The 45,252-nt window shown below is 48.8% G+C and carries 36 protein-coding genes; 18 read left to right on the forward strand and 18 right to left on the reverse strand.

Annotated features, from left to right (window positions below; translation table 11 throughout):
- The first annotated feature begins 337 nt into the window (after positions 1-337).
- From NG833_RS12750 to NG833_RS12760, 3 genes are all read left to right on the forward strand, one after another.
- Positions 338-2,596, forward strand: coding sequence for a heavy metal translocating P-type ATPase (locus NG833_RS12750; protein WP_254565699.1), 2,259 nt, complete (start codon positions 338-340; stop codon positions 2,594-2,596).
- Between the two features lie 53 nt (positions 2,597-2,649).
- A complete protein-coding gene (locus NG833_RS12755; RefSeq protein ID WP_254565665.1) occupies positions 2,650-2,916 on the forward strand; it encodes a hypothetical protein in 267 nt (88 codons plus the stop codon).
- A 321-nt stretch (positions 2,917-3,237) separates the two neighbouring features.
- Positions 3,238-3,414 carry a hypothetical protein gene (locus NG833_RS12760; RefSeq protein ID WP_254565666.1) on the forward strand — a complete coding sequence of 59 codons (177 nt, stop codon included), beginning with the start codon at positions 3,238-3,240 and terminating at the stop codon, positions 3,412-3,414.
- A 284-nt stretch (positions 3,415-3,698) separates the two neighbouring features.
- On the opposite strand, the gene NG833_RS12765 is transcribed toward NG833_RS12760, so the two are convergent.
- Positions 3,699-3,845: a hypothetical protein gene (locus tag NG833_RS12765; RefSeq protein ID WP_254565667.1), complete on the reverse strand. Its 147-nt coding sequence runs from the start codon at positions 3,843-3,845 to the stop codon at positions 3,699-3,701.
- Positions 3,846-3,946: 101 nt separating this feature from the next.
- Here NG833_RS12765 and NG833_RS12770 point away from each other — a divergent pair, with 101 nt between their 5' ends.
- The 3 genes from NG833_RS12770 to psbM all read left to right on the forward strand — a co-directional run bounded on the left by NG833_RS12770 (position 3,947) and on the right by psbM (position 6,270).
- The gene (locus NG833_RS12770) at positions 3,947-5,506 is read left to right on the forward strand and encodes a TolC family protein (RefSeq protein WP_254565668.1); all 1,560 of its coding nucleotides are present in this window, start codon (positions 3,947-3,949) and stop codon (positions 5,504-5,506) included.
- Positions 5,507-5,726: 220 nt separating this feature from the next.
- Positions 5,727-6,023 carry a 2Fe-2S iron-sulfur cluster-binding protein gene (locus NG833_RS12775; RefSeq protein ID WP_015147815.1) on the forward strand — a complete coding sequence of 99 codons (297 nt, stop codon included), beginning with the start codon at positions 5,727-5,729 and terminating at the stop codon, positions 6,021-6,023.
- A 136-nt stretch (positions 6,024-6,159) separates the two neighbouring features.
- Positions 6,160-6,270 (forward strand): photosystem II reaction center protein PsbM, encoded by a 111-nt coding sequence (gene psbM, locus NG833_RS12780; protein WP_254565669.1) that lies wholly within the window; start codon positions 6,160-6,162, stop codon positions 6,268-6,270.
- Between the two features lie 389 nt (positions 6,271-6,659).
- On the opposite strand, the gene NG833_RS12785 is transcribed toward psbM, so the two are convergent.
- Entirely contained in the window at positions 6,660-7,487 is an 828-nt protein-coding gene (locus NG833_RS12785; protein ID WP_254565670.1) for a universal stress protein, read from the reverse strand.
- 195 nt (positions 7,488-7,682) lie between these two features.
- Between NG833_RS12785 and NG833_RS12790 the strand changes: the two genes are divergently transcribed.
- Both NG833_RS12790 and NG833_RS12795 read left to right on the forward strand, forming a co-directional pair.
- Positions 7,683-8,171, forward strand: a complete 489-nt coding sequence (locus NG833_RS12790) for a thioesterase family protein (protein ID WP_254565671.1) — start codon at positions 7,683-7,685, stop codon at positions 8,169-8,171.
- A gap of 344 nt (positions 8,172-8,515) precedes the next feature.
- Entirely contained in the window at positions 8,516-8,968 is a 453-nt protein-coding gene (locus NG833_RS12795) for a hypothetical protein (RefSeq protein WP_254565672.1), read from the forward strand.
- A gap of 207 nt (positions 8,969-9,175) precedes the next feature.
- On the opposite strand, the gene truB is transcribed toward NG833_RS12795, so the two are convergent.
- From truB to NG833_RS12810, 3 genes are all read right to left on the reverse strand, one after another.
- A complete protein-coding gene (gene truB / locus NG833_RS12800) occupies positions 9,176-10,099 on the reverse strand; it encodes a tRNA pseudouridine(55) synthase TruB (protein ID WP_254565673.1) in 924 nt (307 codons plus the stop codon).
- A 426-nt stretch (positions 10,100-10,525) separates the two neighbouring features.
- Positions 10,526-13,747 (reverse strand): efflux RND transporter permease subunit, encoded by a 3,222-nt coding sequence (locus NG833_RS12805; protein ID WP_254565674.1) that lies wholly within the window; start codon positions 13,745-13,747, stop codon positions 10,526-10,528.
- Positions 13,748-14,058: 311 nt separating this feature from the next.
- Positions 14,059-15,993, reverse strand: coding sequence for an HlyD family efflux transporter periplasmic adaptor subunit (locus NG833_RS12810; RefSeq protein ID WP_254565675.1), 1,935 nt, complete (start codon positions 15,991-15,993; stop codon positions 14,059-14,061).
- Positions 15,994-16,475: 482 nt separating this feature from the next.
- On the opposite strand from NG833_RS12810, the gene NG833_RS12815 reads away from it, so the two are divergent.
- On the forward strand, positions 16,476-17,135 hold the full coding sequence (locus tag NG833_RS12815; RefSeq protein ID WP_254565676.1) for a TetR/AcrR family transcriptional regulator: 660 nt from the start codon (positions 16,476-16,478) through the stop codon (positions 17,133-17,135).
- 314 nt (positions 17,136-17,449) lie between these two features.
- On the forward strand, positions 17,450-18,058 hold the full coding sequence (locus tag NG833_RS12820; protein ID WP_254565677.1) for a peptidoglycan-binding protein: 609 nt from the start codon (positions 17,450-17,452) through the stop codon (positions 18,056-18,058).
- A 101-nt stretch (positions 18,059-18,159) separates the two neighbouring features.
- Here the strand turns inward: NG833_RS12820 and NG833_RS12825 are convergent, their stop codons facing one another.
- Positions 18,160-19,668, reverse strand: coding sequence for a HEAT repeat domain-containing protein (locus NG833_RS12825; protein WP_254565678.1), 1,509 nt, complete (start codon positions 19,666-19,668; stop codon positions 18,160-18,162).
- A gap of 409 nt (positions 19,669-20,077) precedes the next feature.
- Here NG833_RS12825 and surE point away from each other — a divergent pair, with 409 nt between their 5' ends.
- The gene (gene surE / locus NG833_RS12830; RefSeq protein WP_254565679.1) at positions 20,078-20,758 is read left to right on the forward strand and encodes a 5'/3'-nucleotidase SurE; all 681 of its coding nucleotides are present in this window, start codon (positions 20,078-20,080) and stop codon (positions 20,756-20,758) included.
- A 75-nt stretch (positions 20,759-20,833) separates the two neighbouring features.
- A complete protein-coding gene (locus tag NG833_RS12835) occupies positions 20,834-21,766 on the forward strand; it encodes an NAD-dependent epimerase/dehydratase family protein (protein WP_254565680.1) in 933 nt (310 codons plus the stop codon).
- A 652-nt stretch (positions 21,767-22,418) separates the two neighbouring features.
- On the opposite strand, the gene NG833_RS12840 is transcribed toward NG833_RS12835, so the two are convergent.
- The 8 genes from NG833_RS12840 to NG833_RS12875 all read right to left on the reverse strand — a co-directional run bounded on the left by NG833_RS12840 (position 22,419) and on the right by NG833_RS12875 (position 33,516).
- Positions 22,419-22,940, reverse strand: a complete 522-nt coding sequence (locus NG833_RS12840) for a DUF4168 domain-containing protein (RefSeq protein ID WP_254565681.1) — start codon at positions 22,938-22,940, stop codon at positions 22,419-22,421.
- Between the two features lie 780 nt (positions 22,941-23,720).
- Complete coding sequence (gene pgsA / locus NG833_RS12845) at positions 23,721-24,248, reverse strand: CDP-diacylglycerol--glycerol-3-phosphate 3-phosphatidyltransferase (protein WP_254565682.1); 528 nt, start codon at positions 24,246-24,248, stop codon at positions 23,721-23,723.
- Between the two features lie 108 nt (positions 24,249-24,356).
- Entirely contained in the window at positions 24,357-25,070 is a 714-nt protein-coding gene (locus tag NG833_RS12850; protein ID WP_254565683.1) for a sugar transferase, read from the reverse strand.
- A gap of 353 nt (positions 25,071-25,423) precedes the next feature.
- The gene (locus tag NG833_RS12855; protein ID WP_254565684.1) at positions 25,424-27,409 is read right to left on the reverse strand and encodes a hypothetical protein; all 1,986 of its coding nucleotides are present in this window, start codon (positions 27,407-27,409) and stop codon (positions 25,424-25,426) included.
- A gap of 279 nt (positions 27,410-27,688) precedes the next feature.
- A complete protein-coding gene (locus NG833_RS12860) occupies positions 27,689-28,258 on the reverse strand; it encodes a hypothetical protein (RefSeq protein ID WP_254565685.1) in 570 nt (189 codons plus the stop codon).
- Complete coding sequence (locus NG833_RS12865) at positions 28,248-28,757, reverse strand: hypothetical protein (RefSeq protein WP_254565686.1); 510 nt, start codon at positions 28,755-28,757, stop codon at positions 28,248-28,250. Before NG833_RS12865 ends, NG833_RS12860 begins: the two co-directional genes overlap by 11 nt.
- Before the next feature lie 116 nt (positions 28,758-28,873).
- Positions 28,874-30,085 carry a hypothetical protein gene (locus NG833_RS12870; protein ID WP_254565687.1) on the reverse strand — a complete coding sequence of 404 codons (1,212 nt, stop codon included), beginning with the start codon at positions 30,083-30,085 and terminating at the stop codon, positions 28,874-28,876.
- Between the two features lie 278 nt (positions 30,086-30,363).
- Positions 30,364-33,516 carry a hypothetical protein gene (locus NG833_RS12875; protein WP_254565688.1) on the reverse strand — a complete coding sequence of 1,051 codons (3,153 nt, stop codon included), beginning with the start codon at positions 33,514-33,516 and terminating at the stop codon, positions 30,364-30,366.
- A 1,443-nt stretch (positions 33,517-34,959) separates the two neighbouring features.
- On the opposite strand from NG833_RS12875, the gene NG833_RS12880 reads away from it, so the two are divergent.
- The 3 genes from NG833_RS12880 (at position 34,960) to cobT (ending at position 37,813) form a co-directional block, all read left to right on the forward strand.
- Positions 34,960-35,667, forward strand: coding sequence for a Crp/Fnr family transcriptional regulator (locus NG833_RS12880; RefSeq protein WP_254565689.1), 708 nt, complete (start codon positions 34,960-34,962; stop codon positions 35,665-35,667).
- A 133-nt stretch (positions 35,668-35,800) separates the two neighbouring features.
- Positions 35,801-36,598 (forward strand): DUF2232 domain-containing protein, encoded by a 798-nt coding sequence (locus tag NG833_RS12885; protein ID WP_254565690.1) that lies wholly within the window; start codon positions 35,801-35,803, stop codon positions 36,596-36,598.
- 75 nt (positions 36,599-36,673) lie between these two features.
- On the forward strand, positions 36,674-37,813 hold the full coding sequence (cobT, locus tag NG833_RS12890; protein ID WP_254565691.1) for a nicotinate mononucleotide-dependent phosphoribosyltransferase CobT: 1,140 nt from the start codon (positions 36,674-36,676) through the stop codon (positions 37,811-37,813).
- A gap of 21 nt (positions 37,814-37,834) precedes the next feature.
- Here the strand turns inward: cobT and NG833_RS12895 are convergent, their stop codons facing one another.
- Positions 37,835-38,251, reverse strand: a complete 417-nt coding sequence (locus tag NG833_RS12895) for a hypothetical protein (RefSeq protein WP_254565692.1) — start codon at positions 38,249-38,251, stop codon at positions 37,835-37,837.
- Positions 38,252-38,618: 367 nt separating this feature from the next.
- On the opposite strand from NG833_RS12895, the gene NG833_RS12900 reads away from it, so the two are divergent.
- Both NG833_RS12900 and NG833_RS12905 read left to right on the forward strand, forming a co-directional pair.
- Complete coding sequence (locus NG833_RS12900) at positions 38,619-39,158, forward strand: phycobiliprotein lyase (protein ID WP_254565693.1); 540 nt, start codon at positions 38,619-38,621, stop codon at positions 39,156-39,158.
- Between the two features lie 103 nt (positions 39,159-39,261).
- On the forward strand, positions 39,262-40,473 hold the full coding sequence (locus NG833_RS12905) for an extracellular solute-binding protein (RefSeq protein WP_254565694.1): 1,212 nt from the start codon (positions 39,262-39,264) through the stop codon (positions 40,471-40,473).
- A 20-nt stretch (positions 40,474-40,493) separates the two neighbouring features.
- Here the strand turns inward: NG833_RS12905 and NG833_RS12910 are convergent, their stop codons facing one another.
- The 3 genes from NG833_RS12910 to NG833_RS12920 form a co-directional block, all read right to left on the reverse strand.
- The gene (locus tag NG833_RS12910; protein WP_254565695.1) at positions 40,494-41,069 is read right to left on the reverse strand and encodes a hypothetical protein; all 576 of its coding nucleotides are present in this window, start codon (positions 41,067-41,069) and stop codon (positions 40,494-40,496) included.
- A gap of 366 nt (positions 41,070-41,435) precedes the next feature.
- Entirely contained in the window at positions 41,436-42,599 is a 1,164-nt protein-coding gene (locus NG833_RS12915; RefSeq protein WP_254565696.1) for an aldo/keto reductase, read from the reverse strand.
- Between the two features lie 133 nt (positions 42,600-42,732).
- Positions 42,733-43,251, reverse strand: coding sequence for a bifunctional nuclease family protein (locus tag NG833_RS12920; protein ID WP_254565697.1), 519 nt, complete (start codon positions 43,249-43,251; stop codon positions 42,733-42,735).
- 323 nt (positions 43,252-43,574) lie between these two features.
- On the opposite strand from NG833_RS12920, the gene NG833_RS12925 reads away from it, so the two are divergent.
- Positions 43,575-44,294, forward strand: a complete 720-nt coding sequence (locus tag NG833_RS12925; RefSeq protein WP_254565698.1) for a riboflavin synthase — start codon at positions 43,575-43,577, stop codon at positions 44,292-44,294.
- Positions 44,295-45,252: the final 958 nt, after the last annotated feature.

Consider the following 45,252-nt stretch of genomic DNA (forward strand, 5'->3'; position numbering starts at 1 on the left):
CAGATTGTTGAAAGAAACCCGGTTTCTAACCCTTTGCTGGGGGACAAGAAGCGGGACAAGAAACCGGGTTTCTGCAATCACTTTTGGAAATTATCCCAGATTGTTGAAAGAAACCCGGTTTCTAACCCTTTGCTGGGGGATTTAAGACTATTAAGAGAACGACTGAAGTCGGGACGTTGAACTTAAGAAAGAAACGACTGAAGTCGTTACTACGAACATCGGAGGGGACGGGGGAAATGTGAAGTTTTGTTAAAATAGGTAGACTCTCCAGTTTAGGGGAAGGTTTATACTGAAGTCAGCAACCTCTAACAACCCTTGTAACGAGAGAGTTTGAATGATGGAAACGGTTAATTTGAGATTAAAAGGGATGAGTTGTGCCTCTTGTGCAACTCGCATCGAACAGGTGATCCAAGGGGTTCCTGGGGTGGAAGAATGCAGCGTCAACTTTAGTGCGGAACAAGCGCAGGTGAAGTATAATCCGCGAAGGACGGAACTCGATCGCATCCAAACTGCTGTCTCTGATGCGGGATATACCTCTGAACCCCTGGAAGAATTGGGGATGCGGGATATCGATGCGGAACAACAATCCCGACAGGCGGAACAACAAGAATTACAACGTAAGGTAATTTTTGGGGGAATCATTAGCACAATTTTGGTGGTGGGTTCTCTGCCGATGATGACGGGAATTGATTTTCCCTTTATTCCCGCTTGGTTGCATCATCCTTGGGTGCAATTTGCCCTAACGACTCCGGTTTTTATCTGGTGTGGCAAGTCCTTTTTTGTGGGCGCATGGAAATCCTTTAAACATCATCATGCGGATATGAATACCCTGGTGGCGTTGGGAACGGGTTCTGCTTATCTCTATTCTTTGGTTCTCTCCATTTTTCCCGGATTTTTTACCATTCAAGGGGTAATGCCGGAAGTTTATTATGAAATTGCGGCAGTAATTATTACCCTAATTTTGCTGGGTTTGTTGTTTGAAAATAGAGCAAAAGGGCAAACTTCTGAAGCAATTAGAAAATTAATGGGATTGCAGGCGAAAACAGCGCGAGTGATTCGCGAGGGTCAAGAAATGGATATTCCCATTCAAGAGGTAGGGGTCGGGGATGTGATTTTAGTCCGTCCCGGGGAAAAAATTCCGGTGGATGGGACAGTTTTGGAGGGGTCTTCCTTAATTGATGAGTCAATGGTGACGGGAGAATCGGTGCCGGTGAAGAAAGAAACCGGAGATGAAGTGATTGGCGCGACGATGAATAAAACCGGGAGTTTTAAGTTGAAAGCGTTGCGGGTGGGTAAGGATACGGTGTTGGCGCAAATTGTCAAGTTGGTACAAGATGCACAGGGAAGTAAAGCGCCGATTCAACGGTTAGCCGATCGCGTGACTGGATTTTTTGTGCCGGTAGTGATTGCGATTGCGATCGCCACCTTTGTAACCTGGTTCGCCATCATGGGAAATTTCACCCTCGCCATTATTACAACGGTGGGCGTTTTAATTATTGCCTGTCCTTGTGCATTAGGATTAGCAACACCCACTTCTATCATGGTGGGAACCGGAAAAGGTGCAGAAAATGGCATTTTAATCAAAAGTGCCGACAGTTTAGAACTCGCTCATAAAATCCAAACCATTGTCTTAGATAAAACTGGCACTTTAACCCAAGGTAAACCGACGGTAACTGATTATGTCACTGTTGGGGGAACTGCTCATAGTAATGAGATAAAGTTATTACGATTAGCGGCAGCAGTAGAAAGTAATTCTGAGCATCCCTTAGCCGAAGCGGTGGTAGACTATGCCAAAGCGCAGGGAGTAGAAATGCCCCTGCCAGCGGTTACGAATTTTGAAGCAGTTGCCGGGATGGGAGTTCAGGCGATCGTCAGCAGCCGCCTCGTTCAAATCGGCACTCCACGCTGGATGCAAGAATTAGGCATTGACACCAAAGCCTTACAAACCTATCAAGAAAAATGGGAATCTGAAGCTAAAACTAGCCCTTGGATTGCTGTAGATGGACAAATTGAAGGAGTCTTCGGAATAGCAGATGCTTTAAAACCTTCTTCTGCCACAGCCATTCGAGGATTGCGCCGCTTGGGATTAGAGGTGGTGATGTTAACGGGAGATAACCAACAAACCGCCCAAGCGATTGCTCAGGAAGTGGGAATTCATCGCGTGTTTGCGGAAGTTCGTCCCGGGCAAAAAGCGGATAAAGTTAAAGAGTTACAAGCTGAAGGTAAAATTGTGGCAATGGTGGGGGATGGGATTAACGATGCTCCCGCCTTGGCGCAAGCGGATGTGGGAATTGCCATCGGGACGGGAACGGATGTCGCCATTGCTGCCAGCGATATTACCCTGATTTCGGGGGACTTACAAAGCATTGTCACCGCGATTCAACTCAGTCAAGCCACGATTCAAAATATCCGCCAAAATCTGTTCTTTGCCTTTATTTACAATACGGCCAGTATCCCCATTGCCGCAGGTATTCTCTATCCATTAACCGGATGGTTACTCAATCCCATCCTCGCCGGTGCTGCAATGGCGATGAGTTCAGTTTCCGTCGTCACCAATGCCTTGCGCTTACGCAAGTTTAACGCCCATCATTCCTAGGTGAAACACTCGGAAATGAACCCTGTAAAATCTCTTGACAATAGGCTAATACTATGTTAAAAATATCCAGACTTTGGATGCCTTTACTGGCAGTTACCACCGTCTTGGCAACGGGGACAACTGTAACCGCCCAAGAAATGTCAGAAATGCCCGGACATCAAGCAAACCCATCCCCGGGATTGCAAAAAATTGAACAACCCTTACCTGTAAAAGCTGGCGTGATTGTAGGAGGCGTCGCCTTAATTGGATTAGAACTCTGGTGGTTTTTATTCAGTAAAAAGAAAACCCAACCGGCAATCGAGGAGCAAGAAAGTTCCTAATCTTTAATCAATTCAGCGCCCATCGCTTCCCTCTGGACACGGCACCCCCGTGTCCTTTCCTATTTTAACCCCAAAACTCACCGCAATCCTTTACCATAAAATATTCTGACTCCTTCCCTCTTAAGTTCGTAGTAACGACTTCAGTCGTTCTCTTGTCTTGGTTCGTAGTAACGACTTCAGTCGTTCCCTCTTAGTTCGTAGGAATGACCTTTAGGAGTGGGAGCATCTTGCTCCCTTATCGGAGTAGGGAGCAAGATGCTCCCACTCCTGAATTGGATTGCCATCATGATTTAAACTCGCTCTATCAATCCATGAACAATCATGCCTATCAATCAAGTCCGATTACGGAAACTGCACCGAATCCTGGCCCCGATCGCCATTTTACCCCTGCTCTTGACCGCCAGTACCGGAATTTTGTATCACAGGGCTGTAGTTGCCGGAAACCGAGCCCAATTTCTGGGGTTACAGACCTCCATCCGGGTATATTTGGACCCGTAAACTTAGCCCCCGTTTATCCCCTTTTAAACGGATGAGGATTAATCACCCTTGCCGTTACTGGAATTATGATAGGCTTTCAAGCTCATCTAAAACGACAAAACTGAGTCTAAAAAACTCAGCATCATTCCTTAAAATGATAAAAGAAAAATTAAAATAGGAAACCAGCTAGACATAAATCTAACTTAATCAACCCGAAAACACGATTAACAAATGAGAAAAACCTAAAAATTAAAACAACTCCACTCGAATCCTTGAAAAAACTCCGCTAAAATTAAACCTGCAACTCAGGAACCCGATTGTGCGTCAATCACCGGAATATCAGGAGCGCAGGGGAAAATAAAACCACTTATCTTTGCCAGCACAGCCTTGATCCCCAGATTGCGATCGCCCGAGCCAATTCCAATCCGGTGCATCTTCAGCCGTTTAGTCATGTCGATGAAATTTCATCCCAAAGATCGCGATCTGCTATACCTTAAAAAATGGTGACCTGAACCTGGAAGTCTTATTAAATTGCACGCCGAATCAAAAACTTATGGGAACTTTTCGATATCTGATGACTGTGGGTATGGGAACGCTAATCGCCTTAAGCGATATCGGCGCAAGTCTTGGACAGACTGAAGCATCAGGCGATCGCCTCCCCAGTCCAACCCCAGAACCCGCCTCTTCCTCCGGGGAAACCCAGGACAAAACTGCCCCCAGAGCGGGTTTACAAGCCCAGGGAGTAACCCCCACCGTAGAAAACGTACCGGAGTACCTGACGCCGAACTCCAACCCCCTCCAGTTTCCGACAGAAACCGATGAAGTTGAGATTGTCGGCACCCAACCCTTAACCTTGGAACAGGCCCTGCAAATTGCGGAACAGAACAGCCAGCAACTGCAAGAAGCCCTGCTTACAGTAGAACGAAATCGTGCCGCCTTACAAGAAGCTCGTGCCGCCTTGTATCCCAACTTGAGCGTGCAATCGAGCCTATCGCGATCGAGTTCCACCGGGGCCGATTTAGCCAATCAGCGACAAAGACAACAGTTAGGAGACAATGCCCCACCCCCAGAAGGCGGGAACACCAGCTTAGATGGTGGCGTGGAATTAAGCTATAACCTGTACAATTCCGGTCGGCGATCGGGTCAGATTGGCTTGGCCGAAACTCAGTTGCTCGTGAGTGAATTAGACCTGGAACGGGTGCTTGCGGACTTGCGCTTAGAGGTTCGCGAGGCTTATTACAACCTCCAAGAAGCCGATGACCAAATTGAAATTAGCCTCTCTGCGGTGGAAAGTTCTGAACGGAGCTTACGAGACGCCGAAGCCTTGGAACGAGCGGGATTGGGGACGCGGTTTGATGTGTTGCGGGCTAGGGTGCAGTTAGCTGATGCCGCCCAATCCCTCACCCAGGCGCGGGCACAGCAGCGGATTCGTCGCCGGGAAATTGCCCGGATTTTAAACGTTTCGCAAGTGGTGGATATTTCCGCTGCTGAACCTGTGGAAATTTCGGGACTTTGGAATTTGTCCCTAGAAGAGAGCATCGTCCTGGCGTTGAGAAATCGAGCCGAGTTAGAGCAGTTGTTGTTACAGCGGGAACTCACGGATTATCAACGTCAGATTGCCTTGTCTGCCCTGGGTCCTCAAGTCAATTTGTTTGCCAGTTATAACGCGGTGGAAGTCTTTGGGGATGATTTGAATTTCGCCGATGGCTACAACTTGGGGGGTCGGGTGCAGTGGAATTTATATGATGGGGGGGCCGCTAGAGCGCGGGCGGTTCAAGAGGAACGGAATATTGAGATTGCGGAAACGCGATTTGGGCAGTTTCGCAACCAAGTTCGCTTACAGGTGGAGCAAGCCTTTTTTAACTTGCGATCGAACTTCGAGAATATCCAAACCTCGAATATTGCCGTGGATCAGGCGCGGGAAAGTTTGCGTCTGGCGCGGTTGCGGTTTCAAGCTGGGGTAGGGACTCAAACCGACGTGCTGACAGCGGAAACGGAACTGACTCGGGCTCAGAATAACCGCCTGCGGGCGATCGTGACCTATAATCGGGCATTAGCGTCGATGGAACGGGCGATCGGGAATGTGAATGAGGGACTGATTTCTACGCCCTAACTTCCCCTCATGGGCAACCTGGATGATGAATCTAGGGGTTCTAGGGGCAATTGTGAATTGCCCCTACCGAATGCGGCCAGTATTTACAGAAGTTAACATTACGGTCTAAAATTTGAGAGGACCTAACATCGGCCCTGAGTCAGGGGAAAGGCTTGGCCTAATCCTGGACGACTCATCGGCCCCAATCGGTATCGCTCGATCGCAACTATGGAGAAGAGAAGTGCCTAATATCAAATTTGTGGATGAAAACAAGGAAGTCGTCGCGGCAGATGGAGCCAACTTGCGGCTTAAAGCCTTAGAAAATGGAATCGAACTCTACAAGTTTGTCGGGAAATTGATGAACTGTGGCGGTTACGGTCAATGTGGTACCTGCATCGTCGAAGTCGTCGAAGGCATGGAAAATCTCTCCGATCGCACTCCAGCAGAAAATCAAAAACTCAAGAAAAAGCCCCCCAGCTATCGTTTGGCTTGTCAAACCCTGGTGAATGGGCCGGTGAGCGTCAAAACCAAGCCCTAACCCCCGCCCAGAATATAGGGTCCCCTGACCGAGGATGTGGGTTTAAAGAATTTAGGCAAATCACCCTCACCGTAATCAAGCAATAATGATATTCTGATCTTATTGAATTTTAAGATTGAAAAAATAGTGGGGTTCTATGCAAGTTAACGACCTAGGATTTGTGGCCAGCCTTCTGTTTGTGCTCGTCCCAGCCGTGTTTCTGTTGATCCTCTACATTCAAACCGCCAGCAAAGGCAAACAGAGCTAAATTAACCAGCGGCTTTGTCTGGCACTCGGAACCGTTCCGGGTGCTTTCTTCAAGTTCTAACTCCGACCTTTGCCGGAAAGGGATGCGATCGCATCCTTTCCCGGGGAGAGTCTCCTTATAAAAGGTGTCAAACATTGCGTTTTGACACCTTTTTTCGTCCGAATCTCATAAAAAAACCCGCACCCTCAAGGGTGGGGCTATACAAACAAAGCCTGCCTCCGCAGGCTATTGAGAAAACGGACTGTTTTTAACCGGATTGGGGCTTATACCAAATCCGGTTGGTCAAAGTAGGTTTTCGCTTTTAGCCCGCGCAGGCACCGCTTCGTCCTGTGAGCCTCCACCATGCACGGGTGCGGGCTTTTACAGACCTTGAGCAACCGGATTTGGGCTTAGGTCGAAGTCCGACCTAATAACACCGGACAGTTGGCATAAACCCGTACATAGTCGGAGAGAGACCCTCCTAAGAGGCGATCGAGGTCCACAAAGCTTTTAGCAATGTTCGGACGGCGATCGGGAGACCCCAACATCACCAAATCCGCATTCAAATCATCCGCCAAACGACAGATTTCTTCTCCCGCTTTGCCAGTTGGGGTGTGGCAGCGATAGGAAACGCCATATTTCTTCGCCTGCGCCACCGCTGCGGCTAATACCGGGTCCTGTTCCGGGTTGTCCACGGCTTTTGAAGCCACATGGACCAACTCCAACTGTCCCCCATCAATATCTTTGACCATCATCAGGGCCAAATCCAGGCACTGCTTGGCGGAGTCCGATTTATCCACGGCCACGATCACGCGCCGGATTTTCTTAACGTACACATCATCTTTGACCAGCAACATCGGACGGGAAGCAAGCTGGAAGACGTACTGACTCACGGATCCTTCTAAAATCGCTTGCAAACGTCCCAAGGCCCGGGACCCCATCACAATCAGGTCGGCATTTTCTTCCTCGGCCACTTCACAAACCACGCTTTTTGGGTCTCCCTGCTTCAAACGGGGATTGACTTTGCTCGGGTCGATGTTCAAAAATTTGACCGCATCAGCGAGGATTTTGCCACCTTCTGCCAACTTATCCGACATGGCATCAGCGGTGACTTCTGGGGCCACCACGTGCAGGACCGTCACTGAGGCAGTTTGAAACGAGGGGATGTCCATCAACATCTTAACCATCTCTTCACAGAGTCCTCGTCCGGCCACTGCCACTAATATTTTTTGGATCATAAGTTTAGCTCCTGGCTACAACAGCATACTATGTAGGGATGAATCCCTGAATGGATTCCGTTTCGGGGAACGCTCTATGGGTCGAGGTCAACGACCCCAGAGATTGCTCGATTTAGGGATTTCATCTTTAATAATGTAAGACTTATTACTTACTGAAAATTTGTAGAAATGTAGAGTTTTGGATCGATTTGTAACATGGCTGAGGAAAAAGAGACACAACCCCAACTCCCCCCCACCCAGGCGATCGCCCGTCTTGGCGAAAAATCCCCGGAAGGATGGTTTGAGTACCCCGTCCGGGCTTATCCCCATCATACGGACTATGCGGGGATCGTTTGGCATGGCACCTACTTAATCTGGATGGAAGAGGCGCGAGTCGAATCCTTGCGGGCGATCGGGGTCAATTTTGCCGATTTAGTCGCCCTGGGGTGCGATTTACCCGTGGTGGAGTTAGCCTTGCGCTACCACAAACCCATGAAACTCGGCACCGAAGCCGTTGTCCGAACCCGGATGCTAGAAATGGATGGGGTCCGCCTCAATTGGGAATATCAGATTCAGTCCCTCAATGGACAAGAGTTGTACCTCACCGGAGTGGTTACTCTAGTCACCGTGGATATCGAAAAAGGCCGCATCATGCGCCGCTTACCTGAATCCGTCAAAGATGCCCTAGTTAAATTATCTCGGTAGGGGAGATGGGGGAGATGGGGGAGATGGGGGAGATAGGGGAGATGGGGGAGATGTTCGTAGTAACGACTTCAGTCGTTACCGCGTGACGTAAGCTACCGCTTACGTCACGCCCCTTTGGATGCTCTGCCTCCAGTCCCCAAGCAGGCACTTCAGCCACCAATTTTGCGTGTCACGGCTTCCGCAGTGACACGAGAGCAACGACTGAAGTCGTTACTACAAACTATCTCCCCAATCCTCCCCATCTTCCCAATCCTCCCCATCCTCCCAATCCTCCCCATCTCCCCAAGGTGATAAAATTTGGGTTAGCCAATCCGACTAAACCCAACCTGACTGACCCCAACATCATGACTCGTTTACTTTACGAATATTCCATCGCCGATTGCGGTCACTTGATCATTCCTTATGTGTTTGGCACCGTTGATACGGACCGAATCTATTCCTATCACTTACTCTCCGAATTAGGACATCGGGGGAACCTCCATAAAGCCCATAATCCCGCCGGAATTCATTCCAGTAGCCTCGAAGGGATTATTGCGATCGCCAAAGAACATCTGGATCTTCATTCTGATGTCGAAGAAACTCTGGATATGTTTAAACGTCGCTATACTTATCGCGAAAATTTAATTATTATTTATCAAATGGCCGACAAGTTTTTTTATGACCATTATAAGCCCGATAATTTACAAAATGTCGCCGCGCCTAAAATCTTCAAATCAGAACAAGCCTGTATTCACTGGGTTAAATCAGGACTCGATCGCCCCAATCAAGGCTCTAATGTTTTAGATTTTAGACGATAGAAAATTCCCGTATAATTAATTATTATTTCAGGGGGAGAACGACTGAAGTCGTTACTACGAACGAGAGAAATGAAGTATTTCTCCCCTGTTTGTAGTAACGACTTCAGTCGTTTCAGGCATTTCCAGGCTCGGCCTGGGAATGCCTAATCAAAATACTAGGCATCCGGTGTGAGAAATAACTAACTCCCCAAATCACCCCTAAACTCGTTAGGACAAACGGGTTATTTCATCTTTCCCAAAATCCGGCTCAAACACCATTTTCGGCACTAACACCCAGTCGTCATCGGATGATTCAATCTCGCTCATCCCCAAAAAAGTGCCATCTTCTGCATAAATACGCAGGGGTGACACACTTTCCCCTAACTCCTTTAGAGGAATCCGCTGACCTTGGCACCAGCGACGGCCATCAGTAGAATTTAAAGGAATCTGACTTAAATGGGCTAACACCTTATCCGGTGGGATGAGTTGAAATGTCCCTTGACTGGTTTGAGTTTCGATGTCTTCAAAGGTTAAACTCTCCTTCAGGGGTAACCCACAGCTTTCGGTGCGGGTGAGATGTGCGAGGGTTCCGCCAGTTTCCAAAACTGCACCGAGGTCCCGGGCGATCGCCCGGATATAGGTCCCAGGTCCACAGGCGATCGCCAGGTCGATTTCTGGAAAATCCCCCTCTCGCCACTCCAACACCTGGATATTATGGACCTCTACCACGCGACTCGGCACTTCGACGGTTTCCCCTGCTCTTGCTAAGTCATACAACCGCTTCCCTTGCACCTGAATCGCACTGTAGGCAGGGGGAATTTGGGTAATTTTCCCCAGAAATTGCGGTAATTGCGCCTCAACCTGTTCCCGGGTGAGTTGGGGAACTGCTGCCGAGGTGACGGTTTCCCCTTCTAAATCATCGGTGGTGGTGGTGACCCCCAGACGCACGGTTGCTTGATACGCTTTATCTTGACGCAGGTATTGCAGCAGGCGCGTTGCCTTACCCACGGCGATCGGTAAGACTCCCGTTGCTGCGGGATCTAAGGTGCCACCATGTCCCACCCGCTTGGTTCGCAACAGTCTGCGAATCCGGGATACGCAGTCATGAGAGGTCATGCCAGGGGGTTTGTTGAGATTCAGAAATCCTTCCACAGTACCTTTAAAACATTCGGGAGTTCTGTTGCATTTTATCCAGATCAGGACGCTTTGATTCGTCTACTTTTTGATTGGGGAATCGCGCCTCAAGGGAATCGAAGGATATGATAACCGGACTTACGCAGATTTTGAGAATCCACCATAAATAATAATGTAGAGGCGATTCGCGAATCGCCTCTACATTATTTCGGGGTTCATGTTAAATATTGCGGAATTCCGGGATAATCGGATGATGGGAGTCAATTGTAGGGTGGGCACTGCCCACCTTAATGTCGGTGGGCAGTGCCCACCCTACACTTGCTACACTTGCTTAAATAATAATGTAGAGGCGATTCGCGAATCGCCTCTACATTATGTCGGGGTTCATGTTAAATATTACGGAAGTCGTGGATAACCGGATGAGGGGTTGCTATATTTGCGCCTTTATTCCAAATGTTCTGCTGCCACCGAGGGTTTTGGGGTGAGCAGTAAATATAATGCCGGAACTACCAGTAAGGCGATCGCTGTCGAAGCAGTTAACCCAAAACCGATCGCCGCACAAAGGGGAAACCACACCGGGTCACTAAATGCCAAGGGAACAACTCCACCAATGGTAGTTAAACTGGTGGATAAGACCGGACGGAGGCGATCGGCAGCACCTTGAACCGCTGCCATTTGAATCGTCATGCCGCGATCGCGATAGGTATTCATAGTTTCCACCATGACGATCGCATTATTCACCACAATTCCCACTAAGGAAATAATCCCAATTACTGCCGGAAACGAAATCGGAATCCAAGCTAAGAAAAACCCGCCAAACGTGCCAATTAACCCAAAGGGAATCGTCAGCATAATAATAAACGGTTGGGTAAATGATCCAAACTGAATCACCAACACCGCAAACACTAGGAAAATCGCCACTCCGGCCATTTGTTGCGCTGAACCAAAGGTCTCACTCTGAGTCTGTGCTTCTCCGGCAAATGTATAGTCATATCCTTGGGGCCATTGACGGCGCATTTCATCAATTTTCGGCTGTACATCTGCTAAAATTTCTCCCACAGTCCGGTTGTCTGTTTTTGCCAAAACCGTGACGGTGCGCTGAGTATCTTGGTGAACAATGGATAAGGGCGCTTCCCCGAATTCCGATTCTAGCACTTGAGCGGCAGACAAGGTGCGATCGCCTGCAAATAAGCGAATCGTCTGGAGTTCGTCCTGGCGCGTCGGACCACCGACGGCACCCCCACGCGAGGGCCAAGCCATACTCAGCCTGATTTCTAGGTCTTCCTCCCCGCCGCCAATGGGGAAACTGCCGATTTCGTTGTCGGTCATGGTATAGCGGCCTTGCTGCGCCAAATCCTCGGCATTTAAGCCATAAAAATTCATCGCTTCCCGTCGGGGTCGAAACTTGATATCCGGACGCAAGGCCCCGAGGTCATCTCGCACATCGGTTGTGCCAGGAATTTGGCGCAGTGCCAATTGCACTTCCCCCGAAATCCGGCGCAATTCGGTCATATCCCGGCCCTGAATTTGAATGGCGATCGGGTCTCCCCCTTCCCCGGTACTTTCGGTATTGACCACCAGGGAGGCCCCGGGATATTTGCGAATCAGTTGGTCTAATTCCTGGCGCAATAGGCGATCGTATTCAAAGGAATAAAGTTCACGTTCGGTTTTCGGTGTAAACATAGCGGAAAACCCAAGCAAATAGTTCCCTTGATTCGGTTTCATCCCACTTTCAGTCACCAAATTACTTCGCTGTCCCACGAATTTAATCGTGTTGCTGAGGTAGTCTTTTTGGCGCAGCACTTCTCCGATTTCGTCTGCCACCTGTTGGGATGTATCCAGGGTTGTGGTAGGCGGTAGTTCCACATTGATACTCATTTTCAGATTGTCCGAGTTAGGAAATAAGGTCCCCGGAACATTTCCCACTAAAATTAGAGTACAGACAAATAAACTGACTGCACCCAAAACCCACAATCGGGCGGTAGTTTTGTTACGAACTGTGGTTTTTAAACTCCATTTTGCATAGCGTTGGGCGGTGGATTCGTTGAGGCGGTCAATAAAGGTTTTTTTGCCATGACCCTTGACATTTCCGAGTAAAAATCGAGAGAGAGGAACGTCAATGAATAAAGCAATAATATAGCTGAGAATCAGACAAGTAATGGCACTAATGGGAATAAATCTAATAAATTTACCCATTGTCCCGCTAATTGCCATTAACGGGGCCATTGCTAAAATGGTGGTCAACTGGCCGGAAAAGGCGGGTAAAGCGTAGGTTTTGACCGTGGAGAGGGCGGCTTGATTAAAGGTGAGTCCGCGCACGAAAATGCCTTCGTGCAATCCTTCCATCATCAAAATGTAAACATCAACGAGCAAACCCAAGGCCAAAATCATGCCGATGGTGACCATTGTATTCAGGGTTTGACCGCCGATCCAGAGAATGGCAGTCGCCCCAATAAAGGTCAGGGGAATGGACAATCCAGCAATTAACGCTTCCCGCCAACTCAGGGCAAAAAACAGGATGACAAATACCACAAGAATTCCTTGCCAGCAGTTATTAAACAGGCGCAGTAAGTCTTCTGTGATGATTTCGGCGTCGGAGTTGATGACGCGGTATTCTAGGCCATAAGGCCAGAGATTGGGGTTCTGTTGCGCTAAATCTAAAGCAGCAATGGAGTCTTCGACGACTTTAATCGTATCGGACCCAGGAACTTTGACCACATCAACGTTAATCACGGGTTCAAATTCCCCGCCATTCCAACTAAGAAAAGCGCGATTTTTTTCTCGTTCTAAATCCCGTCGCACTTCGGCAATTTCTTTGAGACGAACCACTCGACCATCGGACCCACCTAACCGCGCTACAGGCAAATCTTGGAGGTCTTCCACGGAGCGAAATCGGCCATATAATCGCACTTGAGTACCAATGCGATCGCTCTCCACCTGTTCCCAAGGCATATCAATATTGCCTTGTTGAATCGCGCTGCTGACTTGGGTAGGAGAAATCCCCAGAGTCGTCAGGCGTGAAGGAATTAACTGCACATGAATGACTTCTTTACGTTCTCCCCCCAGGTCCACCTTTCGCACGTTGGGAACTTTTTCTAAAATATCTTTGATATCTTCCCCAGCGCGACTCAACACCGCCATATCAAGATTCCCAAATAAGCCAATCGTGAGAACAGGCGTATCTTGGACGGAGATTTGTTCGACTTTCGGCTGTTCCGCATCCCGGGGGAGTTCCGGTTTTGCTTCATCGACTTGAGCGCGCAGCAAGGCGATCGACTCATTAACGGGCGCTTCTGCGCGAAATTCAACGACAATTCGCGATCGCCCATCATAGGAGGCACTACTAATTTCTTTTAACCCCTTCAGGGATTTAAGCTCTTTTTCAATTTTGTCCGTAATCTGATTTTCAATGGTTTCAGGGTCTGCACCGGGCCATATTGTTTCAATACTGGCGATCGCTACATTAATATCCGGATCCCCTTCCTTCACCATCGAAGCGGCACCAATCAACCCGCCAATCAACAGTAATAAACACAGCAAAATCCCAAATACTGGCTTTAAAAAGAAGAATTTGGTCACCGGAGATGCCTTCCGAACATCAGGAATCTCATGTTGTTGGGAGTCGTCATCTTCAGGCGGTTGCGGTGGTAAAAGGGTATTTGTCATGATAGTTTTTATACTTAAATAGGTTAGTCTGTCATTTCAATCCCTCCAGTCCCCTCCCCTTAGCAAGGGGAGGGCTAGGGTGGGGTTCCGCCATCCAAAAGTGAGAAACCTCCAGTCCCCTCCCCTTGCTAAGGGGAGGGCTAGGGTGGGGTTCCGCCATCCAAAGGTGAGAAACCTCCAGTCCCCTCCCCTTAGCAAGGGGAGGGCTAGGGTGGGGTTCCGGCATCCAAAGGTGAGAAACCTCCAGTCCCCTCCCCTTAGCAAGGGGAGGGCTAGGGTGGGGTTCCGCCATCCAAAGGTGAGAACCGGCGTCAATCCAAACCTTCCACAATCTCCACCGGCGCACCATCCACCAACCGATTACTCCCTTCCGTTACCAGTAACTCTCCGGGGTTAACCCCTTCAACAATTTCCCGGGTAGAAATTCCTTCAATACCAAGGGTAATTTCCCGTTGTTCCACCCTTCCCGTTTCCGGGTTAACCACAAATACATGAGGTTGGCGATCGCGAAAAACAAACGCTTCAAACGGTGCAATAGTGGCATTGGGATTTTCCTCCACCGCAATCCATGCCGACACTCGGGACCCATGCCGCAGATTCTCACTCCCTTGCTTAATTCGCATCGTAACAGACATCGCTCGCCCTCCCGGTGTCACCGAAGGACTGACGGAAAACACCTGTCCCTCTGCTCTAGCGAGTTTCGTCAGTTGATCGCTGGTCATTTGTCCCGCAGATGCAGCACTCATATCTTCATCCAAAACAATATAAACCCGTTGTCCCGGTCTCACCCGATCGCCTTCAAACGCGGGGAGTTCTACATTGACCTCAAATTCCCCTGGATCAATGATAATCATCGGCACTCGTTCGACAATGTTCTGATATTCCCCACTCGCTTGGACCCGCTGAGGTGACCAATAATCTCCCTCGGTGATATTCAGATAGGCCAAAACGCCATCAAATGGGGCATAAATCGCACTATCTTCCAAGTTGACATCCGCCCGGGTCACCTGGGTTTGAGCCGAGGCAATCCCCGCATCTGCCGAATAAATTTGAGCTTGTGCGGACTGAACTTGTCCGGCTACTGCCTTGACTTGGCTTTCGGCAGCGCTGATTTGACTGTGAGCGACGGTGACTTGACTTTGAGCGACGGCAATTTCTTGTTCCCCAGCAGTGACTTGGCTTTTCGCCACTTCTACATCCTGGAGGGCGGCGCTCACTTGGCTTTTGGCGGCTTCCACTTCTTTTTGAGCGGCGATAATTTGACTGTTGGCGGCTTCGACTTCTTGCTCGGCGGCTTTCACTTCATTTTGGGCGGCATTCAAGCCAGATTCAGCGTTTTGGCGTCGATTCGTATAAACATCCAAATCGCTTTGAGAAATTACCCCTTCTTGATATAATGTTAGACGTCGCTCCTGTTCTTTGATGGCGAGGTCGAGGTCGGCTTGGGCTTTTTGGAGATTGGCCTGGGAACGGGCTAAATTAGCGAGGCTTTGTCCCTGTCGCGCTTGAGTTTGGGCGACGTTGGCTTGAGCTTGTTCCACTTTGGCTTCGGCTTGTTGCACCCCCACTTGGGCTTGTTGCACTCGGGATTGGATTTGTGCCAGATTCGCTCGCGCTTGTTCCACTTTAGAGCGGGACTGTTCTAACAAGGCTTGGTTTTGTTCCACTCCGGCTTTTGCCTGTTGGAGATTGGCTCTAGCTTGTTCGAGGTTAGCCACGGCAACACTGCGCTGGGTTTGGGCTTCAGCGGTTCCGGCTTGAGCTTGGGTGATGTCTGCCGCGAGTTTGCGATCGTCTACTTTGGCGAGTAATTCCCCTTCCCGCACGCGATCGCCTTCTCGCAAATCTCGCCCTTCTATTTTTTTGATATAAGTAATCGTTCCCGGCACTTCAAAAGTGAGGTGCTTACTTCGCACGGCAGAGGCAAACCCATCACTAAACACCCAGGCTTGAATGGGGGCCGACTGCGCCGGAACCACTCGCACGGGTAGTCCCGCTGGTTGTACCTCAGTCGGGGTGGCTTCTTCGGTTTCGGCTTGAGGATTCAACCGCATGGCTCCCACGGTCCCAATCCCTGCGATCGCCGCGAACAACATCATGAATCCTACGCTTTTTTTAAGCCAAGATAGCGGTAATTTTCGTCTGGATTTATCCGACTTCTTGCGAGTGGGTTGGGCAATTGCTCCGGACTGGGAAACGGGGAGCGACAAGTTCAGCCCGTCCATATTTTCTAAGCGATCAATCATCCTTGGTTCTCCATTATTTTTTTTAAATTTGTCTTTGGAAACAGTAGAGTTTTTATTTCTTTTTACTAACGGTTAACTTGAATAATTCATGAGTAATATTTTGCTTCTTGCAGAGCTAAATTTTTGAAAAAATCTGGAGAATTTTACCGATTCAGTGGGTGGAGGATGAATGTCCTCTATTGGAAATTGGGTAAGAATGGGTAAAGTTGAGTCCGAGTTATCGAGATTTGGGGTAAACTCAATCCGGTTAATTTTTATATCCGTGGGCAATTCAGGCTTTTGTTCTTTAAATGGCAACCGCAAAAATTACTCAGGTTTGGGAAAGTCAGTATCTGGACAGATGCCGACTCTAACTCCTGGGACACTTGCTGCGCGATCGCCTGGGGTGAAATCCCTATCTAGTGGGGGTTCCTGCCACGGGTTGGCGATGCCTGTGAACACGCGAGTTGATGCTCATGTTTATAATATACGAGTAACTGCTCATGTTTGTCAATGCTCTAGGGGGAAAAATGGAAGAAGAATTCTCAAAAGTAGAAGGGATGAGGCGTCAACCGCAGCAGATGCGGGCGATTAAGCGAGTCAATCAGATTCTCGATGCCGCAGAGGGATTATTTGCCGAAGTCGGATATGAGGGGGCCACCACCAATGCGATCGCCGCCCGCGCCGGGACCTCGATTGGATCCCTGTATCGCTTTTTTCCCGATAAAGAATCCATTCTCAAAGCACTCGCGACGCGCTATCTGGAGCAAATGCATGAAATGTTTTTTCAGTTACATTCCCTAGAAATGGCAACCTTACCCCTAGAGGTTTATATTGATCGAGTAATGAGTGCATTTGATGAATTAATCACGGCACATCCCGGGTATCGAGCCGTTTTTTTCACGTCCCGCGCCGCTTGTCAAGAAGTGCAAGACATGGATGCCGATTTATGTGCTCAATTTGCCGGTAAATTAGCAGAGTTTTATCGATTAAAAGCGCCTAACCTCGACCCATCCACCTGCGAACTCATCGCACTGGTTGTCGTAGAAGCAGTCCGCAATTTGCGGAGACTCTCCCTCAGCCGAGATGAAACATTTCAGTATCGAGTCACAAAGGAAATTAAAAAACTATTATTGGCGTATTTGCAGCCTTATTTAAGTTAAAAGATAGGGGAGATGGGGTCCATGTTTGTAGTAACGACTTCAGTCGTTGCTTTCTGTCATGGCATCCGCCATGACAGTTACCCTTCTGGGATTCAGCACCTGTTTGGAGACTGGAGCGATCGCCTACTTTGAGCGCGTGACGAAAGCTGACGCCAAGTCACGCGGTAACGACTGAAGTCGTTACTACAAACAGGAACCTCATCCTCCCCATCTCCCCCATCCTGTTTCCTTAAGAAAAATTTTCAACTCAGGGCATCCCAAAAGGAGGCGATCGCGATTAAAATCTTGGTAGATCTACCCGAGGAGTTAACGCAATGGAGTCTCTTGCATACATCCATCTTGCTGAAGCCTATAATCAACCCTTAGAAATCCCCTCAGTCCAGGTCAACTGGCCTAAAAAAGGCTGGGGAAAACGGATCGGAGCATTTGCCCTGGGTGCTGTCACCTCCTTCCTGGCGATGGGTTCTCCCGCAGTAGCGCTGATTCGTCCTGGAGATGCCGGTGCAGAAATTACCCAACTGCAATATCGTTTGCAGGAACTGGGCTATTTTACCCCGGAAAAATCCGGTTACTATGGCGACTTTACCAAACACGCCGTCATGGAGTTTCAAGAAAAAAATGGATTAACTCCCGATGGAATTGTCGGTCCACAAACGAAAGCTGCCCTTGAAAAAGACTATCCTCAAACTCCAGAACCGAAAACTCAGCCAACGGTCCGACTCGGAACTACTGGCGGAACGGTTTTAAGAGTTCAGCGGCAGTTAAGCTCATTAAAATACTTCGATTATCAGAAAATGAATGGGGTTTTTAATGAAGAAACTGAAGCGGCTATCAAACAGTTCCAAAAAGACTACGGTTTAGAAGCGGATGGTGTTGTGGGGTTAAAAACTCACACGGCCCTTCGCAACTATACTGGGTTATAAATTAGTTTGGAGGAGGGTTTGGAGACCAAACCCCTACCTGAAACGGTGATGGCGCACTACCCTGTGCGCCCAATTTTTCAACGATTCAGGACTGGCTGTTTCTAAGTGGAATGCTTGTGAAGATAGGAGGGACTGTAATACCCACAGCGTCCTTGAATAGAGGCGATCGCATCCAATAAATATAAATCTCCCGTGGTGAATAAATCCTCCCACAACAGCGGCACAATTTCTCCTTTGCCGACCTGGGCTAACACTTCCGCCACCTGTTGACGCACCAAGCTATTTCCTGCATTCAAGGTATAGATTAATGCTTCGACTGCTACAGAAGTACCCAGGTTTCCTAATGCCTCTATTGCCGTTTTTCGCACAGAATAAGTATTATCCGTTAAAGCGACATTTAGCAAAGATTCTACGGCGCGATCGGAGCCAATTTGGCCTAATATTTTAGCTGCTTTTTCCCGAACAAAGCTAGAATTATCTGACAAATTTTCGAGGATTTCATCTAGGGGTTTAGATAGCTCGATCGCTGAGTTTTGGTCGTTCCCACAGGCGGGAGCAATCATCGCGGCATGGATGCGATCCAACCCTTGTTGGGCGCGGAGTTTCACCCATTCATTCGGGTCCGTTAAGGCGGCAGTGAGGGCATTTTCCGCCGCAGTCGTGCCAATTTCCCCCAGGGCGATCGCTGCACTTTCTCGGACTAAATATCGGGGATGATTTAATGCCAAAATCAGTTGTTCAACCACTGGATCTTGACCAATTTTAGCTAATCCATAGGCGGCGCGAGTGCGAACAAATTCGTGAGAGTCGCCTAGCGTATTCAGCAATGCCGCAATGGTTTCTTCATTGCCAATTTCTCCTAAGGCATCCGCTGCTGCAATTCGGGTATTGGTGGCAGAATGATTTAATGCAGCCAAAAGAGTATCAATGGCTCGCCGATCGCCCAGTTTCCCCAAGGCGATCGCCACACTCCACCAGGTAGGCGAATAATCTTGCTTATAAAACACCCGTTTAAGCGCCGTAATCGCCACTGGCGTGGCAATTTTTCCCAGAGCTTCCGCCGCACTTAAGGGCACCGTGCGATCCGAGTCTTCTAAGGCTAAAATCAGCGCATCAATTCCCGTATTGTACCCCAAATTCCCCAGAATTTCTGCGGATTTTTGGCGAATGCTGGGCATTTTATCCTGCATCCCTTGAATCAGGGGAAATACCACCGCTAATGAGGCGATCGCCCCTAACGCTTCTACCGCATTTTCTCTGATCCGATAATCCGGCTCATTTAAAGCTTGTTCTAAATAGGGAATTGCATAATTAGAACCACTGATTCCAAACATTCGGATCTTGAGCTTGGGTGGCAATACCTGGCGATCGAGCAATTCTAATCCTTCCTCCTGAAACCGAGTTTGAACCGACCCCGCTAGTTTTGTCCCCAGTTTCAAATCAATTTCAAAGCCTAATTTCACCATCCGAATGGCTGCCGCGCGATCGGTCACCTTTGCCAGCATATTCGCAATGGAATCAGTCCATTGCAAGCGGTTGAGATAGTCGCGTTTTAGAGTCTCATCACTCAAATACGGGAGCTGGCTTAGGAGGGTTTGAGCAGATGGCATATTTGTCAACACTGATGGTGGGGCCTGGAGTGAATGGAAAAGAATAAGAGAAGACTTCAAAAAAAGTGATTAAAGTTAGCTGATTAAGTCTATCCCTTTTTCGGATCTAACCGCCGCTAAATAGAACACAAAATTGGTTAATTAAGCCGAACGTTTTAAGCATAGGGCATCCGGGTATCTATTAAATAATTGGACAAGCCACCGGGTTGGGGTACCCGAATGCTTGCTAATTGGGTATTTCTTGGTGAAGAAACCCGGTTTTTAACCTTGAAGCGACTGACCTTATTAGGGATAAACAGAAAAGACTCCCACCTTAAACTTGAGCGTGAAAGCCTTGGGCTGCAATTGCAGGTATCCTAGAAAGTTGATGGCGATCGCCGCGCTGGAAACGAACCCGAGGAAAAAATTAATGACCCTGATTTTAACCAACGACGATGGAATAGAGGCCCCTGGTATTCAAGCCCTTCTGAATGCCGTGGGCGATCGCAAAACCATGATGGTGGCCCCCCGAGAGGGATTATCGGGATGTGGTCATCAGGTGATTACCGATCGCCCCATTCACGTCGATCGCCGGTCCCCAACCGAATATGCGATCGGTGGAACCCCTGCCGATTGTACGCGCATCGCCCTGTCTTGTCTCTGTCCCGATGCCGCTTGGGTCCTCTCTGGGATCAACAATGGCGGTAATCTCGGCATCGATGTTTACCTCTCGGGAACCGTTGCCGCAGTCCGAGAAGCTGCCATCCACGGCATTCCCGCCATCGCCATTTCCCAATATCGCAAAGGCGGACGCCTGGTGGAGTGGGAACGGACCACCCAATTGGCGATCGCCGTCTTGCAGGAATTATTCGATCGCCCGCTTGAACCCGGCACCTTTTGGAACGTGAATCTCCCCTTTCTCGAACCCGACGAACCGGACCCAAAAATTGTATTTTGTCAACCCTCAACTCAACCCTTGCCGGTTAAATATCGCATCGAAGACGAGTATTACTATTATGAAGGGGTTTACAGCTTACGCGATCGCACCCCCGGTACCGATGTCGATGTCTGCTTTTCCGGGAATATTGCCGTTACCCTGTTGGGATTGTAGGACGACTGCAAACAAAAAAAGGTCAGTGTCCTTCTACGGTACAATAAGCCTTGACAACAAAAAAGAGTAACAATCATGCGGATATTAATGATGGGCGGCACCCGGTTTATCGGGGTTTATCTCACTAAAATTTTAGTTGAACAAGGGCATTCTGTTGTTCTTTTCAATCGCGGCAATAAACCCGCCCCTGTGGAGGGAGTCGAGCAAATTCACGGCGATCGCACCGATGAATCTCAACTCAAAGAGAAACTCGCCTCCGAACAATTTGATGCCATTTTCGACAATAACGGACGGGAACTCAGCGACACCAAACCCCTGGCTGATTTGTTTAACGGCAAAATTAAACATTTTGTATATATGAGTTCGGCAGGGGTCTATCTCAAGTCCGACCAAATGCCCCATCGAGAAGGGGATGCCGTTGACCCGAAGAGTCGGCATAAAGGCAAAAACGATACGGAAACCTATTTATCTCAGCAGGGATTACCGTTTACATCCATTCGTCCCACCTATATTTATGGGCCCCAGAATTATAATCCCTTAGAAGGGTGGTTTTTTGACCGGATCGTGCGCGATCGCCCCATCCCGATTCCTGGAAATGGGTTTCACATTACCCAACTCGGACACTGTTACGATTTAGCCAATGCAATGGCAGCCGTCCTGGGTAATGAAAAGGCGATCGGGCAGATTTATAATATTTCCGGCGATCGATATGTCACCTTTGACGGATTAGCCCGCGCCTGTGCAGAAGCCGCCGGAAAATCGGATGTAAAGCTGATCCATTACGACCCCAAACAATTTGATTTTGGCAAACGCAAAGCCTTTCCCATGCGGGTCCAACAATTCTTTGCTGATGTCCATAAAGCCATGCAAGACTTGAATTGGCAACCCAAATTTGACCTAGTTTCCGGGTTAAAAGATTCTTTTCAAAATGATTATTTAGCCAAAGATTCAGACAAAGCAAAAACAGACTTTTCGGTAGATGATGAAATTATCAAAACCCTCGCTTAATTCTTAGTTTCTGACGTTCGTAGTAACGACTTCAGTCGTTATTTTCTTAAGTTCGTAGTAACGACTTCAGTCGTTATTTTCTTAAGTTTGTAGTAACGACTTCAGTCGTTTCTTTCTTAAGTTCGTAGTAACGACTTCAGTCGTTTCCGGGTTCGGAGTATCGAGTAAACTGTAAACTGGGGGAGCATTTCAATTTGGCAAAGAGACCTAACCCCCCAGGCCCCCTTCCCTACGAGGGAAGGGGGAGCAAGACGTATAAATTCCCCTTTGAGGCGAAATTGATACCAAATCCGCTTGTCAAAAGTCTGTTTTCTCTTCAGCCCGCGCAGGCGGGCTTCGTCTGTGTAGCCCCACCCTTAAGGGTGTGGGTTTTTATAGACCTTTTAGAACCGGATTCCGTATGAGATGCTCCCGTAAACTGGCGAGAATTTAAAGGAGTTTTTAACAATGCCGGTTGTGGCTACTGGAAGTAACGACTGAAGTTGTTACTACGAACACCGGAGATAACGACTGAAGTCGTTACTACGAACACCGGAGATAACGACTGAAGTCGTTACTACGAACGGGGAATAAATAAAAAAATAGAGGTGTAACAAATACACCTCTCTTACCGAATTATTAATCATAACTCAGTCTATATACGCCGAGCATTTTATGGCTCCATGAGTTGTTCTAAGCGGGTTCTGACTTCTTGTTGAAGTTCGGGATTTTGTTGAATAGCACTCCCGATTTCATTCAGGCGGTCCATATTGAGTCCGAGACTGGCGATCGCCTGCTCTTGTCTCGCCTGGGACTCCTCTTGAATTTGCTTTCCTTCTTCCATGATTTGAGCAAATTTTTGCTGTTCTTCTGGAGAAATATTGAGTTCAGCTTGAGCAGCAGGATTCTCTTGTGCTTGAACGGTTGCTTGATAAATTTCTGCAAACCGTTCTTGACTAAATCCTTGACCTTCGATGGTTTGTACTATTCTTTCTTGAAACTGTTGCTCAATCGTCAACATTTGGAAAATCGCCAGGGAAAACTTATCCAGTTCCTCGTCACTAATTTGAGCTTGAGCCAAAATTTCAATCGGACTCTGTTGCGTTCTTTCCTGGGTTTGTGCGATCGCTGCCGGTGTCATTCCGATCAGCAGCAATACCAGTACGGAACTCGCGGTTAAAAGTCGTTTTAACATTTAAAATTTCTCCATTATCACTGTTGCTTGTACTGTGTCAGGGGGATTCAGGCTTTACAAAGCTAGACCTGTCACAGGTTAAGGTGTTGAGTTCGGTCTCAACTACTGGGTGCGGCCAACTTAGGACAGCCCTAAAAAACAGGATTACTAACAGATTGTAAATATCTGCTGCTGTAGTACAAGCGGAAATCGGGGCTTGCAGGGTATGGTGAGCTTAATGGGGTCAAGTTCCCAGACGTGGGGAATCACGCAAACGAGCCGACCCTCAAAGAAGCGAATGAAATACCCAAACAACACAAGATACCAGCTTAAATAGGTTGCCTTTTTAACGCGCTCAACCAGTACAGGTTAAACTTTATTTTGGGAAACTGTCAAGTCTATCCTAATGGGGTTAGAAATCGATGACAGAGCACACCTCCAAATGCCCAGTCCCCTGCCTATCTTAGATAGCATCCCCTGTGGGGGAGCAACTTTCAAGGGATGTTGTAACGTGCCATTGCAGGAAGCGTTGGGTCATTCGATGGGAGGAAAATATCGAACTGCCACTTGCATCGGCTGAATTTATTCCTTAGTTTAGCGATGATCAAAATAAAGCTAATCCCTCTCTCGATAGATCGTTTCCCTATCCGATAGATCGGGTCTCGATCGCCCTGGACTCGTTTGAACAGAGTTGAACAGATTGATGGAATCAGGGCAGACCTTGTTCCATTTTTGCTCACTGGATCTATATCTATAGGAATATAGGAATAAAATTCCCCCGCATTAAAACATGATTAAGGATTAAGAGTCACTCGGTTGAGGCCAGAGGTAAATCACACCAGAAATCCAGGTCAGGGCCACAGAAATCCAGAAGGCAACTAAGGCGATCGCGGACCATTCCCCAGGCAGGGGCGAAATCAACAGAGCGATCGCCAGGATTTGACTGACGGTTTTTAACTTCCCCCATAGATTGGCACCGGCGATCGCTGCATTCCCCGTTAAAGCGGGATTGATGCGCCATCCGGCGATCGCCAATTCCCTAAACAAAATCAAAAATACCCCCCAAGCAGGCAACTGTCCCAGTTCCACCAGGGACATCAAGGGAGCCAAAACCAATAACTTATCAACTAACGGATCGAGAAACTTCCCCAACTCCGTCACTTGATCCAGTTTTCGAGCTAAATAGCCATCTAACCAATCCGTTCCTGCCGCCACCAAAAAAATCACCAAGGAGATCCATCGCAACCTCGGCGTGGGGTCTGACAGGAAATACAGTAAAAAAGGCACCCCCAATAAACGGGAGAAAGTAATCCAAGTTGAGAGCGTCATAAATGGCTCACGAGAACAGAATAAAAAAACCTAGGGCCGACCAAAGGATTGGCCCTAGATTAACATAATTTTGATCTGAATGTTTTGCTCTATCCCCGGAAACTACTTTTAGCAGGCTCCTTTTTGGTTGAAAATAACCTGGAACGTTTTCACAATCAGCAGGAGGTCATAAAAAACCGACCACTTGCGCTGATACTCCAAATCCAGGTGAATCACTTGTTCAAAATCTTTAATACTAGAGCGTCCATGAGTCTGCCATTCTCCAGTTAGACCGGGTTTAACGTTCAAACGGTCTAAATGGTGAGGTTGGTAGTCTTTCACTTCCCCGGGGGTGGGTGGACGAGTGCCGACTAAGCTCATTTCCCCGCGCAGAACGTTCCAAAATTGAGGCAGTTCATCCAGACTGGTGCGACGTAGAAACCGCCCAACTCGGGTGATGCGAGGGTCATTTTCGTTTTTAAATAGATGTCCTTGGACCTCGTTTTTGACCAGATGCTGGAGATGTTCAGCATTGACGACCATCGAGCGGAATTTCCACATCCGGAAATGACGGCCCTTATAGCCGCAGCGGATTTGGCTATACAGGAGGGGTCCTGGATTGTCCAACTGCATGGCGATGACGAGGGGAATCGCAATCACTGCGGTGAGCGCCAACCCGACTAATGCTCCGACAATATCAATAAGCCGCTTTGTCTTACTCTCAAGGGAAGGATGACATTCTTGCCGAATCGTTTGATCAGAATAAGTCTCTTGAATAGTGGATCTAGTGGCTTGATGAAGTGTAAAGGGAATAGATATATCAATTTTATTAGCAGTTAACACGATCTTCTCCCGTGGGCTTTTGGGGTGGTTATCCTGATTCTTTACTGACTCTAGTCAATTTTTGGAAAATTGGGGATGGGGTTCTCCGGATATTTACTTAAACTTTGAAATGTGGGTTAGTTTTGTAAAGTTTTCGTGTTGTTTAAAATGAAGCCCAAGTCTCCATCAACCCCTGCGCCCTGCTGTGTGACTGCCTAAACTGATTTTTAGAGATTAAGGTCAACTGGCGCGACCCCACTCTCTGGCGATCGCTCCCTTGAGATGGGGCCGAGGCTCAATTCTGTCCTCGGGCTTCCCTCACTTATCCGATTATTTAAAATTTGTCTGTGTTTTTTAATACAATTATCCGAAATTTATACCGAAAAATTTTCGGTATGATGGCGTGGAGGCGTTAAAAATTCACTTAAATAAAGAAGTAGAGGGTCTTCAAAATGTTGATGAGTCGTGGTGGCGATCGCCTCCAAATATTGTAACAATCGCCCAGACTGTTCCAAATTAACCCGATAAGTGCCATCAACCTGCTCAAACAGAGGAATGTCCGGCGTGAGAGGATATTCCGTCGTCGCCGCCACCTCCGGCATGGGGACTGCCGAGTTTCCCGTTGAACTCAACCCTGGAGGCAAATCCCCCTCCAGGAACCCTTGAATCCGACTCCCCAGCGATCGCCCGTGAATTCCGCGACGTTCCACCAATGCCACAATTTCCCCCAAGGACCGGGGGCCCTCATCCGTAATTGCACGTAGCAACTCCGCCAATAAAAAATAATCCCCATACTGCTGCCGGTTCAAGTCCAGAACCCGAGGATACAAAGGCAACGCCGCCAACCCAAAGGCAATCCGACTCGAACCCGACCCGCGATTTCCTCGCGGTGGATCAGCAATTAACGTTGCATTCGGGAGTTTTTGCCGCATCCAACCCCTTAACGAGAGGGATTGTGCCGTCCCCCCAGTACAGACTGCGCGCTCAATGGCGATCGCCGAGAGACCCGTTTCAATCAACAACCCATTCAGTGCTTGATTCAAAAAGTTGAGAAATGGCTCAACAACTAACGTTTGTAACTCCCGGTGAGCGATCGTCCAACGAAACTCCCCCACCGTAACCGGATATACATCTCGCTCTTGCAGCGCTAACTTGACCTCTTCCGCTGCCGCTAACAGTTCTCTTCCGGCGGGATGTTCAAGTAATCGCTGCTGTAACTGCATTCGTCGCACCCCATCCGGCTCTCCCGGACGGGGTAATTCCAAATCGCACCCCAGATACCAATATCCCCGATTCTCCCGACGGACTGCTTCGGTCCAAAATAGCTGACAAATGATATCTTGATCTAACCCGTGACCTGCATAAGGAAAACTGCGAGTTTTAAAGTGAGATTGACTGAGTTCCTCCAGATTTTCGGGTACTGCAACTAACGCCAACTCTGTCATCGTGGCACCGGAATCGATCGCCAACCCATAGCGCGTCCCCACCGCCCGAGAGCGATGCCAACTGGCTCCCGGTCCTTCCTGGGGGTGAAATTGGCGAGATAAGACCGAAGGAATCGTTACCCGTTCTCCACCGACGCCCGGAAGGACCGAGAGCCATGCGGCGACTGCATTTTCTACAAATAAAACTTGAGCCGGTTCTTGAACCAATTTCGCACTTAATATAGATTCGCGAATATTAAAACAATAACTATCCGGCCAACTGCCAGGAAAACTCACAATTGCCCCGCGCAACTGAGCGATCGCCTGGGGAAACAGGTCCGATTCTAACCCCGCAGCGCCACCAATCGCAGCAGAAGGCGTCGCCATCGTCAGGGCGGAGGACAGGGTAGCAACGGCGTGACTGCGATCAGAGGAAGCAGAGGGAAACCTCAGCGATCGCCCAGAACCCGATGCCACTTCCACCACCGGCAACCCATCCGCCTGAGCATAAGGAGCCACCCCAGCAGCAGCGATCGTTGCCAACAGCGCACTCAAGGCATCCAGCAAGTCGCTTAATCCGAGGGACCGTCCATGGGACTGTAACACCACCTCGCGTTTTGCGCGTTTGCGATTCAGCAACTCCAAGGGGACAACCGTCGGGTGCATTCCCGAGTCCCAAAGCTTGTCCTTCCCTTTCGTTCCTGCAATCCCCGGCAACAACAGCGGTTTAAACTGATGTAACCACCATCCCTGGGACCGGAGATAAACTTGGGAAGGCAAACGAAACGTCGGATCAGCACCTTGAGAACCGAGGGGATGCCAATAGAGCGGATATAACTGACAGGTGAGGCGATCGAACAAAGCTGCCGAAAGGTGAGTCGTCCCGAGATCAATACCCAAATACCAGAACCCTGCCGATTCGTTTGGCACTGCCATTCTCCTGTTTCCCCCTTAGCTGGTTGCCGTCCCAAAATGAGTTTAACCGTTAACTATGCTAAACGCGCAGGTGTTCCCCGGAAAAACTCAGGCGGGGCATTTTTGAGCCTGCTGACGGATCTGCAATCCCGAGACTAGGTTTTGAGACTTAGCCTTTACCCCGTCTGGGTTTCGGGTTCGATTGAGATGGCTCGGTCCTCCCTAACCTCTGATTATTCTACAGCACCCCGATGATGATAAGGGGCCTATGCTGGTGCAAAACTGTTCCCGGATTGTTCTCTAGCTAGAACGAGGGCGATCGGGAATCGGTAACCCATACAAAAATAGATGTAAAATTTCTAAGGGACACAGGGGAGGGCTAGGAATCATCAAATCATCATGTCCGGGATGAAGATGAAATCTGATTCCTCGCTTATCATTATCATGACCAGGGGTATTGAGGTCAAAACGGAGAAATTTAACCGAAAAATCGTCAGGAAAGCGAAATTCAAAGTTAAATCCCAGAACTTGCGCCTGTTTGGGATTTTCGTCGATGAGAATGGCAAAATCAAACCAACAGCGATCGGCTCGTTCAAAATGAGGAAGGTCTCGAATGCGCTTAAAGTTTCTCTGCCCTCCCATAATCTCAGAGACTCCCTTACCATGCTGTCCGGATTTTTCTAATTTTAGTAACTTGTAAATTTCATGAGGTTTGGTTTTTAAAAGCTGTTCATCCGAGGCTTTAGTCAGTGTTTTTAATATTTGATTCTTAAAGATTTTAGCACTTTTAATATCAGTTTCTGGGGTAGCCTGCCCGAGTCTCTCTTGAATCTCCTGACCCATTTTTTCCCAACCACTGTTACCGCTCAATGAGGTCCTCCCGATCTAGAAGAACAAGCCATTCCCCATATTCAGGTTCTGTGGGTAATTCTTTAGCTTCTGCAAGGGCAATCACTTCGGCATCTGACTGTCCAGACCATTCTCGCAGTGCAGATAATCGCCCTTCTCGTTCGGCATCGGTGAGCAAGTCTGCACCATGATTTAATGCATAAACTCTAGGACTCAACCAACTAAAAAAATTTGGAGCATTGGTCCCGATCACCCGAAGAGATTGCGAAGATAAAATGACCACTCCTCCCCGCCCTTTGTGGTTTAACCGGCTTCTGAGACTGTCGAGATGACGCCAATCATTAGGGTTCCAAGTTTCCAAATTCCACAGCAGTAGATAATCAGCCACGGAGTTATGAATGCGCTCAAAGACTGCACTCACTCCACTCTCCCCAGAAATGCTATCGACTTCGCACTCCACCAAAATTTCAATCCCCGCTTGTAGATCTTCCAGAACTTCATCAACATTTGAATTGGTCACTACAAGACTCGACCAAATATTACTGTCAGGCTGGGATCTAACTCTCTGCAAAAATTCATCCAGAGAAACTGAAGTAATTTCATTATCCGATACTAATTTTGCCATCCAAGCTAATTCTATACTGTACTTTTTATGATTAAAGGTGAAAGTGCCGGATGAACAGCATGGCGCAGTTCTGGATATATATATTCTAAAATCTTTCCTTCGACCAGTAATTTAATATCTTCCTCAGTTCTGGGAAGAAATTTGCCTTCTTTTGAAACTCGCTCCATCTTATCAAGCGCTTCATCTGATATTCCAAACACTTTGGCTCGCCCAAATGACTGAGCAGCAGCCTCAACATGAGCTTCGTTCAAATTATCGATACCGGATAAATAAGCTTCCTGAATAGCAGATTGAGTTAGGTTCATCAAGTCCCGCAACATTCCCCCAGAATAAAGAATAAGGCGTTCTACTGAAGATTGATCCAGAAACCCTTCTGATGCGCGAACGGCCAGAATTTTGGCAAAAAAATCACGAGCATCTGGGTCCTTGGTAACATCAAAACACGGTTGATAATAAACGGAGTTAACTAAACTCTCAAAACGGGTTTTATATTGGCTGTAAGCCGCCTGTATTGGGCCAACTAAAACTACTCCTATTCCCTGGTCAGATAAAACTTTAATATCTTGAATAAGTTCCAAGAAAAGTTTATCTTCATAGAGGCGATCTAACCCATCCAACAATAGCACGATTGTCCCATACTTTTCGGATAAAATTTGTTTTATCGAATTTATGGCGGCTAGTAATTTTTGAATTTCTTCAGGTACTTTTGGTCCAACTGGAATAATTCCTTTACGTTCTACTACCCTAACTCTCTCTCCAGAGGAATCGTAGCCCTCATCAGAATCATCCAACAGACTCTCATAAATATTCTCCTTATAACCATAAGCCAATTTGCGAATGGTTGCTATAGATTTATGCATATTTTCCTTGTCACTGTCTGATACAAGTTCAGATATAGCCACCCCAGCCATTGCAATTAGCACTCCGGGCTTCATCTGAGAAATATCGGCTTCCAAGCTGACATCAAGATAATGAGCGTAGGTATCTTCTAATTCGTTGATGCGATCGCGAGCGATTAATAGCTCAGTTGTTTTCCCTGATCCAATGCCACCAATTAACAAATGGGTAGAAGCAGGGCGAATCGCAATTCGTCCAGCGATCGTGTCTGCCAGGGATTTTTTTGGATGGGGTACATAGTGACCCCGTTCGACCGATCGCGCTGGATCTGCTGAACCCTCAAAAGCAGCCATTTCTTTTCTAAACCGCTCAAGTCTATTAGACATATATAATACGGCGAGTGCTTGATGTTGGATTAAATATTATTCTAGCTTAACAGTGCGATGAATAGATTTAGTTTGAAGAGACCCTCTCTATCTCCCTCTTGCCAAGAGTAAGCCTCAGAGGGGAACAAGAAGCCTAACAGGACTTAAGCAGATTTTGAGAATTCACCGTAAATGTAGAGGCGATTCGCGAATCGCCTCTACATTTACCGGAACTGTTAGAGGCTTAATGCCACTACTTCAACAGTTTTGCTGAGATTAACGTTCCGCTTCCAAAAGGTCTATTTAGAGACATTTGGAGCATCGGACCAACTTTCAAAGAAATTATCCAGGGTGGGATTGGCGAGGTCATCATCGGGGGAGATGGGGACCTCGGGCTGTTCTGGCTCAGGTTCGGGAGCTGCTGGTGTCATGGCCTCATCCATATCATCCATGAAGTCAGCGAAAAAATCTTCAACTGTCTCATGGTTGACATCTTCCTCCGCTGTGACTTTGACCACTGGAGGAGGATTGGTTGCCATTAGTTCGGCAAAAATATCATCTAAGGTGGGCAAAACATTGTTCGATCGCCCCGTTACCTCGGATTTACTGTCACCGTTGGGACTAGAAGACCCAGGGGTTGGTCTAGAGACGGTTTTCTGGGAGTTTGACTGAGTTTTAGAATTTCCAGTCGGTTTCCGCCCGGTTTCACTGGGGGAGGGGGGTTCCTTCTCCGGGGTCAAGTCGGATGCGAGTCCGATCGCATTCTGGTCCAGGTCCCCTGCCTCCCAGAGTAAGTCTCCTCCATCGGTATCTAAGGGGTCTGTTGGTGCATCCGTGGAAGAGACCTCTCCCCAAACCCCTCCCCTTGGAGGGGAGGGGCTTTGAGGGTCTTTCGGTTGGGGGTCTGTTGGTGCATCCGTGGAAGAGACCTCTCCCCAAACCCCTCCCCTTGGAGGGGAGGGGCTTTGAGGGTCTTTGGGTTGGGGGTCTGTGGGTGAATCCGTGGAAGAGACCTCTCCCCAAACCCCTCCCCTCCCAGGGGAGGGGCTTTGAGGCTCTGCGGGTTGGGGGGTTAGGTCCGATTGACCCACAAAATCATCTAAGGAAGCTTCTCCACTTTCTTCCCAAGGCAGGGTGCTATCCAACTCCTCTAAGCTGCTTGACTCGGATAACGGGGGTTCAGCAGCGAGGTCCTCCAGCCATTGTTCGGCGCTTAACTCGGTCTCCGGCAAGTCCGAGGGGTCCGGACTTGCGCTTTTGGCTTCTGCTTCCTCTAATTTAGAAAGGTCCTCATCTAAGCGTTTAATGCCGGTATTACTCAGCCAAAGATTATCGAGGTCCTCCTCTAGGTCCTCGTCGGGCAGTAAATCTTCTTGAGGGGAAGCCTGGATATAGGCGTTTTCGTCCCAGTCTCCTTCTAAATCTAGGTCCGAGGCAGTCGCCTCTTCCTCAAATTCGGGCAGCCAATCCTCCATCAAGGAAGCGGCTGTCTCCTCGACCATTTCCGGGTCTGGGTCCGGTAACGCTGCCGGTTCTGGGGAGACTGCGGTTGCCTCGGAAACCGTTTTAAAATCAGCAAATAAATCGTCTGTGGGTTCCTCGGTTGAGGTGCCTGGGGGTTCGGGTTCCTTGGGGGGTTCGGTCTTCTGGGGTGGAGGAGGGGAGTTGGTTTCTGAAGCCGATCGCGGATTAGTAATTTCTTCGGGAATAGCAGGGTCCGACTCGGTGAGTAGGGACTCTAGGCGATCGCCAAACAGAAACTCATCCATATAGTCTTCTGAATACTCGCCCCCCATTCCTGGGGCATCCGTGCGACTCTCCAGGTCCGCAAATAAGTCATCCTCGCCATAGGGGGAGGTTTCCTGAGTCTCATCCCTGTTCGATTCTTCACTGAGGGCAAATAAATCCCCATCCCCCGACTCCGGGATCAAATCCGATGGGGGAGGGAGATTTTCTTCGAGTTCCAAACCCTCGGACAACTCCCAATTTTCGGGCAAGTCATCATCTGGCGTAACCCACCCCTCCATGTCTAATTCCGGCAGGTTCTCGAAGTCCAGATCCGACGTAGCATTTGGGGGATTTTCCGGAGCGATCGCCTCGGACAACTCCTCTTGCTGAGAACTCTCGGCCCATTGTGCAGCCAGTTCAAAGTTGTCTTGAGACATTTCCAACCGAGACTTAGGGACTATTTGAGGGGCTATCTCCGTTGCCCGATCGGGTTCCGGGGATGCCTCTGGGGTTTCATCCTTTTCTACCTCCATTGGCGGGGTTAATTCTGCTCCAGCAAAGGGGAAGGTAAGCAGTTCAGGGCTCTCTTCCAGGGAGAGTTCAGATGCGGAGGGTGGGGCAGAAACTTGGGGGGTTTGAGGCGGCTTTTGGCGGGGAGATCCAGGCTGGGTTTTACTCTGAGGTTCGGGTTGGACAGAGGGTTTAGAGTCTGATTTTGGAGGGTTCGGTGGAGTGGGAGGGGATTTGATGCCATCGCCCGCAGAGTCTAGGTTAGAGGGTTCGGGGTCTGATTTCGGGGGGGAATCCTGCTCCTTTGCGATCGCCGCTTGAGTCGAAGAAAGCAGTCGCAGGGATGATTTTAAATAGGAGGAGGTCTCTTGACCTAAGAGTTGGGCCAGGTGATTGACCAAGGCACTAAACATCAGTTCCCCTTGCTGTCCGAGGCGATGCATCTTGTCTAAGCCTTGACCCAGGGAGTCATTGTAACTGTTAACGTTGCGTTCGAGGGCTTCAAAGACAACGCGCAGAGTAGAGTCGAGGGACATCAACAGGCGATCGGATTCCCCCTGTAACCGCTGCAACTGTTCTAATCGAGCTTCCGGGGATAACAGTCCAGAATTCTCTATTGTGAAGGCATTGAGTTCTTCGCGGAACCTAGATTCGAGAGCGCTTGGTTCGAGGCGATCGCCAGTCCCCTCCGTTAAGAGTTGGGTTTCTATTTGGCCGATCGCCTGAGAAACCTGTTGGGAAAGGCGCTCTTGCAGGGGGCCGAGTAAGGCTTGGAGAAACTCGGCGATCGCTTGCTGTTGATGAGCCTGTTGTCCCGCGATCGCCTGGTAATGCTGTTGTCTTTGCTCCAACTGCCGGACTTCTTCCATCAGGGAATACCGCTCTTGTCGTAACGTGGCGATTTCTTCCTGTAACGGCTGCATCAGGTTAGTCCGTAACCCGCTTAAATCTTGCATCAGGGCTTGCAAAACCGCTTGAGCTTCAGCCGCTTCACTGACAGCGCCAGGGGCGATCGCATAAGGCGGCATAGCACTCACCGCCCCCCCCGGGTTACTCTGGGAGGTTAGCTGGGAATCCAGATAGAGACGAACTCGCTCCAAAACCCGACGAGTCTCTCCTGAACTCCACCACGCGAGGCGAGAGTTCATTTTTCGCAGAATTCCATCAATGTCTGCAATCAGTGCTTGTAGTTGATCCCGATTAGAACTCACCATAGAACCTCTGGCGATAAGAACAGCACAGACTTCCCCTCTGCCCCGAAAATACTGGTACTTTTAACGTATCGTAGCTTGTGCCGAGGCAATTTTTTGATTCATTTTCCGACGATTCCAATCGATGGGTCTCGAATCTAGGCCAGGGCGACGGAGTGGGGTTGTTGCTACTAGAGTAGGGGTACAGTTTGAGATTCCTGGGACAAGAAACCGAGTTGTTGGCCCAAATTGGTCGCTGTCAAAAGCCCAGATTTTGTCACAAACCCGGTTGGTTTTCCCAATACTGCAAGGGCATCCTCAAAGCCCAAACCGATTAGGCTTGATTGCTAACGGTTTCGGCTCAATTGATTTTTTGGCGGAGGCTTCACGGACAACAGCTCTTAGGCATGGGTTAGCCGATGGCAGTCCCGGGTTGGGGGACAGATTCATCCCGGATAGAAGCACGAAGAAACGGTCAGAAACACCGTTGCCGATTCCTGCCACCTTTGATCGCGATGCCCTAAGCACATTTTATTACAAATACCACGGTTGCTCTGTGTAGGGGCGATTCTCGAATCGCCTGCCATTATTTGTAGGGGCGGTTCGAGAATCGCCTTTACAGGTAGGGTTCTGTCTGCAAAGCAAGCATAAGTCCTGTCCTGAACTTGATGGAGGGTAAAAGAGCCGCCCCCAGGGATCTGATCGAGGGTCTGTGGGGTCATACTCCCGAATAGGTTATTATGGCTAAGTGTTTTCTGGGATCTTATTAAAAAAGGATGTTTCTAGTCGAGTCTGGCTCGATGGTTATCTGGGAGCCTTAAAACTAGGGTTCCTAAATTGGGGATGCCTACCTTCGTCATTCCTGAGTCCACTAGGCGGGTGGGAGCTGAAACTGCGCCGGATCACCCCGAGAAACGGCTTAAAATTCCTGTAGTAGAGGCCCCCAATCCAGATATAGTTAAAGTAGTCAGTACACTACTTTGAACAGACAAGGCGATCGCCCTGTGATGTTGACAGTTCCGAACCCCGATTGTCCGTTGAGGACCTAACCTACCCCGGCACAAGGACTTCAGGAATCAATCCCTTGTCCAGGCCAGTGAGCGAGAGGCGATAAATTAGGGGGAGAAAACACCCAGTCTACTCTCAGTGCAACATCGGTGGCGGTTTATCCCAGAGGTCCGCATAATTTCAGCAGGAAAAGGCGCAGGTTCTTCTCCTTTGCCCATTGACAACAACAGCCAACCCCTAAACTTCTAAACTCCTAAAAGTACAAATTGGTTTATGTTTTATGTTGTCTCTAAATAGGGTTGCAGACAGTATCCAGGCAATGCCAACGGTCTGGTCTATCTGTAGCCAGTCCCTAAAAGAGTCCCTAAAAGAATGTAATCGGTCATCTCTTGATTCAATACAACCCGATTTATGAAAAACATCGATCTACCCCTGGCGCGTTTATAAGAGGATGGCCTAATGGATGAAAGATTTACCTCTCGCGATTCTGTACCCAACGTTGAAGAATTAATTCGCGCAACGCCGTTTTTTAATGGATTACCGGAGTCCGTTGTAGAACGGGCAACGGCGCATATTGTGAGCCGCACCCATCCCCCGAATCAAGTCATTTTGTTGGAAAATGACTGGGGAAGTTCTGTTTATTTTTTATTAGAGGGATGGGTCAAAATTCGCACCTACAACCTGGATGGCAAGGAAGTTACTCTGAATATTTTAGGATCCGGTGAAATCTTTGGCGAAATGGCCGCCTTGGATGAAGTGCCGCGATCGACTGATGTGATTACCTTGGCCCCCACCACGATTGGCAATCTCCCCGCCCAGGATTTTGTGCAGTTAATTCACACCGAACCCTTAGCTGGCATTCGGTTAGCCCAGTTGATGGCACGACGCCTGCGCCAAGTCAACCGTCGATTGCGGTTGCGAGAATCCGATAGCACCTCTCGGGTGGCGGATATTATCTTATTTTTAGCCGAGGGACAAGGAAAAGAATCTCCCCAAGGGATCGAAATTCCGAATTTACCCCATCGGGAATTAAGCAGTCTGAGTGGATTGGCTCGCGAAACGGTCACTCGGGTATTGAGTAAACTAGAGAAGAAGGGTTTGATTAAGCGCGATCGCGAGACCCTCTGTATCCCAGATGTCAACGCTCTGGAACGTCTCATGGTCTAGGACCCTAAGAGCGCGATCGCCATTCCCTTTCCCAAGGGGCGATCGCAGTCTTGACCCCTTTTCCCAGACCCAAATTCAACCGTTAATGCTTCTTTTCTAAATCGTTAACGGTTAACTGATTGGACAAAATTTGATGGTTGATTTTGCAGATAGTAACCCGAATTCCTCTTCCCCGTCTCCTAATGCCGGTCGCCATTCAGAACCCCTCGGTCCTCCCGATTCTTCTCCAGTACCGGACTCCCTGAATGCAGATCTTCGGGAACCCTCAGCCCCTCGGGGCACCTCTGCTCCCTCGGTTGCCCCAGGCCGACTCCCAAATAATGCCTTAATTCTGGTTGAAACTGCCTTTTTTGCCAGTACCGCCAGCTTGATTTGGCTGATCAATTATTACTTCCCCCTCGGTCCCGTGCTGCGGATTTTTTTTCCAGTCCCGATCGCCCTGCTGTACCTCCGCTGGGGGAATCGCGCCGCTTGGATGGGTGCGGTAGTCTCGGGTTTGTTACTCTCGGTTCTCATGGGACCCACGCGCAGCATTCTCTTTGTGGTCCCGTTTGGTCTTCTCGGGGTTTTGCTCGGATGTCTCTGGAAGCGTCGCGCCAGTTGGGAAGTGGCTATTCTTCTCGGTTCTCTCCTCGGTGCTTTTGGCTTCTTCTTTCGTCTGTGGCTCTTAGGAATTCTCGTCGGGGAAGATCTTTGGGTTTACCTAACGATTCAAATTACCGAAATTGCCGACTGGCTATTTCTCAGATTGGGATTGCTGGTTGAGCCAAGTCTCTATGTCATTCAAGCCTTAGCCGCAATTTTAGTCTGGGTTCAGAATCTCATCTACCTATTTGCCGTCCATTTAGCTGCCTCTCTCCTCCTAGAAAAGATTGGCAATCCCATTCCACCTCCGCCACCTTGGGTACAAGTATTACTCGATGAAGAATAAACTGGCGATCGCCGGGTCTTCAATTCAGCCTCAACCCCACCCCAATCCCTGAAGTCTTCCCCTCTTTTGCCGCTCGTGATCCGAATTTACACCCAACTTCAACAGGGACAACAGTGGCTCGATCGCTATCGCGCACAGCAACCCCACTTCGCCTGCATTCTCGGTTTTACAGACACCGGGTTAATCCCCGGCATTTCCGCTGCCGGTGCGACCCCGCGCGATCGCCAATACACCGCGATCGCCGATGCGGAATTTCTCTACTCCGGTCCCCGTCCCCATCCTCAATATCCCCTCCCCCCGCTCCAAGCTGGAGCCTCTCCGGTCCTGATTTCTCGTGCTGTTTTAGAAGCTCAAGGCATTCCCCTCTCGGTTTTTAATGCGGGTTTACCCCACCCTCCAGGGGTCCCCACAGTGGACTTGGGGGGGACTCCTGCACGCTGTCTAAGTACCGGCAAGGCTTTGGAATTATCAACAGTGCAACGGTTATTTGAAGCGGGACTCCATTGGGGTCAGAAACTCGCCGAAGCCCATCCAGAGGGCTATCTGATTGTGGCGGAATGTGTCGTGGGCGGGACCACCACGGCCCTCTCGGTGTTGATGGATTTAGGAATTGATGCCAACGGCAAGGTGAATAGTTCTCATCCCCTGTGCAATCATCAGCAAAAGTTGGCCTTGGTACAGGCGGGTTTGGCAGCGGCGCACCGGAATCGCACCCCTTTGAGGCCGCTTGGTCGGGAAATCACCGGCTCAGATTTAGACCCGTTGATGACGATCGCAGCGGTGGGAGACCCGATGCAAGCGGTAGCAGCAGGCATGGCGATCGCCGCCAGTCGTCTCTGTGGTGTCCTGTTGGCCGGGGGGACGCAAATGCTGGCGGTCTATGCTTTAATTCGGGCGGTGGCCTCTTATCATGCCCTCCCTTGGAATGGCGATCGCATTGTGGTCGGAACTACCCGCTGGGTTGCTGAAGACCCGACTGGAGACACGGTGGGACTCGCTCAAGCGGTCGGCCCTGTCCCTTTATTGGCAACTCAACTCAGTTTTGCCGATTCTCGTTATCCTCAACTGAGTGCTTATGAGCGCGGATTTGTCAAGGAAGGAGTCGGTGCCGGAGGTTGCGCGATCGCTGCCCATCTTTACCAAAACTGGAATCAATCTCAACTCTTACAAGCCATTGAAGCGCTCACCATGCGGTATGCTCGCCTGAGTCTTTAACGGTTTGCCTCTACTTACGCGCTAAGAATGCACTCTTTTAGCCATCAACTGTTCTTCTAACTCCGCTATCCGCTGGTAGGCAGCGGTTAATTGTGCCGTCAATCGCCGGATTTGAATTTCTGGGGTTAATTCTGACTGAATATTATTTTGAACGGGTTTCTCCGGTTCATGGCGCTCATTTTTCTCCTTAAGCACATCTTTATGCTCTAACTCTTCCCACTCTTCCACCTCTTCTAAGGTGCTTGAGACCAAATTCCCGATCGCATAAGCATACCGCTTTCGCAGGAGGGCTTCCGGGGATTCACTGGCCGGAGGAGGAACCTTCAAACTCTGCTGTCCCAAACACAGAGAGATTTTTCTATTAAGCTGTTCGATGGTTTGATATAAGTCTTCGACTTTATGGTTTAAGACATACACCTGCTGTTCTAATGATTCCATATTTAGATCCCTATTTTTAGGGCGGCTTTTTTCTCCTCAATCTTAGATAGGGTTTGGCTCCAAATAGGAATTCTTTTTAGATTATTTAAGGTTTAAAGATATTTGCCTCAAAACCTGATGAAAATTTAGGTTTTGTGACCTTGATCTGAATTTCACCTTTGCCCCTTATGGACCGTCGATCGGGTTGGGGCGCTATGGAACTAAGGGTCGTTTTATTTTTAATCTCTCCCCGGTGGAAAATCCATCCCCGGTTTGATGGCATCCCCAATTTGTGAATATATATTAAGAAAAGTAACAAAATTGACAACAACTTTCCGGGTCAGATTGATAGGCTATCAATCTATAACCGGAGGAGGTAAAAATACTGATGACTTCGATAAACCTAGCCCAATCGACCCAGAAATCGCTGATTGCTGATTTTTTCCAAAAATCCCAGGGCCGATGGCATTCCGATCGCCGGTACTATACCTTACCCGAGGGGAAAACCCAAGAAATGGTGAGCTTAATTACCGTGCGGTTTTTAGAACCCGGGAGTCCAGAACTGGTGGCCCTGGCAAAACGCCATCAACTGCCGGAACAGAATGTGCTCACCTGCGGCAGTGAAGTCTCCTGGGAAAGTAGAGACTCGGTTTCCGGCAAAAAGAAATCGGCAGGAAGTACCCTGTTTGGCGCAAGCGGAAATATCCTCTATCGCGATCGCGGCTTTTTAACTCGGGACCCAGTACAGGCAACCTTCTACTTTGCCAATCCTCAAACCTTGTGCCTGAAAACCGAATATAATGGATCCGTTTTTGAGGAAGAATTAAAACTGATTGGCGATCGCTACCGTACCCGACAAACCATTATCTCTCGCGCCGGAGAACAACAAACCATCGGTCAGTATTTAGAAACGCGCATCGAGGAATAGGATGTGACCGCTAAAATAGGAGAGCATCGGGAAACGGGAAGGGCTTAATTTCTAACCCTTCCCTCAGATGAGAGTCGTCCAGTTTCCCCCAGGGACGAGTTTGATGGCACAAAATCCTATTATTAAGCGCGTGAATCGAAGATCTTTTTTAATGAGTCTCAGTACCCTCGCCCTTGCTCAAGTGTTGAGCGGATGTGGGACGGTCGATCGAGAAACTCTCAAAGTTCGGCTGTTGAAAAGTTCCATTCCCGCCCAATTGATGGGAGTATTTCGTAAGCAACTGGATAACCGGGCCGTTTTAAACTTTTCCCCTGCCGCGCAGTTAGACGAGTTGTTTCGACTCCTGCAACAGTGGAAAAAACCCTTATCAAACAACTCGGGTCGCCGATGGAATCTCCCTGGGATTAGTCAGGATGCTGAACCCTCAAACTTGGCGGATTTGGTGACGTTAGGCAATTACTGGTTAGAACGGGCGATCGCCCAAGACCTGATTCTCCCCCTGGACCCCACCACTCTTGAGCAATGGGACAACCTTCCCTCCCAATGGCAAACCTTGGTCCGACGAAATGCTGAGGGAAAACTAGACCCCGAGGGACAGGTTTGGGGCGCACCCTATCGTTGGGGAACCACAGTGATTGCCTATCGGGCGGATAAATTCAGCGATTTAGGCTGGACCCCCCAAGATTGGAGTGATTTGTGGCGTCCTGAACTGCGCGATCGCCTCTCGTTACTCGACAGTCCCCGGGAAGTGATTGGCTTAACCCTCAAAAGTCTGGGTTACTCTTACAATCGCGATCGCCTCGATGATCTCCCCGAACTCAAAGAGAAACTCCTCGCACTCCATCGCCAAGTTAAACTCTATAGTTCTGATGCCTATCTCCAACCTTTAGTGCTCGGGGATACTTGGGTTGCTGTGGGATGGTCCACGGATATCCTGGCAACCATGCAGCGCAATCCTAAAATTCGCGCCGTGGTTCCTTCTGCTGGGACCGCGTTATGGTCGGAATTGTGGGTTCGACCGGCTGGACCCAATCCGGTGAACACCGAAACAGCACCCCCCGCCTCCTCTTTAGTAAAACAATGGATTAATTTTTGCTGGAACCCGGAAATAGCGGTTCAACTGTCCCAATTGAGTAAAGCTGCCTCTCCCCTGCTATTAACCCGGGACCGAGGGGAGTTACCCAATGCCTTGCAAACGGATGGGATACTCTTACCCACTGCTGAGGCGATCGCCAATAGCGAATTTATCGAACCCCTCACCCCCGAGATTGCAGAAACCTATGAAGCCCTCTGGCGGGAAATCCGCCTGAGTTAAGGGGTGGAATGGGGCAAGGTTTACGGCGCTTGACTATCTAATCCCTGGGAATCCAGCCACAAATTGCAGGCGACTGGTTGCGAGGTACAGGTATAACTCCCTAACAGTCTTTGCTGACGAGTAAACACCCGGATGTTGTACCCGTAATCCTTCGCCACTTGGCCGAAATGATTCAAAAACTCATAGCGTTGCAGGTAATCCAACAAACTCCAGCTTTGACGGTTGACAATCAGATCCACTGTGCCTGTATCATCTGCATTCCGAGGGTAAGCTAACCAGTTCTCGACCAGTCTATACCCAAACTGTTCGTTAACCCACCATAAAGAAGGAACCGTCACCCCCGTTTGAGAAATCGTGGTTGCCGTGGTGATATTAAATTCGGCTGGATCGATTTCTGGTGGGATAGTCAGGAACTGTAAGGGGGGTTTTTCCGGAGGCATCTGCTGGAGTTCTAAAACCGGGAGTTCGCGATCGTCTGGGGGTACCAGGTCCTCCACGGCTTCTAATGCCGGGGTAGCAGTTTGAGTCAACCCGACTCTCGCCCAAAGTGGAATTAACCCCAGTAGGAGTAAAGATAGAAGGCAGGATTTCCGCATTACCTCTCTAAATGTAGGGGCGATTCGCGAATCGCCCCTACAGGGACGAAGCCTGCCTACGCAGGCTAATAGAGACAACCGACTTGAGACAACCGGATTGGGTATTCGATTATTTTTATCTCGTTCCGAAGTCATAATTTTAATTTTAAATCCCTTCCAGGGTGGTCGAAATAGTAACGGTTAGAAACCGGGTTTCTTCACAAAATTTGGGCTTTTTTCAGCCAATTTGGGCGAGAAACCCGGTTTCTGGTCCTAGGTAACAGTAACGGTTAGAAACCGGGTTTCTTGACAAGATTTAGGCTTTTTTCAGCCAATTTGGGCGAGAAACCCGGTTTCTGGTCCTTCGGTTTAACAATCTCCACCGGATTACTCCCATAACCGCCGACCGGATTTACCTTTGAGGCGATCGTGAGTATCTGCTAAGAGTGCGGGGATATTCAGTTGTTCCGGACATCGGGGTAAACAATCTCCACAATCGGTACATCGATTTCCTTTCATGCCGGGAAACCAATGTCCGGCATTTTCAAACATGGAATATCGGTATTGACCATAATCGGTCATGGAGTAAGCAACAGCGAGATTTCTTAAGCGTAAAATTTCGGGAATATGAATGGTTTCCGGACAAGGCAAACAGGCATAACATTGACTGCATTGCTCTGAACCTAGAACTTGGGTGGCATGAGTTTCTAAACTGTTGATGGTTTCTTGGGGGAGGGGGATAGCTGTGCTGTTGTTTTTGTCTATAGGATTGTTCAGAAGGGACAGGCGATCGAGTAGGGTGAGTTCTTCGGGGTTGGCGGCACCAAAACTTAAGGTGGTAATGCGCGGGTCACTTAACAAAAACTGATAGTTAAATTCTAGGGGGGTTAAGGGATGACAGAGTTGGGAAAGTTGTTCGGGTGGGGTATGTAATTTTCCCCCTTTGTCTGCCGGAGAGATAATAAAAATGCCTAAATCTTTTTGATGAGCTAAGGCGATCGCCTCGGCATTGCGTTGGAAGAAATAGTAATAATGCAGATTGATAAATTCAAATAAATCGGTGTTAAGGGTGGCTAAAATCAAGTCTAAACTGCCATGAGTAGAAAATCCGAGATGTCGAACTCGACCATCGCGCAGCGCTTGGTTAATTCCCTGCATTCCCCCCTGAGCATCTAACACCCATTCTAAATGTTGGCGAGTATTGATTCCATGAAGGGTCAACCCATCCAGATAATTCACTTTGAGCCGGTCTAATGATTCATCAATGCACCGTTCCACTTCTTTCGCATTCCCTGTCGGGGGGAGTTTAGTGGTGATGTACAATTGTTCTCGGTGAACAGGAGAGTTCCCCTGCAACAATTCCAGGAGAGCTTGGCCGAGGTATTCTTCACTGTGGCCATACCCTCGGGCGGTTTCGAGATGATTGATTCCCCGCTTCACCGCTGCTTGCACTGTGGCGATCGCATTTTCCGGGGAAGCCAAATATCGCATCGTGCCCAGGGAAAAAACAGACAGATGCAAATTGGTTTTTCCAAATCGGCGGTAGTACACGATTTACATTTTTTCCTCAGATTTTGTTACGGGGAGGAAGGCTGGGAATTGAGGAATTAGAATGCACAGATCCTAGGGTTTCTCCTGATTCTAAATTCTTGATTCCCCTTGCTTCCAAGTCCCCAGGAACGCGCTACGACTCTTGAACTTCTCCACTACCCGAACCAAATTCCTTACGCTGAATGAAATCTTCCGGGCTAATATTAGAAACAAAATCACGGAACGCTTGCCGTTCGGCTTCATCCGCTTCTCGGTCCACGGGAATCGAGGCATCCGCCACCACTTCTTCCATCACCCAGATCGGGCTGTTGGTCCGCAGTGCTAAGGCGATCGCATCCGAAGGACGGGCATCTATTTCCTTGAGCACTTCTCCGTGACGAAGCTTCAGGACTGCATAGAACGTATTGTCTTGTAAAGCATGAATAATAATCCGGTCTAAACCGATCTCATATTCTTCTAAGATATTCACCATGAGATCGTGAGTCAAGGGCCTAGGCGGTTTTTGGCTTTCGAGGGCGCTAATAATTGACCTAGCTTGGTCTTGACCTATATAGATCGGCAGAGCTCGTCGATCTCCGGCGTCTCTGAGCAGCACTATGGGACTCCTTGTTGCTGCATCCAATGCAATTCCAGCGACTTTCATCTCAATCATCAGCTCGGCCTCTTTAGAACACGCTATGGGGGATAATGAACTCGACACTTCTGAAGCAAGTCTCGTTCTCTGGTTTTAGGCAGGTCCATGCTTCACTATAACGTTAAGGCAAACGGGTTAGGTTCAACCCAAAGAAGTGCAACCGCATGGTCCCTACCTCGGCTCGGCCACGGTGCTTTTTTTAGCTTGACAAATTCCAGTATGCCTTTTTCTTTGGCCGCTTAGATCCCTCTTTTGCCAGGAATTTAATCAAAATTTGGACAGGGGATTGGCAAAAATGGTAACAAACTGTCGAGAATTTATGCAATTTCAAGGAAAACGCCATGTTTACCGGATTAATTCAGGGATTAGGCACGATTGAGGCGACTGGGACAGAAAATTTCAAAATTTCCTGTCATTCCGGTGTTGAGGCAGTGCTCACGGATTTAGCATTAGGGGATAGCGTCGCCGTCGATGGGGTCTGTTTGACCGTCGTCGAGATTCTGCCGCGAGGTTTTGTGGCGATCGCCTCCCCGGAAACTCTCGATCGCACCACCCTCGGAAGGGTCTCCCATACCTACGTCAACCTCGAAACCTCTCTGCGCGTCGGCAGCAAATTAGGCGGTCATTTTGTCACAGGTCATGTAGATGCGATCGCCTGTCTGCAACAGTCCATCCAAACCGCCAGTTCCTGGGAAATGACCTTCACTGCACCCCCTGCTTTCCAACAGCTCTGGCAGCGCCAAATTGCCCCCTATATCGTTCCAAAAGGGAGCATTGCTGTCAATGGCATCAGTCTCACCATCGCCGACTGTGATGAACAAGGCACTCACTTTACCGCTGCCGTCATCCCCCACAGCTATGCCGAAACCAATCTGCGCTATCTCCAACTCGGTCACTGGGTTAACCTAGAAGCTGATATCTTAGGCAAATATGTCGGTAAATTCATCCGTTCGAGTTTCGGTTCTCCGTCTTCTGACATCTCCTCCGATGATGTCACTCCCTCCCTTTCCGGTTTTGACCAGATTTCCCCCGCTTTTCTGGCTGAACATGGCTATCTGTGAATAATGGTGAATTTCACCATCACCCCGGCGCATTTTTTTTCCTTCAGGGGTTGCATTTGTTTCTGGGGTTTGATATATTATGTTATAATGGGAATATAATCACTTTTTTTATTAGAGTCAAACCTCCCATTATCACATAATACGGCATCGGGTGCAACAACACAACCCCCGATACCTATTTTTTTTAGGCGCGGCTGTAAAGAATTGTTAAGCCAAAACCAGTCATTCTCTGAGTTCGTAGTAACGACTTCAGTCGTTCTCTTAGTTCGTAGTAAAGACTTCAGTCGTTCTCTTAAGTTCGTAGTAACGACTTCAGTCGTTCTCTGAGTTCGTAGTAAAGACTTCAGTCGTTCTCTTAAGTTCGTAGTAACGACTTCAGTCGTTCTCTGAGTTCGTAGTAACGACTTCAGTCGTTCTCTTAGGGGATTGCAAAATATAAATCCTCCAAAGGTTGAACTAAAAGGAAGGTATGTGTAGGGGCGCAATGCTTGCGCCCCAGGGGCGCAATGCTTGCGCCCCTACATTGACGGGACTACTCCGTTGAGCCGTCAATACGAACGTTTTGGAGATTTTATTTTTTGGAGTTCTCTTAGTTTGTAGTAACGACTTCAGTCGTTGCCGGGAGTTCGAGGGAAAATCAACCCAGTTTTGTGGGGCGATCGCCTTTGAATATAGCGCTACCCAGTGTTATGAGGTACATTTTTTGGGAGTGCGAGCATCTTGCTCGCTTTCTTTAATAGCGAGCAAGATGCTCGCACTCCGTAATAGCATTTGTACCTCATGACTCCAGGAACTGAAGAAAGATAACGACTGAAGTTGTTACTACGAACTGGGAAAGATAACGACTGAAGTCGTTACTACGAACTGGGAAAGATAACGACTGAAGTCGTTACTACGAACTGGGAAAGATAACGACTGAAGTCGTTACTACGAACTGGGAAAGATAACGACTGAAGTC

This window comes from Oscillatoria sp. HE19RPO, from assembly GCF_024220515.1.
Classification (GTDB): domain Bacteria; phylum Cyanobacteriota; class Cyanobacteriia; order Cyanobacteriales; family Laspinemataceae; genus Laspinema.

What these genes read in the sequence shown, in the direction of transcription:
- NG833_RS12750 (WP_254565699.1), top strand. Translation starts at nt 338, where the DNA reads ATGGAAACGGTTAATTTGAGATTAAAAGGGATGAGTTGTGCCTCTTGT.
- NG833_RS12755 (WP_254565665.1), top strand. Translation starts at nt 2,650, where the DNA reads ATGTTAAAAATATCCAGACTTTGGATGCCTTTACTGGCAGTTACCACC.
- NG833_RS12760 (WP_254565666.1), top strand. Translation starts at nt 3,238, where the DNA reads ATGCCTATCAATCAAGTCCGATTACGGAAACTGCACCGAATCCTGGCC.
- NG833_RS12765 (WP_254565667.1), bottom strand. Translation starts at nt 3,845, where the DNA reads ATGACTAAACGGCTGAAGATGCACCGGATTGGAATTGGCTCGGGCGAT.
- NG833_RS12770 (WP_254565668.1), top strand. Translation starts at nt 3,947, where the DNA reads ATGGGAACTTTTCGATATCTGATGACTGTGGGTATGGGAACGCTAATC.
- psbM (WP_254565669.1), top strand. Translation starts at nt 6,160, where the DNA reads ATGCAAGTTAACGACCTAGGATTTGTGGCCAGCCTTCTGTTTGTGCTC.
- NG833_RS12785 (WP_254565670.1), bottom strand. Translation starts at nt 7,487, where the DNA reads ATGATCCAAAAAATATTAGTGGCAGTGGCCGGACGAGGACTCTGTGAA.
- NG833_RS12790 (WP_254565671.1), top strand. Translation starts at nt 7,683, where the DNA reads ATGGCTGAGGAAAAAGAGACACAACCCCAACTCCCCCCCACCCAGGCG.
- NG833_RS12795 (WP_254565672.1), top strand. Translation starts at nt 8,516, where the DNA reads ATGACTCGTTTACTTTACGAATATTCCATCGCCGATTGCGGTCACTTG.
- NG833_RS12805 (WP_254565674.1), bottom strand. Translation starts at nt 13,747, where the DNA reads ATGACAAATACCCTTTTACCACCGCAACCGCCTGAAGATGACGACTCC.
- NG833_RS12810 (WP_254565675.1), bottom strand. Translation starts at nt 15,993, where the DNA reads ATGATTGATCGCTTAGAAAATATGGACGGGCTGAACTTGTCGCTCCCC.
- NG833_RS12815 (WP_254565676.1), top strand. Translation starts at nt 16,476, where the DNA reads ATGTTTGTCAATGCTCTAGGGGGAAAAATGGAAGAAGAATTCTCAAAA.
- NG833_RS12820 (WP_254565677.1), top strand. Translation starts at nt 17,450, where the DNA reads ATGGAGTCTCTTGCATACATCCATCTTGCTGAAGCCTATAATCAACCC.
- NG833_RS12825 (WP_254565678.1), bottom strand. Translation starts at nt 19,668, where the DNA reads ATGCCATCTGCTCAAACCCTCCTAAGCCAGCTCCCGTATTTGAGTGAT.
- surE (WP_254565679.1), top strand. Translation starts at nt 20,078, where the DNA reads ATGACCCTGATTTTAACCAACGACGATGGAATAGAGGCCCCTGGTATT.
- NG833_RS12835 (WP_254565680.1), top strand. Translation starts at nt 20,834, where the DNA reads ATGCGGATATTAATGATGGGCGGCACCCGGTTTATCGGGGTTTATCTC.
- NG833_RS12840 (WP_254565681.1), bottom strand. Translation starts at nt 22,940, where the DNA reads ATGTTAAAACGACTTTTAACCGCGAGTTCCGTACTGGTATTGCTGCTG.
- pgsA (WP_254565682.1), bottom strand. Translation starts at nt 24,248, where the DNA reads ATGACGCTCTCAACTTGGATTACTTTCTCCCGTTTATTGGGGGTGCCT.
- NG833_RS12855 (WP_254565684.1), bottom strand. Translation starts at nt 27,409, where the DNA reads ATGGCAGTGCCAAACGAATCGGCAGGGTTCTGGTATTTGGGTATTGAT.
- NG833_RS12870 (WP_254565687.1), bottom strand. Translation starts at nt 30,085, where the DNA reads ATGTCTAATAGACTTGAGCGGTTTAGAAAAGAAATGGCTGCTTTTGAG.
- NG833_RS12875 (WP_254565688.1), bottom strand. Translation starts at nt 33,516, where the DNA reads ATGGTGAGTTCTAATCGGGATCAACTACAAGCACTGATTGCAGACATT.
- NG833_RS12880 (WP_254565689.1), top strand. Translation starts at nt 34,960, where the DNA reads ATGGATGAAAGATTTACCTCTCGCGATTCTGTACCCAACGTTGAAGAA.
- NG833_RS12885 (WP_254565690.1), top strand. Translation starts at nt 35,801, where the DNA reads ATGGTTGATTTTGCAGATAGTAACCCGAATTCCTCTTCCCCGTCTCCT.
- NG833_RS12895 (WP_254565692.1), bottom strand. Translation starts at nt 38,251, where the DNA reads ATGGAATCATTAGAACAGCAGGTGTATGTCTTAAACCATAAAGTCGAA.
- NG833_RS12900 (WP_254565693.1), top strand. Translation starts at nt 38,619, where the DNA reads ATGACTTCGATAAACCTAGCCCAATCGACCCAGAAATCGCTGATTGCT.
- NG833_RS12905 (WP_254565694.1), top strand. Translation starts at nt 39,262, where the DNA reads ATGGCACAAAATCCTATTATTAAGCGCGTGAATCGAAGATCTTTTTTA.
- NG833_RS12910 (WP_254565695.1), bottom strand. Translation starts at nt 41,069, where the DNA reads ATGCGGAAATCCTGCCTTCTATCTTTACTCCTACTGGGGTTAATTCCA.
- NG833_RS12920 (WP_254565697.1), bottom strand. Translation starts at nt 43,251, where the DNA reads ATGATTGAGATGAAAGTCGCTGGAATTGCATTGGATGCAGCAACAAGG.
- NG833_RS12925 (WP_254565698.1), top strand. Translation starts at nt 43,575, where the DNA reads ATGTTTACCGGATTAATTCAGGGATTAGGCACGATTGAGGCGACTGGG.